The following is a 57,550-nucleotide window of genomic DNA, read 5'->3' as shown; positions in this document are numbered from 1 at the left end:
AGTTGCAGGGCGGCTTCGAGCAGGGTCTTGTCCAGGCGTTCGCGGGCTTCGGCGTGCAGGCCCTGGGCGCCTTCGCTCAGGCGTTGCGCGGCCCAGCTGGAGAGCATCTCGTCCCATTGCCCGTCGCCGCGGCCGGCACGCTGGCGGCGGCCGCCGCGCGCCAGTGCCGATTCCACGTCGACCACGTCGATGATGTCGGCAGTGGCCAGGGCCGCCAGGCGCCAGCAGACGTTTTCCAGCTCGCGCACGTTGCCGGGCCAATCGTATTGGCGGAGTTGTTCCAGCGCGGCCGAAGACAGCCGCTTGGGCAGCATGTCGAGCTTGCGCCCGGCCATGGCCAGGAAATTCTCGGCCAGCTGCGCGATGTCGCTGCGGCGCTCGCGCAGCGGCGGCAATTGCAGGCGTACCACGTCCAGGCGATGCAACAGGTCGGCACGGAAGCGGCCTTGTTCGACCAGCGCCTCCAGGTCCTGGTGGGTGGCGGCGATCACGCGCACATCGACGCGGATCAACTCCCGCCCACCGACACGGAAGAATTCGTTCTCGGCCAGCACGCGCAGCAGGCGGGTCTGCAGCGGCAGCGGCATGTCGCCGATTTCGTCCAGGAACAGCGTGCCGCCGTCGGCCTGTTCGAAGCGGCCGATGTGGCGTTTGGTGGCGCCGGTGAAGGCGCCGGTTTCGTGGCCGAACAACTCGCTTTCCAGCAGTTCCGCGGGAATGGCGGCGGTGTTGAGCGCGACGAAGGGCTTGCGCGCGCGCGGCGATTCGTTATGCAGCGCGCGCGCCACCAGTTCCTTGCCGGTGCCGGTCTCGCCATTGATCAGCACCGACAGCGGTGCCTGCGCCAGCCGGCCGATCGCGCGGAACAGCGCCTGCATCGCCGGGGTGTCGCCGATCAGCGAGGCCGAGCCTTCTGCAAAGGGCGTCCCGATGATCTCCTCGACACCGGCATCGGCATCCGGCAGCGCGCGTGCGGCCAAGGCCACCGCATCGTCCAGATCGAAGGGCTTGGACAGGAACTCGTGCGCGCCGCCGCGGAAGGCGCCGGCGGTACTGGCCACATCGGTGTAGGCCGACATCACGATCACCGGCAGTTGCGGGTGCCTGGACTTGAGCTTGTCGAGCAGGCTCAGGCCGTCTTCGCCGGGCATGCGCACGTCGGTGAACAGCAGATCCGGGGTGGGCCGCATGGCCAGTGCCTGCAGTGCGGCGGCGGCGCTCTCGAAGCCATCCACGGCGTAGCCGGCATCGCGCAAGGCGGTGGACAGCACGAAGCGGACCGAACGGTCGTCGTCGACCACCCAGATGTGGTGGGATGCGGCGGCGGCCTCAGCCATGCAGATGCTCCTTGTCGTGATCGCCGGCCAGCTCGGGCAACAGCAGGGTGAAAACGGTATGTCCCGGCCGCGAGCGGTAGGTCAGCGTGCCGTGGTGTTCGCGCGAGACCTGCTGGGCCAGCGCCAGGCCCAGGCCGCTGCCCTCGGCGCGGCCGCTGACCAGCGGCAGGAACAGGTGCTCGGCCAGTTCCTCCGGCACGCCGCCGCCGTCGTCGATGATCTCCAGCCGCAGCGACATCGCATGCACGCGGTCGCGGATGCGCTGGCCGTGCTCGACGCGGGTGCGCAGGGTCACCCGCGTGGCGCCGGCCTGGAACGCATTGCGCACCAGATTCCACACCGCCTGGGTCAGGCGGTCGCCATCGCCGAGGATGTCGGGAATGCTGGGGTCGTAATCGCGCTGCACCTGCACCGACCAGCCGCCCTCGGCCTCGGCCAGGCGCAGCACACGCTCGAGCACGACGTGGATGTTGAGGCGGTCGTGCGGGCGCGCCGGCGTGGGCGAGAGCAGGCGTTCGAGCAAGGTATTGAGGCGTTCGATCTCGGTGCCGATCAACTCGATCAGCTCGCGCTCGTCCTCGTCGCGCCCGGCCGAGCGCCGCGCCAGCAACTGCGCCGCGCCCTTGAGCCCGGCCAACGGATTGCGCAGTTCGTGCGCCAGGCCCTTGAGCGCGGCGCTCAAGGCATTGGGCAGCGCATGGGTGGGATCCAGCGCGGGGAATTCGTCGACCGGATGGGTTTCCAGCAGCCAGCCGCCGTCGTCCAGCCGCGACAGCCAGCCTTCGGCAAAGCGCGGCGCGTCATTGGGCAGGCCCAATGCCAGCCGATGCAGGCGCAGCACGTCGCGCTCGTCGTTGAGCAGGAAGCGGGCCAGCGCATCGCCCTGCACTTCCAGCGCGGCCAGCGGTTGATCGACCAGACGCCGCGCACTGACCCCGAGCCAGCGCGCGAAGGCCGGGTTGACGCCCAGTACGCGACCCTCGCGGTCGGCCCAGGCCACCGGCGTGCCCAGGCTGTCCAGCGACGGGAGGATGGACGACATCAGCATTGCACCAATTTAGTGCAAACACGATCGGCCTGCGCATATGGCGCGCAGAACGAAGCATGCAGGCAAGGCATCGGGGCCGGACGGCAGCAGGTCGCACCGATCCAGCGGACATCCGCGCCGACAGTCACAGGCGTGGGGCTGGTCATGCAGGCACCTCGGCAGTTGGTCCGCGCCCGATGGGGCAACGGGGAAAACGGACCCGGCACGGCTGTCCCGGCCGGGTCGTTGCGCCACCCGCGGCAGCGTGGCCGCGGGTGTGCATGCTCAGGACTCGTATGCCGCTTCGCCGTGCGAGGTGATATCCAGGCCCTCGCGCTCGGCTTCTTCGGTGACGCGCAGCCCGAACACCAGCTTGGCGACCAGGAAGCCCACCACCGACACCACGCCGATCCACACCAGGGTGATGCCCACGCCCAGCGCCTGGATGCCGACCTGATGCACGATGTCGTAATCGCCGCCCTTCTGGCCGCCCAGCGAGGCCGCCGAGAACACGCCGGTCAGGATGGCGCCGATGATGCCGCCCAGGCCATGCACGCCGAACACGTCCAGGCTGTCGTCGGCGCCCAGCAGACGCTTCAGGCCGGTGACGCCCCACACGCACAGCACGCCGGCCGCCAGGCCGATGACGATCGCACCGAACGGACCCACCGTGCCGCAGGCCGGGGTGATGCCGACCAGGCCGGCGACCATGCCAGAAGCCACGCCCAGCGCCGACGACTTGCCCTTGATGATCTTCTCGGTCAGCGACCAGCCCAGGATGGCGGCCGCGGTGGCCAGCAAGGTGTTGAGGAAGGCCAGGGCCGCACCGGCATTGGCTTCCAGGTTGGAGCCGGCGTTGAAGCCGAACCAGCCCACCCACAGCAGCGAGGCACCGACGAAGGTCAGGGTCACGTTGTGCGGCTTGATCGCCTCACGACCCAGGCCGGCGCGCTTGCCGACGAAGTAGGCGCCGACCAGGCCGGCGATACCGGCGTTGATGTGCACCACGGTGCCGCCGGCAAAATCCAGCGCGCCCAGGCCGAACAGGTACCCGCCGGTGGCCCAGACCATGTGCGCCAGCGGCAGGTAGCCGAAGGTGAACCAGATCACCGAGAACAGCAGCACCGCGGCGAACTTGGCGCGTTCGGCAAAGGCGCCGACGATCAGCGCGCCGGTGATGCCGGCAAAGGTCGCCTGGAACGCCACGAACACGTATTCCGGCAGGCTCACGCCCTTGGTGAAGGTGGCTGCCAGCGTCTCGATGGTCACGCCCTTGAGCAGCGCCTTGTCCAGATTGCCGATCCACGGGCCTTCGCCGGAGAACGCCAGGCTGTAGCCGTACACCACCCACAGGATGGTCAGCAGCGAGAACACCACCGCGACCTGGATCAGCACCGACAGCACGTTCTTGGCGCGCACCATGCCGCCGTAGAACAACGCCAGGCCCGGCACCACCATCAGCAGCACCAGCAGCGTGGAGGTCAGCATCCAGGCGACATCGCCCTTCTCCACCACCGGCGCGGCTTCGGCGGCGGCCACCGGTGCGGCGGGCGGCTGCGCCGACGGCAGCGGTTCGGTGGTGACCGGTTCGGTCGGCAGCGGGGTGACCTGCGGGGTGGACTGCGCGTGCGCGCTGCCCATGCCGCCCACCACCAGCGCGCTGAACAGCATCAGCATGCAGACACTGTAGAACCGGGCTTTCCACCCGGCAAAAAGGGCTGTCTTCATAAGAACTCCGGGGGTGGGGGACTCAGAGCGCATCGGCGCCGATCTCGCCGGTGCGGATGCGCACGACTTGCTCGATCGCGGTCACGAAGATCTTGCCGTCGCCGATCTTGCCGGTGCCGGCGGCGTTCTGGATCGCCTCGACCACTGCGTCCAGCCGGTCGTCGGTCACCACCGTCTCGATCTTGATCTTGGGCAGGAAATCGACGACGTACTCGGCGCCGCGGTACAGCTCGGTGTGGCCTTTCTGGCGCCCGAAACCCTTGACCTCGGTCACGGTGATGCCCGACACGCCTGCTGCGGACAAGGCCTCGCGGACCTCGTCGAGCTTGAACGGCCGGATGATGGCGGTGATCAATTTCATGCGCATACCCCGAATGGTGGAAAAGACCGGCCGGCATTGCGCCGCCCGGCGGTGTCATTCACCTGGATGCCAACCCCGGCATCCGCGCGTTCGCGATTACGCAGACCTCGGCCGATGCAGATGCATCCGCCCCGTGGGAGAGGTCAGGCCCGCGCGTCGCGAACTGTGTGCTCTCTCAATACCCCTTCGCTCCCCGGCCGATGCCGTGGAGCGATCAAACATGTGCGGCGATGGCGGAGGTGGGAGGGGGGGCCTCCGCCATCACCGCGGTGGAACTCAGTTGCCGTAGTACAGCTGGTACTCCAACGGGTGGGTCGCAGCACGGAACTTGGTGACTTCCTGCATCTTCAGCGCGATGTAGCCGTCGATGAAGTCGTCGCTCATCACGCCGCCGGCCTTGAGGAACTCGCGGTCCTTGTCCAGCGCTTCCAGCGCCTGATCCAGGCTGGAGCAGACCTGCGGGATCAGCTTCTCTTCTTCCGGCGGCAGGTCGTACAGGTCCTTGTCGCTCGGCGCGCCCGGGTCGATCTGGTTCTTGATGCCGTCCAGGCCGGCCATCATCAGCGCGGTGAAGGTCAGGTAGCCGGACTGCAACGGATCGGGGAAGCGCATTTCGATACGGCGCGCCTTCGGGTTGGTGACCCACGGAATGCGGCACGAGGCCGAGCGGTTGCGGGCCGAATAGGCGAGCATCACCGGCGCCTCGAAGCCCGGGACCAGGCGCTTGTAGCTGTTGGTGCCGGAGTTGGAGAAGGCGTTGATCGCACGTGCGTGCTTGAAGATGCCGCCGATGTACCACAGCGCCATCTGCGACAGGCCGCCGTAGCCGTCGCCGGAGAACAGGTTGACGCCGCCCTTGGTCAGCGACTGGTGCACGTGCATGCCCGAGCCGTTGTCGCCCACGATGGGCTTGGGCATGAAGGTCGCGGTCTTGCCGTTGCGGTAGGCGACGTTCTTGATGATGTACTTCATCGTCAGCAGTTCGTCGGCCTTCTGCACCAGCGAGCTGAACTTGGTGCCGATCTCGCACTGGCCGGCGGTGGCCACTTCGTGGTGGTGCACCTCGGTCTCGATGCCGACCTGTTCCAGCGTCTTGATCATTTCCGCGCGCAGGTCGTGCAGCGTGTCGGTCGGCGGAACCGGGAAGTAGCCACCCTTCACGCCAGGACGGTAGCCGCTGTTGCCGCCGTCGTACTTGGCGCCGGTGTTCCAGGCAGCCTCTTCCGAGCCGACCTGGAAGAAGGTATGGCCCATGTCGTTGGCAAAGCGCACCGAATCGAAGATGAAGAATTCCGGCTCCGGGCCGAAGAACGCCTGGTCGGCGGTGCCGGAGGACTTCAGGTAGGCCTCGGCACGCTTGGCGATGCCGCGCGGGTCGCGCTCATAGCTCTGCATGGTGGCCGGATCAAGGATGTCGCAGGTCAGCACGATGGTCGGATCGGCGAAGAACGGATCCAGGTACGCAGTGCCGGCGTCCGGGAGCAGGACCATGTCCGACTCGTTGATGCCCTTCCAACCCGCGATTGAGCTGCCGTCGAACATCTTGCCTTCTTCGAACAGCGCCGGCTCGATGATGTTGGCCGGGAAGGTGATGTGCTGCTGTACACCACGCATATCGACGAAGCGCAGGTCGACAAACTCGACCTTGTTGTCCTTGATCAGCTTTTCAACATTTTCCACGGACATCGGAAGAAACCTCTGCAGGAGTTAAGTGGCTCGTGAGCGGAACTACAGCAGGGACCATGCCAAGCGCCGGATCTTCACAAGTCCTTGATTTTGCTTGCATCGCTTGAGGCCGCTCACGCTTACATAGCACCTTTTAGGTGCTAATCAATCGCATGCTGCACCGATATGGTGCATGCCGCAATGCACTATCCTGACGCCTCCCCCATCCCCTCTCCAGTCCGATGTCCGATCTGATTTCCGCCCTGCTGTTGGGCATTCTCGAAGGCCTCACCGAATTCCTGCCGATCTCCAGCACCGGCCACCTGCTGATCGCCGAACAATGGCTCGGACGCCGTTCTGACTTCTTCAACATCGTCATCCAGGCCGGCGCGATCCTGGCGATCTGCCTGGCGCTGCGGCAAAAGCTGTGGACCCTGGCCACCGGCCTGGGCCAGCGCGACAACCGCGACTACGTGCTGAAGATCGGCGTGGCCTTCCTGGTTACCGCGGTGGTCGGGCTGATCGTGCGCAAGGCCGGCTGGCAGCTGCCGGAAACCGTGCACCCGGTGGCCTGGGCGTTGCTGATCGGCGGGCTGTGGATGCTGGTGGCCGAGCACTTCGCCGGCAAATTGCCCGAGCGCGATGTGGTGACCTGGAAGGTGGCCATCGCGGTGGGTCTGGCGCAGGTGGTGGCCGGCGTGTTCCCCGGCACCTCGCGCTCGGCCTCGGCGATCTTCCTGGCCATGCTGCTGGGCCTGAGCAAGCGCTCGGCGGCAGCGGATTTCGTGTTCATGGTGGGTATCCCGACCATGTTCGCGGCCAGCGGGTATGCCCTGCTGGAGATGTACAAGGAAGGTGGCTTCGGCAGCGAGAACTGGGCCGATGTGGCCGTGGCCTTCGTGGCGGCGACCATCACCGGCTTTGTGGTGGTGAAGTGGTTGCTGGGCTACATCAAGAAGCACCGCTTCACGGTGTTTGCGGTCTACCGCATCGTGCTGGGCGCCGCCCTGCTGCTGTGGCTGCCGGCGCTGGCCTGAGACGGCCACGCGGTCGCGTGTCGTGCCGGCTGAGCCGGCGCGGCATGCGAGGCACATGGCCGGGCAGTGACTTGCGTCATTGCCCTGGCCGCGCGGTGGCGGTATCACTGACATATCGATCACCGGGAGCCGCCGCATGCGTGCCGTGTTGTTTGCCCCTGCACTGCTGGCAGCGGGCGTGACGGCTTGCGGGTCGAGCGCGCCGCCGCAGGCGCCCGGATCCAGCGCCGACGCCGCTGCCGCCGAGCCGGCCACGACCAGCTCAATCGCCGCCGACAACGCGCCACTGCAGGCCGCGTTGCGGGCGCAACACTGGCAGCTGCAGCAGGCCAGCGATGCGCACGGCACTGCCTTGCGCAGCCTGTTCGTCGCCGGCACACCGCCCTTGCAGCTGGATTTCAGCGATCACCGCATCCAGGTCAGCCAGACCTGCAACGCATTGGGCGCCGACTACAACGTGGCGCAAGCGCACTTGCAGATCGGCCGGGTGGTGTCGAGCAAACGCCTGTGCGCGCAACCGCGGCGGATGGCCCAGGAGCGCGCTGCCAGCGAGTTGCTGTCCGGCCGCTTCGCGGTGGCGCTGAACACCGCGCAGACCTCGCCGCAGCTGACCCTGACCCGCAGCGACGGCACCCGGCTGGTGTTCGGCGGTGTCGCCACGGCCGACACCCGCTACGGTGGACCCGGTCAGACGCTGCTGATCGAAGTGGCGGCCGATACCGTGGCATGCGGGTCTGACCCGGCGCGCCAATGCCTCCAACTGCGCGAGCAGGATGCGGCAGGGCAGCCTGTCACCCAGACCTGGCAAGTCTTCGAGGGCAAGATCGAAGGCTTCGAGCACGAGGCCGGCATCCGCACCCTGCTGCGCGTCACCCGCTACCCGGCCGCCGCAGGCACGGACGGCGCGCCGGTGTACGTGCTCGAGCAGATGATCGAAGCCAACGGTTGACCCGGTGTGGCGGCGATCGTGCGATTGACGCAGCACGCACCAAGGTCGCCGTTGGCCACAACCGGCCCCGCGCCGACCTGACCGGTGGCGCAGGACCGTGCGTTGCCGTCAGCGCAGCGCCGGATTCAGCGTGTAGGTGCCATGCAACGCCGCCTCGGCCAGCACGTGGCCCTGGATCGCCGCCAGCACATCGGCTGCGGTGAAGGTCTCGGGCAGGCTGAGCTGCGCCACGTCCAGCGCAAACACGCGGAAGAAATAGCGGTGCACCCGCAGGTCGTTGAACGGCGGGTACGGGCCGTCATAGCCCAGATAATTTCCGGCCATGTCGGCATTGCCGGCAAACCATTCGGTATACGAATTCAGGCCCTGGCGCGCACCGGCCGGGCCGGCCGGCTGCTGCTTGCCCTTGGGCACGAAACCGTCGCTGCAGCTGCCTGCGGCGATCTCATGCACGTCGGCGGGGATGTCGGCCATCGCCCAATGCACAAAATCGGTGCGTGGCTGATCGACCGGAATCTGCACGTCGTCGCGGCCCACGGTTTCCGGCACGGTCGGCACATCCGGGTCCAGGCACAGCAGCGCGAACGAGCGCGTGCCGGGCGGCACCTCGCTCCAGGCCAGATGCGGGTTGCGGTTGGGCGCAAAGCCCTCGGGCGTTCCAGCGGCAAATTCCACCGCGATGGGCTTGCCGTTTTCGATGCTGTTGCTGGTCAGGCGCATGCAGGAGTCTCCGAGGCAATGAGGCCGACCAGGGTGCCTGGGTCCGCGCCGCAGAGGAAGCCATCGCCATGGAACCCTCTGGTGCGCCCGGCCGGGTTTATCGCGGCCGGTTCACCCCGCCAGCGAACGCCGTGGCCGCGTGATCATGCATCGGCAACGTGGACACTGCAGCGCCCGCGTGCGCGTAGCAGGGAGCGCCATATTCAGCCGGCCAACCTGCCCCCATTCGTAGGAGCGGACCCGGCCGCGAAGGGGCGGTATCGGTAAAGCCGCATCATTCGGTGGCGACGCATCGTCGGTGGCCGCGTCCATCGGTAACGCCTCGTCGCGGCCGGGTCCGCTCCTACGAGGTGGTGCGGGCTGCGCCGCCGAAGGCCGCCCCAGGCGCCGGCCGCGCCCACCGACAGTGAGCGCCACATTCGTTCGCCGGCCAATCTGCCCCGATTCGTAGGAGCGGACCCGGCCGCGACGGGGCGTTATCGGTAACGCCACATCATTCGGTGGCGACGCATCGTCGGTGGCCGCGTTCATCGGTAACGCCTTGTCGCGGCCGGGTCCGCTCCTACGGGGTGGTGCGGGCTGCGCCGCCGAAGGCCGCCCCGGGCGCCGGCCGCGCCCACCTGGCAGTGAGCGCAGCCGTGCTGAGCGGCGCTCAGTCCTGCGGGTAACCGAAGCGCACCGCGATCAGCGTGAGCAGATCGAATTGCGCGCCCAACACAGTGCGGTAGTTGCGCCAGCGACCCGCGGCCAAGCGGGCCGGGCCGCGCGGTTCGATCAACGGAAAGCGCAGGCCGAACGCCTGTTCCAGCGCGGTGGAAATGCCTTGCGGGTCGCTCTCGATGCCGTCCAGGCGGATGATCCGGTGCGGATACAGATCGCGCTCGTGCAGCACGGCGAGCTGTTCCAGCGCCGTCAACAGCCAGTCGGCGGCCTGCTGTGGCGATTGCACGGCCAGCGGTGCCGGCGCGCCGGCCGACAGCCAATCCAGCAGCATGTCGCGCGGGTCGCGCAGCGCGATCGCCAGCCGGCCTTCGGGCAGGTGCGGGCGCAGCGCGGTCAGCAAGGTGTTGTCCCACCACAGCAGCCAGTCGATGACGTTGCCGTCGTCGATACCGCGCCGCGGCAGCTGCGCCTTCCAGCCTTCCACCAGCGCCATCGGCGCCAGCTCGCCGGACGCCAGCTGCTCGACAGTGCGGTAGCTCTGCAGCGCATCGGACGGCGGCGTGCTGCCATAACGGTCGTCGCGCACCAGCGGGGTGGCCGCCCCCATCACCGCGACCAGGCGTTCGACATGCGAGCCGGGCGTGCCCCAGACGAACAGCGGCCGTGCCGTCACGCTCTCGGGAATGGTCCCCAGCTCCGGCCATTGCATCGGCTGCTTGGCGGCCAGCGGCGGCAACGGCAGGCGGTGCTGGGCCTGTTCGCGCTGGAACTGCATCCAGGTCGCCACGGCCGCCTCGGGCTGGCCGGCGCGGTCCTGCACATTGCCCAGCCACGGCCGCAGCACGGTCTGCTGTGGCTCGGGCAGCGAGTCGATCAGCGATTGCACGCAGGCGATCGCCGCCGGCGGGTCGCGCTCCAGCAGCGCCTCGACGATGCGCTGTTCGCCGCTGAGGCGGCCCGGCTCCACCGCCACGATCTGGCGCGCCACCATTTCCGCCTGTTCGGCATGGCCCTGCATGTCGTGCACGCGCATCAGCGCTTCCAGTGCCGGCAGATGCTCGGGCATGGCCAGCAGCCAGCGCTCGATCACCGCCTGCGCCTGCGGCCCGCCGACCGGCTCCACCGCCAGCCGCGCCAGCCACAGGTCGTGCGCATTGGCCGAGGTGGCCAGCGCCGCGTCCAGGGTGTCGCGCGCATCGTCCACCGCGCCCAGCCGCTCCCAGGCGGTCAGCAAGGCATGCAAGGTGCGGCGGTCGGCCGGCCAGTGCGCCAGCGCCAGGCGCAGGTGCGCGGCGGCCTGGTCGGGGCGGCCGGCCTGCAACTCCATCTCGCCGGCGAGCCGGCGCATGGCCGGGAGATCGCCGCCGGGCTGGGCGAACACGCCCTGCATCGCGGCCAGTGCATCGTCCAGGCGGCCCTGGCGCTGGGCCAGCTGAGCGATGAAGGCGCGCAGCGCCGTACCCGGTGGATTGAGCTCGACCACGCGCTCGAAGGCGCGCTCGGCAAACGCGAAATGCTCCTTCTGCAGATACGCAAAGCCCAGCGCGAACATCACCCGCGGGTCGTCGGGCAGTTGCTCGGCGGCGCGGGTCAGCAGCGACAGCGCGCGCTCGCCCTGGCCGCGGCGCAGTTCCACCACGCCATCGACGGCCAGCAACTGCGGGTGCTCGGGCGCCAGACGCGCGGCAGTGCGGCTCAGCCGCTGCGCCTCGTCCAGATCGCCGCGCGCCACCGCCAGATGCGCCTGCATCACGTAGGCGTTGAACTGGTTGGGGTCGAGCGCGGTGGTGCGCGACAACGCGTCATCCGCTGCCGACAGCTCGCGCATCGCCAGCAGCAGGCCGGCGCGCAGCAGATGCAGGTCGGCATCTTCCGGCGTCAGCGTCAGCGCGGTTTCGATGCTGGCCAGCGCCAGCGCCGGTTGACCCTGCTGCTGCAGGGCCAGGCCCAGCCAGCGATGCGTGGCGGCGTTTTCGGGCGCGCTGAGGACCCACTCGCGGGCCAGCGCCACCGCATCGTCGGCCGCATTGCGGCGCAGGGCTTGAAGAATGGCGTCTTGCATGGCGGAGGGCGTGTCCAGGACAAACGCCTATTGTAACGATGCGCGGGGTGCCGCCGACCTACCCCTGCGCCGCCAGCCGCTCGGCCACCCAGCGTTCGGCGAAACCATCGCCGCGGGCATTTTCCAGAAAGCCGCAGTGGCCGCCCCAGCGCGCGATTTCCAGCTGCGCATGCGCCGGCAGCTGCCAGGCGGCGAAATCCTCGAACGGAATGACCGGGTCGTCTTCGGCCATCAGGATGTCCACCGGCACCTGCAGGCCGGCCAGGCGCTCGCCGGCGATCGAATAACTGTCGAAGTACGCTTCCAGCGAGCCATGCCCGGTGTGCTGCTCGGCCAGCCAGGCCATCAACCCGCGCATGTCCAGCGCCAGCGTGGCGTCGTCGTAGCCGTGCTGATCGGGGAACAGCTTGCGCTTGCGCAGCAGCGACTCGCGCCACTTGCGGCGGAAATACCAATCGTAGAACTGCGGGCCCTTCTCCAGCTGCAGCATCGTCGCCGCCGGATCCAGCAACGGGCACACCGCCGCCACGCGCGCCAGCGGCAGCCGGGCCGCCGGTGCCCGCAGCGCCAGCCGCAATGCGAAATTGCCGCCCAGCGAATAGCCCGCCGCCAGCAACTGCGGCGCGGGAAACCGCCGCCACAGATCGCCCGCCGCATTGACCACTTCCTCGATGCGATCGGAGTGGAACAGGTCCACGTTGAGGTGGTGCGTGCCGCCGTGGTCGCGGAAATTTAGCCGGAACACCTGATAGCCCAGGCCGAGCAGGCGCGCGGCGGTCAGCCGCATGTAATTGGACTCGGCACTGCCCTCCCAGCCGTGCAGCAGCAGCACCGTGCCGCGCACCGGGGCATCGCCGGGCGGGATGCTCATCCAGCCCTGCAGGCGCACGCCGTCGCCGCCGTCGAGAATGTGTTCGCTGGTGACCGCGCCGCTGGCGGCCAGCAACTGGCGGCTACGGAGCCGGCGCAAGGCGCTGCTGCCCAGCACCGATTGCACATGCGGATTGCGCAGCCAGCGCGGCGGCAGATAGTCGGAGGCGTTCATGCGCTCATCGGGCCAGACAAGGGGGTGCCAGCCGCAGGGGTGATGAGCGCTTGCATCGTCGGCTCAGGACTCCATTGCCGCAATGATGCGTTGCCGCGAGGTATCGGCCAGGCGGCGGCGTCCTTCGATATCCAGCGCGCGGATCGGCTCGAGAAAATGCACCTCGGCCAGCCGCGACGGCTCGCCGAGCAGACGCACGATATTGGCGAAGAAACTCTCGCGCTCGCCGAACGCCACCACCGCCTGCGCATTGCCGCGCTCGCCGTAACGCAGCGCCACCGGCTGCACCGGCACACCGGCCTCGACCGCGGCCTGGAAGATGCGTGCGTGGAACGGGCCGACTTCGGTACCGCCACGGGTGCGGCCTTCGGGGAACACGCCCACCGGCTTGCCGCTGCGCAGGCGCAGCAGCATTTCCTGCAGCACCCCGCCCAGCGATTCGGTATTGCCGCGCTGATGGAAGATGGTCTGGCCCTTGGTCGCCAGCCAGCCGACCAGCGGCCAGCCGGCGATCTCGCGCTTGGCCACAAAGCCCATCACGCGCTGGCTGTGCAGCATCGAGATGTCGACCCAGCTGACGTGGTTGGCCACGAACAGGGTCGCGCCCGGCAGCGGGGTGCCGAAGCGCCGCAGGCGGAAGCCGAAAATGCGCATCAGGTTGCCCTGCCACCAACGGATCATCAGCTCGTCCAGGGTGTCGTCGCGCCCGGTGCGGATGCGCGCCAGCGGCGGCGCCACCACGCACAGCATGGTGATCGGCAGGCAGATGCTCAGATGCACCAGCAACAACGGCACCCGATACAGGTACCGGAACCAACGCAGCACGCTGCCAGCGTCGCGCGTGGCGTCCAGGGATGACTCGCTCATTGACGGAACCGGACCGGTACCAGGGGAAGGAAGCGCAACTATTGTGACAGCAGCGTGGCCTGCGCGCAGTGCCCGCCGCGGGTGGCGCTGTTCCACCCATGCACTTGCACGGCGTACTCAGCCATTGCTGCGCGGGACCACGGCCAGGGTCAGCCGCGAGACGCAGACGCGCTTGCCGGCTGGATTTTCGATGGTGATGTCCCAGACCTGGGTGCTGCGCCCCACATGCACCGCACGCGCAGTGCCGGTGACCAGGCCATCGGTGGCGGCGCGCAGGTGATTGGCATTGATCTCCAGCCCGACGCAGATCTGGGTGGTCATATCCACGCACAGGTTGCCGGCGCTGCTGCCCAGGGTTTCGGCCAGCACCACCGACGCACCGCCGTGCAGCAGGCCGTATGGCTGCTTGGTGCGCGCATCCACCGGCATGGTGGCGCTCAGCCAGTCGTCGCCGGCGGCGGTGAACACGATGCCCAGATGTTCGATCAAGGTGTCACGGCTGGAGGCGTTGAGGGCGGCCAGGTCGACGGGTTCGCGGAAGGTCATAGGCTGGGGATTGGGGATTGGGGATTGGGGATTGGGGATTGGGGATTGGGGATTGGGGATCGGGGATCGGGAATCGGGAATCGGGAATCGGGAATCGGGAATCGGGAATCGGGAATCGGGACAGCATCTGCGGCGCTGGGATCTGATGCAACTGCCTTTAGCTGGTGCTGCACGCCAGGCCGCGATGGTGACTTCGGCGGATGGCGGTGTGTGGCGCGCCGCCCATTTACCTACCGCAGCGCACCGCGCCATTGCAGCGGTGCGTCGCTCCACGATGCACCGGTTGCCACGCGCCGTCTCGATGCCGGCCCCGGGCCGGCATCGCTGCGATCAGAGGATCGGCACCAATCCCGCACCGAAGGCGGTCAGCATCCGCACCAGCAGCCACTTCGGGCCGACGTTGACCTCGGGGAAATCGCCTACCGCCACATAGCACTGCCGGAACTGCGGGTCCTGGCGCTTGAGCGGGAACGGGCAACCCGGCCCCGGCTGGAACTCGTAATTGGTGGCATAGCGCCAGGGCCAGAAATCCAGCACCGGCAAGGCTTCGGACACCTTGCCCACGCTGTAGTTCAATCCGCTCAGCACCGGCGGCTTTTCGCGCGGGGCCACGGTCCAGGCGTTTTCCGGCGCCATGTCGCGCTCGATGCTGGCCGCCAGCGCCTGCGCAAAGCGCGCATCGTCGATCACCACCGCCGCTTCGGTGTTGTAGTTCTCGCTGCGCGGATCGAAGTTGTGCGTGCCGATCACGCCGATGCGGCGGTCCACCACCAACGACTTGGCATGCAGGCCCATGCGTGCACCGGCACGGGTCACCGGCAGCGGCTTGTTGACCGCACGCGTGCCCAGGAACGAGGGCCGTGTCTCGGTGCGCAACACGCGCCGATCGACCTCGCTGCCGCCGGGCGCACGGCCTGCGCCCCCCCCGCTGCCGCGGATCGCAGTGCCGGCCGTGCCACCGCCACCGCCACCGCCACCACTGCCACGCATGGCATTGCCGGCCGCACTGCCGCCGATCACGCGGTTGACCCGACCATCGTCTTCGGCCGGCTCGGCCGCCGCAGGGTTGAGTGGATCGGGCACCAGGTTGGCGTACTCCACCGGCGCGTTCAGCGGGAACGGCTTGAACTCGTAGACGTTGAAGCCCAGCTCGCGCATGTTGCGGCGTTTGAACTTGTACGACAGCGCATACACGATCGGGTTGTCGGTGGCGGCCAGGCTATTGGTCGACACCACGATCCGCGGCGGCTGCGGGCGCTGGCGCAATGCGCGGAAGATCGCCTGCGCCTTGTCGGACAACACCAGATACGGGGTCTGCAGCAGCACTTCCTGCTGCGCGCCGGCAATCAGGCCGTCGAGTTCCGGCGCGGTGGACACCGCCTTGGCGGCGTGCTCCTTGCGGTGCTTCTGCGGCAGGTCGGCCACATACAGCACACGCTGCACCGGCATGGCCGGGGTCACGAACGCATCGCGCACGAACTGCGGATCGCGCGCCTCCTGATCGACCCGCTCCACCCGATCGGGGCGACGGAACGTGGCCGGCGGCATCTTGGGCGCGCCCTGCTCCAGCAGCAGGCGCCCGACATCGTTCAGACGCTCGGCCGGCACGCTGCGGCGCGCGCGCCAGAACGCATCGAAATTGGCGGCCATCGCGCGTACTTCTGGTCCGGCCAGGATCACGTCGCGGTCGCGGAAGTTGTACTCGCTGTCCCAGTCGTAATAGTCGTCCTGGTAATTGCGGCCGCCGACCACGCCGAGCACGTCGTCCACCACCAGCAGCTTGTTGTGCATGCGCTGGTTGAAGCGACGGAAACAGCACACCACGCTGCCGGCATAGTCGAAGTAATTGAGCTTGACCTTGCCGAAGGTCGGGTTGTAGATGCGCAGCTGCAGGTTTTCGTGGGTGCTGGCCAGCGCACCGAGAATCTGCAGATCCGCGATCGCCGAGAGCTGATCGATCAGGATGCGCACCTTGACCCCGCGCTGCGCCGCATCGGTCAACGCATCCAGCACCATCCGCGCGCTGTCGTCCTTGTCGAAGATGTAGGTCTGCAGGTCGATGCTGCGGGTAGCGCTGCGGATCAGGTTGAGCCGCGCCACCAGCGATTCTTCACCGTGATCGACGATGGTGGCGTAATGCCGCGGCGCGGCCGGCGTGGAGGCGGTGATCGCCTCGCCACCCAGCGCGCGCAATGGCGAGAGCTGGGCGCAACGATTGGCCTGCGTGCAGCTGACCACGGTACTGCGGGCAGCGGCCGCCACCCCGGCGGCACGGTTGCGTTCGATTTGCGACAGGCCGGCGCATCCGGTGCCGAGCAACAGCGTTGCCAGCACAAGCACCCTCAACAGGAACCTCACGGGCGCCGCGCCTCCTGCAACCGCCCACGCAGAATGAACGTCACCCTGTCACCCAGGGCCATCTGCCACGCATTCATTCCGTAACGTCCACGCAGGACCGTACCTCGACTGATTACATCGCAATCATAGCCCGGCCGCGCGCATTCAGCCGGCACCACGTGCAGGGTCTCGATGTGGGTGATTCCGCGAATGGTCAGGTTGCCGGTGATGTCGCCGCCCTTCTTCACCACCTCCGCGGTATAGGGAAACGACTCGAATTCCACCACCGGATACTGCGCGACGTCGAAAAAATCCTCGCCGCGCATCCACGCCGTGTAGCGGTCCTTGCCGGGAATTTCCACCTGCGTGGCATCCAGACGGAAGCGCACCTGCTGGCGCCCGTCAGGCAATTCCGCCAATTCACCCCGAAAGCGCGGGAAGAACCCCTCGATCTTCATGCCGAAGCGCGTCCTGATCTCGAACCCGAAGCGCGATTGCACCGGATCGATGGAATGCAGCTTCTGCTGCGCCATGCAGGGAAGAGCGACCCAGAGCGCGAGCCAGGCAAACCAGCGCAGCGACGATGACACGGATCAAGGCCACCAGAAGGCGGTCAGGCGGGCGATGCCCGGTTCGATGGCCGCATCCAGCGGCAGTGCCAGCAGGGCGATCGCGGCGGTCGGCATGCCGCGGTAGTCGCCGGTCTGGCCGCTGTGCATCAAGGCGGCCAGCCGTTCCAGGCCCGGGTTGTGGCCGACCAGCAGCAGGCGCTCGGCATCGCGGTGTTCGTCCACCAGGCTGGCCAGGGTGCCCGGCGTGGCGTCGTAGATCCGCTCGTCCAGGCGTTGTTCGATATAGCCGGTGAGTTCCAGCACCGCTTCCAGCGTCTCGCGCGCACGTCGCGCCGGCGAGCACAGCACGCGGTCGGGCACCAGGCGCTGCTCGCGCAGCCAGCGGCCGGCAGATTCGGCCTCGGCGATGCCGTGCGGGGACAGCGGGCGATCCAGATCGGCCTGGCCGGTATCGGCCGGCTCGGCGTGGGCGTGTCGCAGCAGTATCAGTTCGCGCATGAAAACACTCCGGTCTAGGACTTCTTGAGCCACTTGAACAGCGGCTCCCAGTCCTGTTGATGGTCGCGCACCTGCGCCGAGCGGTAATCGAACAGGCTGCGCCCCAACCCGGCCATCACCACATAGGCCTGGGTGTCGCGCAGCTGGGTTACCAGGGGATAGGGCCAGGCGCCGATCATCTCGGCAGCTTGCTGCGAGGTCTGGGTCCAGGGACGGGCGCGGTTGAGCACCAGGCCCACCGGCAATTTGCGCTGATGCACGCGCGGCACCTTGGCCAGCGTGTTGAGGAAGCCGACCACCGCTTCGATATCGAGCGCCGAGGACAGGACCGGCACCACGATGGCATCGACGTGGTCGAGAAAGCCGCTCAGGTCGTCGGCCATCGCACCGGCCGGAGCATCGATGACCAGCTGGTCGGTACCATCGGGCACCGCGGCCTGCCAGTTGCGCCGGCGGGTGGCGTCGATCGGCAACACCGCACTTTCCAGGCTGGCGCGACGCTGCGCCCAACGCGTGGACGAGCCTTGCGGATCGGCGTCCGCCAGCACGGTGCGCTGGCCCTGCAAGGCCGCATGGGCGGCCAGATTGGTGGCGATCGTGGTCTTGCCGACGCCGCCTTTGGAGCCGGCCACCAGGACTGTCTTCATGCACGCCTCGCTTCCGGGAGCAAGCCGGCAGCGTACACCGCGACGAAGTGAGGAAGTAGTCGAAAGGCGTTAAACGTCCACCGTGATCGCTCTCGCACTGCAGCATCGTCCGCTGGCAGATGGCCGAGGCGACATGCGCCGGCCAAGCGAATTAGCGGGCCTGGCGGCCTGGCGCGCCCGGCTGCCAACCCGCAGGCGGCTGCACTGCAAGGCCTTGACGCTGTAACTGCGCACGCAACGCCGGCACTTCGCCCTGCGTCAGGACGACCTCCAGCTTGTCGGACATGCCATCGACGCCGGACGCGCGGAGCTGCTCCTGCTGCTGTAGCCACTGCAGTTCCCGCACCCGCGCCTGCCAGCGCGTGGCATCAGCGCCGCTGCTCAGTGCCGCCATGCCTCTGCTGCCGATCAGGGCGGTGGCCAAGGTGGACTCGTCATTGGCCACGTTGTTCAGCACGGCCATGCACTCGTCGCGTAACGCGGACGTGACACCGGTGGGGCTGCAGCGCCGCATCAGATCGCCCAGCGCGGGAAGTGCATGTGCAGACCAGGCACCCATCACGAACATCGCCGCCATGTCCGCGCCAGTGGAAGGCATGCCTTGCGCGTCGAGTTGCGCGCGCAGGCTGACCGAGGCCAGCGATGGCCATTGCACGCCGTCGTAGCTGGCATGCAGGGCCTTGCCGAATGCCAGCGCACCGCTGTCGAAATGATCGGACTGCACGGCCGCCTGCCAGGCGCGCTCGGCAGCCGCCTGGTCGCCGCGGCGCTGCGCAGCCGTATAGGCACGCAGATGCACACTGGCGTTGCCGGCATCGGCCTGCTCCAGGAAAGCCAGCGCAGCGCCTGGGTCACAGCGCAACGCAGGTGCGCAACCGGCGGCTTCCATGCGCGCCACCAACGGGTCGCGCGGCCGCGCGTCCAGGGCACGCTGCAGCCAGACGCGCTGGATGGGGGCATAGCCTCCGTCTGCGGCCGACGCCGCGTCGTCCTCGGCATCGACCCACAACAGACCGGCCAGATACAGCTGCCTGGGCTCGCCGCTGGACGCCATGCTGCGCAGGCGTGCCTGCATGGTCTGGCCGACCTGGCGTGCCCATTGATCCACCAGCGGATCGTTGGCCGCAGCCGCTGTGCTCGCAGGCGCTGCCGCCATTGCCGAATGTGCCGCGCAGACGCTGCCAAGCCATAGCAGCGCCGTGGTGATCAAGCGATATCCGTGCATGTGTTGCTCCTGTTCCATATGGGCGCGCAGTGTTGCGGGCCAGCATTTCATACGGACCAGGCCCTATCAAGCCACCAGGCGTGCCAACAGCCAGGCCCATGCAGGCAGGGTCAGCAGCGACAGCAGGATGCTGTAGCCGACCATCGCTGCGGCCAGGCGCGGCGCCAGCCGATGCGTGATGGCCAGCGCGGCGGCGGTGATCATGGTGGGCATGGCCGATTCGAGCACGTTGGTCTGCAGCATCGCGCCATGCAAGCCGAGCGCCAGCGACAGCGGCAATGCCAGGATCGGCATCACTGCCAACTTGAAGGCCAGGCCCACGGCCAAGGGTTTGAGTTCGTCCGCAGGCAGGCGCAACTGCAGCGAAAAGCCCACCGCCAGCATCACCAGCGGCAGCATCGCGTCGGCCAGGCTCTTCAAGCCCGCGCCAATCCAGGTCGGCGGCTGTTCCGGCATCACGGTCAATGCAAACAGCAATGCCCATAGCGGCGGGAAGCGCAGCACGCGCAACAGGATCAGCTTCGCGGTCGGCGGAGTGTCGCCGCTGTAGCGGGCCAGCACATACAGCCCGAACGTCGATAACAGCACGAAGGTGCCGAACTGGTCGTAGACCACCGCATACGGCAGGGCGTGATCGCCGATCAACGCGCGCACCATCGGAAAGCCGATGAAGCTGGAGTTGGTGAACACCACGCACATCAGCAGCGCGGCGTATTCCTCGCGCTTGAACCGGAACAGGCGGCTGCAGCCCCACAGCAGCGGCACGATGATTGCGGTCAGCAACCACGGCGTGGCGATCACTCCACCCAGCGAGGCATCCAGGTGCAACCGCGGCACATAGGTGAGCACCGAGGCTGGCAGGCAGATGTACAGCACGATGCGATTGAGTACATCGGCGCTGTTGTCCGGCAGCACCCGCAAGCGCGCGAACAGCAGGCCGAGCCCCAACATCGCCAGAATCAACGCAAATGCATCCACCGCCATGGCGTGGTCAGGTCCGTGGGAAAGCAGCAATCAGCATCGCATAGTGAGCGTGTCGTGCCTGGATCAGTGACGGGCTGGATCGACGACGGGCTAAATCGGCGAGCACGCCTACGCGTGGCGCAGATCGTTCGCTCAACGCCTGGCAACAGGCATGTCGAGGCTTGCCGCTTCTAGGATCCGGCCCATCACTATCGGACAACGCGAATCCGCACTGCACTTGAGCATGCGCACCGACCACCTCCACGGGTCATTGCCCGCCCACCGTCGCGGGACCTTACGCGGCATGGATGCCGCGTAAGAGCCTACACGGACGTACTTGCGGCGTGTCCTGCGATGGTGGGCGGGCAAGGGCCCTGCAACCCAGCCGCAGATCAACCGCTCTACGATTGAGCTATCGCACGGGCGGCTGCTTCAAAAGACCGACCATCTCGACGGGTCCCTGCCCGCTCACCGTCGCGGGACCTTACGCGTCATGGATGCCGCGTAAGAGCCTACACGGACGTACTTGCGGCGTGTCCCGCGATGGTGGGCGGGCAAGGGCCCTGCAGCCAAGCACAGATCAACCGCTCTACGATCGAGCTATCGCACGGACGACTACCTCAAAAGACCGACCATCTCGACTGGTCCTTGCCCGCTCACCGTCGCGGGACCTTACGCGGCATGGATGCCGCGTAAGAGCCTACAGGGACGTCCTTGCGGCGTGTCCTGCGAGGGTGGGCGGGCAAGGGCCCTGCAGCCAAGCCGCAGATCATCCGCTCTACAACTGATCCATCAGCGCTGACCAATCCTTCCAAGCACGACACCCAAAGCAATGACTTGGAGCGTGGCCGCATTGCCCGCTGGCGCCGGCCGCAAAACGCCGTGCGACGTGATGTACAGCAGCGCGCTACGGGGCTTTCTGCAGCGCGCCCGCCGCCGAGTTACGGAAACGCCGGCGGGTTCGCCTGCCATGCCGCAAAGACCTCGGCCAGGCTGGCGCGTTCGGCCTCGCGCCAATCCGGCAGCAAGGTGGCGTAGCTGGCGGTGCTGCTCCAGCGATCCGGCCAGGTGCGCACTGCGGCGGCATACCACTCGACCGCTTCCTGCTTACGCCCGCTGCGCCATAGCGCCAGGGCGGCGGTGGTCGGCAACCAGGCCGGCGCGGCCGGGCGGCCGTTGGCCAGGCTGGCCCACTGCTGCAAGGCCTTGTCGGGCTGGTCGGCGCGCAACAGATCCCAGCCGTAGTTCCAGGTGATGGCACGGTATTGCTGGCTGCCGTTGGAGACCAGCCCCAGGGCACCCTGGTAGAGCTCGTCGCCCAACTGCGTGCGTCCCCCGGCATAGGCCAGCGAGGCCAGTTGCGCGCGCGGCTCGGCCGCGCGGGCGTCACGCTGCACCATCGCCGCCAGGCGGTCGACCACCGCATCGCCCTGCCCCTGTACCGCGACCACGGCCTTGGTGGTGCCGCGATCTTCGTCGAAATAGAACTCCTTGGGCTTGGGCAGGTTCTGCGCCTGCGCCATCGACCACACGCCCCCGAGCAAGGCCAACATCGCGGCCCATGCGTATTTCCTTTTCACTGGCTTTATCCCCTGACAGCAAACGACCCTTCCCGTCCCCATCGTAACCGCAGCGCGACGGCTGTGCATCCGCATGCAACGGGCGCGTGAAGGGCGACTGTTACACTTTGCACCGCCGTTTTGGAATCCGTCGGGCGGGTCATTGGTTTCAGATGACACGCACCGGGTCCCAGCCACCCTTTCCGGGCACGCCATGACCAGTACTGCTGCACTCTCTTCTCCCGACTCTGCCAACACGCCGGAGCTCGGCCAGGTGGATGCGGATTACACGCTGGAGCACAAGTACACGCGTGCCGACGGGCGCATCTACCTGTCCGGCGTGCAGGCGCTGGTGCGGCTGCCGTTGATGCAGCGCCTGCGCGATGACGCCGCCGGCCTTGCGACTGCCGGCTTCATCAGCGGCTATCGCGGCAGCCCGCTGGGCGGTTTCGACCTGGAGCTGTGGCGTGCGCGCAAGCATCTGGACGCGGCCAGGGTGACCTTCACCCCCGGCCTCAACGAAGACCTGGCCGCCACCATGGTCTGGGGCACCCAGCAGACCAACCTGTTCCCCGGTGCCAAGGTGCAGGGCGTCTACGGCATGTGGTACGGCAAGGGCCCAGGCGTGGACCGCAGCGGCGATGTGTTCAAGCACGGCAACGCCGCCGGCACCTCGCCGTATGGCGGCGTGCTGGCACTGGCCGCCGACGACCATGCCTGCCGCAGCTCCACCCTGCCGCACGGTTCGGAAGAAGAATTCGTCAGCGCGATGATGCCGATCCTCAACCCGGCCGGGGTGCAGGACATCCTGGACATGGGCCTGCTCGGCTGGGCGATGAGCCGCTATACCGGGCGCTGGGTCGGCTTCAAGACCATTGCCGAGACGGTGGAGTCGTCGGCCTCGGTGGATGTGGATCCGTTCGCACGCAGCATCGTGTTGCCGGAGGACTTTGCGCTACCGGCGGGCGGCCTGAGCATCCGCTGGCCGGACCCGCCGGTGGATCAGGAAATGCGCCTGCACCGCTATGCGATCGCCGCCGCACAGGCCTTCGCACGCGCCAACCAGATCGACAAGCTGGTGCTGGATTCGCCGCATGCGCGGCTGGGCATCGTCACCACCGGCAAGAGCTATCTGGACGTGTTGCAGGCGCTGGAATACCTGGGCCTGGATGCGCAGGCCTGCGCGCAGATCGGCATCCGCGTGTACAAGGTCGGCATGACCTGGCCGCTGGAGCCGGTGGGCATCAGCGCGTTCGCGCGCGGGCTCGACGACATCGTGGTGGTGGAAGAGAAAAAGGCCTTCATCGAGCGCCAGATGAAGGAGCTGTTCTACAACTGGCCGGCCAGCGCCGGTGCGCGGCCCAGCATCGTCGGCAAGTACGACGAGCAGGGCGAATGGATCCTGCCGTCCACCGGTGAATTGACTCCGGCCACGATCGCCGCGGTGATCGGCAAGCGCATCCAGCGCTTTGCACTGCCGTCCAGCGCGATGACCGAGTCGATCGAACAGCGGCTGCGCTGGATGGACAGCAAGGAGGCCGAAATGGCCTTGCCGCGCGCGCTGTTCCCGCGCGTGCCGCATTACTGCTCCGGCTGCCCGCACAACACCTCCACCGCGGTGCCGGAAGGCTCGCGTGCGCTGGGCGGAATCGGTTGCCATTACATGGTGACCTGGATGAACCGCTCCACCGACACCTTCACCCATATGGGCGGCGAAGGCGTGACCTGGTCGGGGCAGGCGCCGTTCACCGAAACGCCGCACGTATTCCAGAACCTGGGCGACGGCACCTATTTCCACAGCGGCTCGCTGGCGATCCGGCAGTCGGTCGCCAGCGGCGTCAACATCACCTACAAGATCCTCTACAACGATGCGGTGGCGATGACCGGCGGCCAGCCGGTGGACGGCACGCTCACCGTGCCGGACATCGCGCAGCAGCTGCGCGCCGAAGGCATCCACACCATCGCGGTGGTCAGCGACGACATCGGCAAATGGACGCGCCGGCGCGAGCGCTTCCCCAGCGAGGTGGCGTTCCACGATCGCAGCGAACTGGATGCGGTGCAGCAGCAGTTGCGCACGGTCAAGGGCGTGTCGATCCTGATCTACGACCAGACCTGCGCCACCGAAAAGCGCCGCCGCCGCAAGCGCGGCAAGCTGGTCGACCCGCCCAAGCGCGTCATGATCAATTCGCTGGTGTGCGAAGGCTGCGGCGATTGCGGCGAAAAGAGTTTCTGCGTGTCGGTGCTGCCCAAGGAGACCGAATTCGGCCGCAAGCGGCAGATCGACCAATCCAATTGCAACAAGGATTATTCCTGTGTGTCGGGCTTTTGCCCGAGCTTTGTCACCGTGCATGGCGGTGCGCCGCGCAAGGGCCAACAGCGCGATGCCAGCGCCTTGCTGGGCAACCTGCCCGCGCCGCCGCAACGCACCACGCTGCAACAGCCCTGGAACATCCTCATCACCGGCGTCGGCGGTACCGGCGTGGTGACCATCGGCGCATTGCTCGGCATGGCCGGGCATCTGGAAGGCAAGGGCGCCACGGTGCTGGACCAGACCGGCCTGGCGCAGAAGGGTGGCGCGGTGACCACGCATATCCGCATCGCGCGCCGACCGGCCGATATCCACGCAGTGCGCATCGCTGCCGGCGAAGCGGATCTGGTGCTGGGCTGCGACATGGTGGTGGTCAACGATTACTGGGCCTTGTCCAAGGTGCGCGACGGCCGCACCCAGGTGGTGCTCAACACCTACGAAGCGATGCCGGGCAACTTCACCACCCAGCCGGACCTGCAGTTCCCTGCCGCCGAGATCATTGCCGGCGTGCGCACCGCATTGGGCGGCCAGGAGCCGCTGTTGCTGGATGCCACGCAACTGGCCACCGCGCTGCTGGGCGATGCGATCGCCAGCAACCTGTTCGTGCTTGGCTATGCCTGGCAGCACGGGCTGGTGCCGTTGTCGCATGCGGCGCTGATGCGCGCCATCGAGCTCAATGGCGCGGCGGTGGCGATGAACCAGCAGGCATTTGCGTGGGGGCGCCTGGCCGCGATCGACCTGCCGGCGGTGCAGCAGGCGGCCGGGTTGGGCAAGGGTGGCGAGCGTGCGCATGCACAGGGCGATACGCCGCCAGCGCGCGCACCGGGCAGCTGGGAAGAACACGATCTTGGCGGGCAGACCGCACCGCATGCGCTGGCGCAGAGCGACGGCAACACGCTGCATGGCGATGTCGATGCGCCCACGCATCCGCTCGACGACGAGCAGCTGGCGCAGTCGCTGGACGAAGCCATCGCGCGGCGCGTGGCGTTTCTGACCGACTACCAGGATGCCGCCTACGCACAGCGCTATCGCAGCCTGGTCGAGCGCGTGCGCACGCACGAAGCGCAACAGGCGCCCGGCAGCAGCGCGTTGAGCGAGGCGGTGGCGCGTTACTTCTTCAAGCTGATGGCCTACAAGGACGAATACGAGGTGGCGCGGCTGTATACGCGTGGCGACTTCCAGCGCCGGCTGCAGCAGCAGTTCGAAGGCAACTACACGCTGCGCTTCCACCTGGCACCGCCGCTGTTGGCCAGGAAGGATGCGCACGGCCACGCGATCAAGCGCGAATACGGGCCGTGGATGTTCACTGCCTTCAGGCTGCTGGCGCGGCTGAAGTTCCTGCGCGGCGGCAAGCTGGATGTGTTCGGCTACAGCGCCGAACGGCGTGGCGAGCGTCAGCTGATTGCCGACTACGTGGCAACAGTGGACACGCTGCTGCAACGGCTGGATGCCGACAACGTCGGCCTGGCCGCGCAGATCGCCAGCATTCCCGAACATATCCGCGGCTATGGGCATATCAAGCACGCGCACCTGCAGGAAGCCAAGGCACGCGAAGCGGCGCTGCTGGTGCAGTGGCGCAATCCCAAGGCCCTGCATGTGGTGCAGGCGGCGTAGGTATGCGGATCAGCGTTGCAGGATCAACGCGTTGCGCGCCGACCCGATGAGGTGTTGCCGGTAGTGCGGAGTGACAGGCTGGTGGGTCGTGGCACAGACGCCGCGCAACGGCCGCTGCTGCGTCGACTGATCACGTTTGCCGCAAGACGGCGGTCAGTGCCGGCTGGGGCGATGGGCTGCCGGCGCCGTCATCGATTCGGCAAGGTGTCACCGCCGCGCACGCGAGCGGTGTTGCGCATGCAGCGCCCCACCCGTCATTCGAAATGCCGGCCGCGCCTCAGGCGGACCGGCCCACGCACAGCTCGCACATCGACCACGTCGCCACGTTGGGTGATCTGCACCACGTCGCTGCCGGCCAGATCGGCGGCAACGCTGCGGATCTGCGGCATCAGCGCGCGCCAGCGCGCTTCGTCGCCGCTGAGTGCGCGGGCGACCTCGGACGGGCAGATCGATTGCTCCGGCAGCCGGCCCGCCAGTAGCGCGCGGATGGTCGCGACAATCTGCGCATCGTCGATCCGTTGCACGCCAGACGCCAGAACTCAGAGCGGGCGCAACACGCGCAGGCCGAACCAGTCCTTGGCATCGTTCCAGCCGTGAGTGACTTTCAGCCCCGCAGCGGCGGCGAGTTCGGCAAAGCGCGCGTCGGTGTACTTGTAACTGTATTCGACCTGCATCGCCTCGCCTTCGGCAAATTCGAATGCCTTGCCGCCCACCTGCACGCGCTGGGCACGCTGGCTGATCAGAAAGGTTTCGATGCGGCCGCGTTCGCGCGCATACACCGCGTGGTGGCGGAAGCCGTCCAGATCGAAGTCGCTACCGATCTCGCGGTTGAGCCGCGCCAGCAGATTCAGGGTGAACTCGGCAGTGACGCCGGCCGCATCGTTGTAGGCGGCCTCGATCAACCCGGCATCCTTGTCCAGATCGATGCCGATCAGGGCGCACCCGTCGCTGCCCATGGTCTGGCGCATCGCATCGAGCAACTCGACGGCGGCATCATCGGTGAAATTGCCCAGCGTCGAACCGGGGAAGAACACCAGATGCCGGCGCGCCGGGCGCTGCGCCTGCGGCAGCTGCAGCGGCTTGGTGAAGTCGGTGCATACCGGCAGCATCTGGATCTGCGGGAACTGCTGCGCCAGCCGCGCGGTACTTTCAAGCAAGGCCGTGCGCGAGATTTCCAGCGGCGTGTAGGCCACCACATCGCGCAGGCCCTGCAGCAGCAATTCGGTCTTGCGCCCGCTGCCGCTGCCGTATTCGACCACGTGCACGCCAGCGCCGATCGCCTGCGCGATCGAGGCCATGCTGGCCTCTAGCAAGGCCAGTTCGGTGCCGGTGAGGTAGTACTCCGGCTGCCGGGTGATCGCCTCGAACAGCTGCGAGCCGTGCGCATCGTAGAAATACTTCGACGGCAGCGTCTTGGGCGTTTGCTGCAGCCCGGCCAGCGCGTCGGCGGTGATGTCATCCGGTTGCGGGCGCAGGTCGGTCAGCGCGGCGTGCGCGCGTTGCATGGCATGGGCGGCGGCGTTCAAGGCAGATCCTTGGCAAGGCGCACGCCGGCAAACTGCCAACGCGCATCGGAGGGAAAAAAGTTGCGGTAACTGGCGCGGACGTGGCTAGCCGGCGTGGCACAGCTGCCACCGCGCAGCACCCATTGCGCATTCATGAATTTGCCGTTGTATTCGCCCAGCGACCCGGGCCACGGCGCAAAGCCGGGATACGGCAGGTAGGCGCTGCCGGTCCATTCCCAGACATCGCCGAATAACTGCTGCAGGCCGGTATCCACCGCGTCGGCGCCGCGCGGATGCAAGGCGTCGCTATCGACGAAATTGCCCTGCACCGGCACACCGGTGGCGGCCTGTTCCCACTCGGCTTCGGTGGGCAGGCGTGCGCCGGCCCAGCGCGCGAACGCATCGGCTTCGAACAGGCTCAGATGGCATACCGGCGCATGCGCGTCGCGCGGGCGCCAGCCATCCAGGGTGAACTCGCGTCCGTCCGCGTCCCAATACAGCGGGTGCTGCCAGCCTTGCGCCTGCACCATCGCCCAGCCATCGCTGAGCCAGGCACCGGCACTGCGGTAGCCACCGGCGTCGATGAACTGCTGGAACTCGGCGTTGCTGACCACCCGATGCGCCAACGCATGCGCACCGACCAGCACGCGGTGGCGCGGCGACTCGTTGTCGTAGGCGAAGGTGTCGGCCTGCGGCCATGCCGCTGCGCCGATCTCCACGATCTGTTCGTCGCGTGCCTGCCAGCGCAGCGTGCTGGCGACGGCCGCAGGCGGTGCCGGCGCATCGCGGTACGCCGGCTGCAGCGGATTGCTCCACAGCGCGTGCTTGATATCGGTCAACAGCAATTCCTGGTGCTGCTGCTCGTGCTGGATGCCGAGCTGCACGATGGTGCAAGCCTGCGCGTCCAACACCCCGTCACGCAGGCGCTGCTGCATCTGCGCATCGACTGCGGCCCGGTAGTCGCGCACCTGCTGCAACGACGGCCGCGACAACACTCCGCGACGCGCGCGCGCGTGCATCGGGCCCACGCTCTGGTAGTAGCTGTTGAACAGGAAATCCCAGGCCGGGTCGAACACACGGTAGGCCGGATCGGCCTGCAGCACGAAGCGTTCGAAAAACCAGGTGGTGTGTGCCAGATGCCATTTGCTGGGGCTGGCGTCGGGCATGCTCTGCACCATTGCGTCTTCAGCGCTCAGGGGTGCGGCGAGGCGATCGCTCAGCGCGCGGGTCTGCGCGTAGCGTTCCAGCAGCGTCAGCTGCTGTTGCTGGTGGTGGCCCAGCAGAGATGAGAGTGCAGACATCGCCATATGCTTGAGGAGCGCCTGTGAACGCGCCGTGTCGGCAGCGTGGCAGCCAGCGGTAAGCTGTCGCCATGTCTTCTTTTTCTCTGTCCAGCCTGCTCCCCGCGCCCGTCGAATGGGAACGCCGCCAGCAGGCATTTGCGTTACCTGCCGATATCACCTATCTGGATGCCGCCTCGCGCGGCCCGCTGCTGCGCGCGGTGCAAGCGGTCGCGCATCAGGCGGTGGATGCGCTGGCCACCCCGTGGCAGCTGCCGTTCGATGCCTGGCTGCAGGACATCGAGCGTTTGCGCATGCTCGCTGCAGGCCTGTTCGACGCCGATGCCGACGGCGTGGCAATGCTGCCCTCGGCCGCGCACGGCCTGGCGACCGCCGCACGCAACCTGCCGCTGCAACGCGGCGAGGCGGTGCTGCTGCTGGAAGGCCAGTTCCCCTCGAACCTGCTGATCTGGCAACGCCGCTGTGCCGAGGTGGGCGCGCACATCGTGGCGGTGTCCACGGCCGGTGGCGATGCCTTGACCGCGGCGGTGCTGCAGGCTATCGCCCAGACACCGGCCTTGCGCATCGTGACCTTGCCGCATGCGTACTGGCTGGATGGACGACAGCTCGATCTGGACCGCATCAGCGCCGCGGTGCACGCACGCGGCGCAGCGCTGGTGCTGGATCTTAGCCAGAGCCTGGGCGTGCTGCCGACCGACCTGCCGCGCTGGCGGCCGGACTTCGTGGTCAGCGTCGGCCACAAATGGCTGCTGGGGCCGATGGGGCTGGCCTGGCTGTGGGTGGCCCCGCAATGGCGGGCGCAGGGGGTGCCGATCGAGGAACACTGGATCGGCCGCGATGCCGGCAGCAGCTGGGAGTTTCCGGTGGCCCAGGCGCCGTCCTATCGCAGCGGTGCGCGCCGGTTCGATGCCGGCGGCGTTGCCGATCCATTGCGGATCGCGATGGCGACGGTGGCCTTGCAGCAGGTCGCTGCCTGGCAACCGGCGCGCATTGCGCAGGCACTGGGTACGCTCACCGCGCGCTGGAACGCGGCGCTGCAGGCACGCGGCCTGGGCAGTTGGTGCACGCCCGCCCACGCGGCGCATCTAACCGCGTTGCAGCCGCCAGCCAATCAGCTGGATGCGGTGGCGACGGCGTTCGGCGCACGCGGGGCGATCTGCACACGCCGACACGGACGTCTACGTATCGCACCGCACCTCAATGTCACCGAGGATGCGCTCTCAGCCCTGATCGCAGCGCTGCCAGCCGCGTAACCGTAGGAGCGGACCCGGCCGCGACGGGGCGTTACCGGCTAAGCCCGGTCGCGGCCGGGTCCGCTTCTACGGGCTCAGCCGCGCTGGCGGATGCGCAGCCCACGCGGCGTGACCCAGCGCTCCAGGCCTTCGAACAGCGCCTGCACGATCAGCGCGAGCACCGCCGCAGGAATCGCGCCTTCCAGGATCAGGCCGATATCGTCCAGGCGGATGCCGGTGAGGATCGGTTGGCCGTAGCCGCCTGCGCCGATCAACGCGCCCAGCGTGGCGGTGCCTACGTTGATCACCGCCGCGGTCTGGATGCCGGCCACGATGGTACGACGCGCCAGCGGCAGTTCCACCCGCCACAGGCGCGTCCATGCCGGCAGCCCGATCGCCTCGGCGGTCTGGCGCAACTCGCGCGGGATCGAGGTCAGCCCGGCATGCGTGTTGCGCACGATCGGCAGCAGGCTGTAGAGAAACAACGCGGCAATCGCCGGTTTGGCGCCGATGCCGAACAAGGGAATCATGAAGACGAACACTGCCAGCGACGGCAAGGTCTGCAACACGCCGGTCAACGACAGCACCACCTGCCCGAGCCGCGGCCGCCGGGCCGCCAGCACGCCCAGCGGCAACGCGATCAGCAAGGCAAAGCCCAACGAGATGCCGACCAGGGCCAGATGCTCGCGCGTATGCCGCAGCAGACGCGCCACACGCGAGTCGGCTGCCGATGCCGGCGCAACGCCCAGCCACTGCGCAGCCACCGCCGCCTCGGACTGACGCTCCAGCTTCACCTGTGCGTTGAGCCGCTGCATGGTCGCCTCGTCGATGCGCCCCTGCAGCCCCTGCAATGCCTTGAGCATCGCCGGCGAGCGCTGCGCCAGGTCCTTGCGATACAGGAACACCGCCTGGTAATCGGGAAAGTAATGGCGGTCGTCGCGCAGCACCTGCAGCCGGTAATACGGAATTTCCGCATCGGTGCTGTACAGATCGGTGACCTCGATCGCTCCGCTCTGCAGCGCGCGGTAGGCCAGATCGTGATCCAGCCCGGTCGCGGTCTGCGGCAGTGCATAGGCGGCGCGCACGCCCGGCCAGCCATCGGCGCGCTGCATGAATTCGTTGCTCAGCCCGATCTTGAGCGATGGATGCCGTGCCAGATCCGACATCGATGCGATGCCAAGCGCCTGCGCGCGCTCGACGCGCATGCCGAAGGCATAGGTGTTCTGGAAGCCGAGCGAGTCGGTCATCGCCAGCCCACGCGCGTCCAGTGCGGCGCGCAGTTCGGCTTGGCTGGCTTTAGGCAGCTGCAGCAGTTCCTGCGCCAGCGTGCCGGTGTATTCGGCGTACGCATCGATCTGCCCGGTCTCCAGCGCGCGCCACAGGATGCGCGTGCCACCGAGCTGCGCGCGGTGTTGCACGTCCACGCCGTCGCGCTGCCCGGCGGCGGTGGCGATCTCGCCCAGCAGCACGGCCTCGGTGAAGTTCTTCGAGCCGATCGTCACCTGCGCGGCTTGCGCACCGACGCTTGCGATCAGCAGTGCAACGGCGAGCAGCACGCGCGCGATCATGCGGCGTCGCCGATGCTGCGCTGCGCAGTGAGAAAGCGCTGCACGAACGGATCGGCCGGCTGTTCCAGCAGGCTGCGCGCACTGCCCTGCTGCACCACCTGGCCGGCCCGCATCAGCACCAGGGTGTCGGCCAGGTAGGCGGCTTCGGCTACGTCGTGGGTCACCAGCACCACGGTCTTGCCGAGCTGGGCGAACAGCGCGCGCATCTGCGCCTGCAGGTCGTAACGCACGATCGGGTCGAGCGCGCCCAGTGGCTCGTCCAGCAGCAGGGCCGGTGGATCCAGCATCAGCGCACGGATCAAGCCCACGCGCTGGCGTTGACCGCCAGACAGTTCGGCCGGATAACGCGCCAGCAACTCCGGCGGCAACTGGCAGAGCGCGCACAGGGTCTGCAGGCGTTGGTCGATGCGCTGCCGCGTCCAGCCCAGCGTCTGCGCCAGCAACACCACGTTGCTGCGTGCATCCAGATGCGGGAACAGCCCGCCCTCTTGAATCACATAGCCGATGCGCTGGCGCTGCGCCTGCAGGCCGGCGCGTTGCAACGGCGCACCATCGAAGGCGACCGTGCCGCTGTCCGGCCACTCCAGCCCCACCAGCATCCGCAGCACGGTGGACTTGCCGGCGCCGCTGGGGCCGATCAAGGCGGTGGTGATGCCGCTGGCGAACTGCAGGGAGACGGAGTCGAGGGCAATGGCCTGGCCGTAGCGCCGGCTGACCTGGTCGAGAGTGAACATGCGCTCGAGCTTGCCGAACGCAGCGTCAGACGCGCGCGAAGGTAGGCATCAGCGCGGCGGCGCCAGCAACTCGCGCGCGCTCAGGTAGCCGTCGCCGTTGGCATCCTGCCGCGCGAAGCGCTCGATCAGCGTGGCACGATGCGCGGCGCGGGTGATCGGCTTGCCGCGCCGGCCAGGTAGCTCATCGCCCCGCAGCACGCCGTCATGGTCCAGGTCGCGCTGCTCGAAGGCATAGCTCATCCAGGCCAGATATTCATCGCGGCTGACCCGGCCATCGCCATCGGTATCCATGCGTTGCAGATACTGCTGGCTGTCCTGCACCTGGGCGTGCGCCTGCGCGAACACAGCCGGCCCGCACACACAACATGCCAGTAGCAGGCCGCGCGCGATCAAGCCATACGATCCACGCACGCGCACAGCAGCACGCGTGCCCCGACGATTACGACCCACTCAGCGCATAACCCTTCAGCCGCGCCGCATAGGCCTGCAAGGCGGCATTGCCGCTGGCTTCGGCTTCGTGACACCACTGCTGCAGGTGCTTGAGCCGTTCGGACGCATCGTGGCTGCGCGCCTCCAGCACCGCAGTCAGGCGTGCGCGGTACTCGACCAGCGTGCGCATGCGCGGGCGCTCGGCCACCCAGTGCTGCAGTTGCGCGCGCGCATCGGGCTTGAGCCACCGCCCGTCATCGACCAGGCCCTTGCGCAACCGCCGCGGCAACAGCTGCCGCAGCTTGGCGCCGGTGGCCGCAGCCTCTTCGCGCAGCGCCGGGGTGAACACATTGCGCTGGTAATCGGTCATCGCCTGGAAGCGATGCGAGAGCAGGGCCTTGAGCGTGTCGGCATCGGGCACGGCGATGTTGGGGCGGATATCCAGCGACGGCGCCACCCGCAGCACCTTGGCCAGGCCGATCGCCTGCAGCCCGCGAATGGCGACCCAGCCGATATCCAGCTCCCAGCGCCGCATCGAAAACCGCGCCGAGCTCGGGAACGCATGGTGGTTGTTGTGCAGTTCTTCGCCACCGATCCACAGCGCCCACGGCGTCAGGTTGGTGGAGGTGTCGGCCGACTCGAAATTGCGATAGCCCCACCAGTGGCCCAGGCCGTTGACCACGCCGGCGGCCCAGAACGGAATCCACGCCATCTGGATCGCCCACAGCGCGATGCCGGGCAAACCGAACAGCACCGCGTTGATCACCAGCAACGCAATCGGGCCGGCATTGGCATGCGGGGTGTACAGATGCCGCTCGATCCAGTCGGTGGGCGCGCCCTTGCCGTATTGCTCGATGTCGGCACGCTGCGCGCGTGCTTCGCGGTACAGCTCCACGCCACGCCAGAACACCTGGCTGATGCCCTTGGTCTGCGGGCTATGCGGGTCCTCCTCGGTCTCGACCTTGGCGTGATGCTTGCGATGGATTGCCACCCATTCGCGGGTGATCATCGAGGTGGTCAGCCAGGTCCAGAAGCGGAAGAAGTGCGCCACCACCGGATGGAAGTCCACACCGCGATGGGCCTGGCTGCGATGCAGGTACAAGGTCACCGCGAAGATGGTGAGCTGGGTGAACACCAGCAGCACCGCCAGCATGCCCCACACGCCCAGCCCGACCACGCCGGAAGTCAGAAGGTCGATGATCGGGTCGGACAACATCGGCATTTCCACAGCGGCGCCATCGGGTTGGGTCGATGGAGACATGATGGGGGCGATGGCGGCAAACTTCACCCTCCGGATGCGTAGGGTGCGCCCTACATTTCTAAAGCGGTTCACACGCTCCCCTTCCCCACTGCGCCTGATGTCACCCGTATGACGGTTACTGCCGAGATGTCCACCGATCCTGCTGCTGTTGCCAACGCCATCCCGTTGATCGAGCTCGACCAGGCCAGCGTGATGCGCGGCCAGGTGCGCGTGCTGCATGCGCTCAGCCTGCGCATCGCGCTGGGGCAGCACACCGCCATCCTCGGCCCCAATGGCTGCGGCAAGTCCTCCTTCATCAAACTGATCACCCGCGAGCTGTATCCGCTGGTGCGCGCCGACGGCCAGGCGGCGGTGAAAGTGCTCGGGCAGGTGCGCTGGCAGGTGGACCGCCTGCGCTCGCAGCTGGGCATCGTCACCGGCGACCTCAGCGTCAACCTGGCCGACATGCCGGGGCTGGATGTGGAAAGCGCGGTGCTGTCCGGTTTCTTCGCCAGCTATGTGGTGCCACCGCATCGCGAGATCAGCGACGACATGCGCGCGCGGGCACGGGAGGCCTTGGCCCTGGCGCGCGCGCTGCCGTTGCTGGACCGGCAATTTGCCGAACTGTCGGCCGGCGAAACCCGCCGCGTGCTGATCGCGCGCGCACTGGTCAATCGCCCGCAGGCGCTGCTGCTGGACGAGCCGTCCACCGGCCTGGACTTGGTGGCGCGACAGCACCTGCTCGACACCATGCGTCACCTGGCCCGGCAAGGCATCACCCTGATCCTGGTGACCCATCACATCGAGGAAATCGTGCCGGAGATCGCGCGGGTGATCCTGCTGCGTGCCGGCACCGTCGTGGCCGATGGTCCGCGCGATGCGCTGCTCACCGACGCCAGCCTGTCGGACGTGTTCGGTGGCCCGGTGCGGGTGCAGCGCGACGGCGAGCGCTATTGGGCGACGGTGGGCGAGTAAGCGCCATCCGCCCCACCGCGCACGCAGCCCGGAGTCTTGCGCAAGCTGCGCGGCGACAGCCGGCAGCCACGCGCTCCTTACAGCCCACAACCGCGCCCGACCGCACCTTCCGGGCATGACCTTGGACACGGGACGCCGTCACCGCGGCTGCGCTTAGACTCGGCGCACGCACAGACAGGAGTCGTCCCGATGGCCCAGTGGTATTTCCATGTTCCCGGACAGGCCGATCGCATTGGCCCGCTCGACGATGCCAGCGCCCGCGCGCATGCCCAGCGCCAGCCCGATGCGCTGGCCTGGCGCGACGGACTCGATGGCTGGACGCCGGCCCGCCAGCTGGCCGAGCTGCAGGGCGGCAGCGGCCTGCCGCCACCGCTGACCGGCGCGGCCGGGCGCGCCGACGAGATCGACTACCGCATCGTCGGCAACGACATGCAGTTCGTCGAGGTCGAGCTGGACCCGGGCGAAAGCGCCATCGCCGAGGCTGGCGCGCTGATGTACAAGGACGCCGCGGTGCAGATGGACACCGTGTTCGGCGACGGCTCGCATGCCGGCCAGAGCGGCGGCGGCGGGCTGATGGGCAAGCTGCTGTCGGCCGGCAAACGCGTGGTCACCGGCGAGAGCATGTTCACCACCGTGTTCACCCATGCCGGCAGCGGCAAGGCCAGGGTCGCATTCGCCGCACCCTATCCGGGCACGGTGCTGGCGCTGCGCCTGTCCGAGCATGGCGGGCAACTGATCTGCCAGAAGGACAGCTTCCTGGCCGGCGCGCGCGGCGTGTCGCTGGGGATCGCGTTTCAACGCAAGATCCTCACCGGCCTGTTCGGCGGCGAGGGCTTCATCATGCAGAAGCTCGAAGGCGACGGCTGGGTCTTCGTGCATGCCGGCGGCACCGTGGTGGAACGCGAACTCGGCCCCGGCGAACGCATCGATGTGGACACCGGCTGCGTGGTCGCCTACCACGCGGGCGTGGACATGGACGTGCGCCGCGTCGCCGGGCTGAAGAGCATGTTCTTCGGCGGCGAAGGCGTCTTCCTGGCCACCCTCACCGGCCCCGGCAAGGTGTGGCTGCAATCACTGCCGTTCTCGCGCATGGCCGGCCGCATGCTGCAGGCCGCCCCGCAGGCCGGTGGACAGCAACGCGGCGAGGGCTCGGTGCTGGGCGGCCTGGGAAGGTTGCTGGATGGCGACAACCGGTTTTGATGGGGTGACGCGGCAGGCGGGTGTGCGGGCACCCTTCTCCTGCCGGGAGACGGTGGCGCGTCGCGCCGGATGAGGGGACCGGCGAAGCCTGCTGCGATCCCATGTGGCCTCGCTCCTTACCCTCACCCCCCGCTCCGCGCCCCCGGCCCGTGCAGGTGGCTGCGGTCATCGCCCGAATGAACGGCTCGCCCTTCTTGCCGGGACAAGGTAGTGCAACGCCTGCAAACGATGCCGTTCTGAACAATCTCCACGCACGCCAACCATCAGCGCCACCGTGACGGCACGCGTGTATTCTCCCTCGCCTTTCCCATCGACGTTTTCGCCATGACTGCGCTCCGCCGCCCCCGCTCGCTTGCCCTGTTGTCCATGCTCGGTCTGCTCTCGGCCTGCGGTGGCGAGCCGCGCCCGGCGGCACCGGCGCCGGTGGTGCAGGCACCGTCTGCCGGCGCGGTCAAACCGGTGAAGATCGGCGTGGCGCTCGGCGGCGGCGCGGCCAAGGGCTTTGCGCATATCGGCGTGATCAAGATGCTCGAGGCCAATGGCTTTGCGCCGGTGGTGGTGTCGGGCACCAGCGCCGGCAGCGTGGTCGGGGCGCTGTATGCCAGCGGCATGGATGCGTTCCAGATGCAGGAAAAGGCCGTCGCGCTCGACCAGACCAGCATCCGCGATGTGCGGATCTTCTCCGGCGGTTTGGTGCAGGGCCAGAAGCTGCAGGACTACGTCAACGAACAGCTCGGCGGCAAGCCGATCGACAAGTTGCGCAAGCCGTTCGCGGCGGTCGCCACGCGGCTGGAAGACGGCGAACGCACCGTGTTCGTGCGCGGCAATGCCGGCCAGGCGGTGCGCGCGTCCAGCAGCATTCCTGGCGTATTCGAGCCGGTGACCATCGGCCAATACCACTATGTGGACGGCGGCGTGGTCAGCCCGGTGCCGGTGGATGCGGCGCGCCAGCTCGGTGCGGAATTCGTGGTGGCGGTGGATATCTCCAGCAAGGCCAGCGGCAAGAATCCCGGCGATCTGCTCGGCACCGTCAACCAGTCGATCTCGATCATGGGCCAGCGCCTGGGCGAGGCCGAACTCAAGCGTGCCGATGTGGTGATCCGCCCCAAGGTCAACGACATCGGCTCGGCCGATTTCAACCAGCGTGGCGCCGCCATCCTGGAAGGCGAGCGTGCCGCGATGGCGGCGATGCCGCAGATCCGCGCCAAGATCGCGCAATTGCAGGCGCAGCGCAGCAGTGCCACCCGCACCGCCGCCGAGCAGGCTGCCGCCGCCAAGGCAGAGGCGTATCGGCGCTGCCTGCAAGAGCGCTCGCGCTGGCAGAAGCTGCGCGGCAAGGACGAGGCCTGCGTGGCGCCGTGAGGCAAAGGCGGTGCGAGGCGATGTGCAGCTGATGCGCAGCTGATGCGGGTGCCGCGCGAGGTCATGCGGAGCTGAGCGGGCGTGGGCGCCTGTTTCGAGACGCGCGCATTTAAAGTCGATGCGTAGGCGACTGCGTTGTTGATGCCTTGTGTTGATGCACCGAGGGTGTGCCGGACAAGGTCGCGGCCTGGGCGGCGGTTCTTTTCGGGTGCGCTGAGATGTGCCGCGGAGGGGGTCGCGGCCTGGGCCGCTCTTACGACGGCGTGGCATTTTTTCAGGTGTGCTGAGGCGGGATCGGGTCGCGGCCGGGTCCGCTCCTACGATGGCGGGGCGGTCTTTGGGTCTATTGGGTAACGTCGGCGCGGCCAGCACCGCTCCTGTAGGAGCGGCCCTGGCCGCGATGCCTTACCGGTAACACATCCGCTTCATCGGCAACGCCTCAATAGCGCCAACGCAACGACACGCTGACAAACCGCGGCTCGCCGTAGTTCTGGTAATCCAGGTTGGCCCAGTAGGTCTTGTCGAAGGCGTTGCGCACCGCCAGCGTGGCGGTCCATTGCTCGCTGATGCGGTAGTTGGCGTTGAAGTGCACCAATGCATACGGGTTCTGCACCACGGTCACCGGCGTGGTGGCGCCGGTGCCGTCGCCGGTGGGGCGCTCGATGTTGAAGCCGCGCACCGCGCTCTGCCAGCTGACGCCGCCGCCGATGCTCAGGCGCTCCCAGGCGCCGGGCAGGCGCAGTTGGGTGGACAGCTGCAGGTAATCCTCGGGCAGGTTGGCGTAGATCGCATCGGTGGGCGGGCGCGTCACCTTGACGTGGGTAAAGCCGGCGTTGACGGTCCAGCCGGGCAGAATTTCGCCGTTGAAATCCATTTCCCAGCCCCGGCTCTTGGTGCCGTTGATACCGATGTAGGCCGAATTGCCGTCCGGCAGCGAGGATTCCGGCTGGGTCATGTCGCGCACGGCGAAGTTGTCCTGCTTGGCCTCGAACACGGCGGCGGTGGCCATCGCACGGCCGTCGAACAACTGCGCCTTGATGCCGGCTTCCAGGTTGGAACCTTCCACCGGGGCGAGCAGGTTGTTGTCCTTGTCGCGGTAATTCTGCGGGTTGAAGATCTCGGTGTAGCTGGCGTAGAGCGACACATCCGGCACGATGTCGTAGACCAGTCCCACATACGGGGTGACTTCGTCGCTCACCTCGTACCGGCCGCTGGTGCCGGTGTAGGCGCCGCTGGCATTGAAAGCCTGGGTGCGGGTTTCCCAGGAGCTCAGGCGTGCACCGGCGATCAGCGACAGCGGGTCGGCCAGACGCAACCGGGTGGAGGCATACACGCCGCGCTGGGTGGTGCGCGCTTCGTTGCGACGGCCGGTGCGCGCATAGGTCACTTCGGAAATATCGCCATCCCAGTTGCGGATGTCGGGGATGAAATAGCAACGTTCGCTGCCGCAGCTGGCCCAGTCATCGGGATAGGTCTGGGAGACGCCGTAGGAGGTCGACTGCAGATCCTGCCAGCTGCCGCCGACCACCACATCGTGCTGGCGGCCGAACAACGAGAAACCGCCGGACAGGTACACGTCCACGCCATCGCGCGCGTCGCTGGTTTCGCCGGCTCCGGTGCGCAGAAAGATGCCGCTGCCATCGGCGGCCGGATAGCCGGTGCCGTAGACGCGCAGGCTCTGCACATCGCCCTTGGTGTGCGCGTAGTTGACGCGCAGCAGCCAGTCCTCGCCGAAGCGTTGTTCCAGGTTGACGAAGGCGGTGCTGGTCTCGCGCTGCCAGCGGCTCCACTTGGGCGCCATGTTGGTCGAGCGCGGCAGGTTGGCCGGCGAACCATCGGCGGCGAAGAACGGCACCGTGCCCCAGGTCGAGCCGACGGGGGTGTTGTCCTGGCGCTGATAGCCGACGGTGAGCGTGGTGCTGTCGGTCAGGTCGCCTTCCAGCACCGCCATGCCCGACATCTTGTTGTCGTGGTACCGGTCGTAGTAGTAATCGCGGTCTTGCCAGGCCGCGACCACGCGGCTGCGCCAGCGCCCCTCTTCGGTCAGCGGCGCATTGACGTCGGCCTGCATGCGGCGGAAATCCCAGGTGCCGGCGCTGACTGCGAACGAGGCATCGAACTCCTTGCCCGGGCGCTTGCGCAGCAGGTTGACCGTGGCCGAGGGAATGCCGGCGCCGGTGAGCAGGCCGTTGGCGCCGCGGATCACCTCGATGCGGTCGTAGAAGACCGTGTCGTATTCCTGGTTGGTCGCACCGCTGTAGGTGGGCAGGCCATCGACCTGGAAGTCGGTGATCTGGAAGCCGCGCGCGAAATACAGCGGGCGCTGGGTGTCGTAGAACGACACGTTGACGCCGGTGACGTTGCGCATCACATCGTCGATGCTGAACAGCGATTGCTCTTCCAGCCGCTGCAGCCCGATCACGCTCACCGATTGCGGCGTTTCCTGCAAGGTCAGCGGCAGGCGTGTGGTGGTGGCCGGCTGCGCGCGGCTCACCGCGCCGTTGACGTTGACCTGGTCCAGCGTCTTGGCATCGCTTGCATCGGCGGCGGCATTGTCGGCACGGGCAGCGCAGGGCGTCAGCGCCAACGCGCATAGCAAGGCAGCGGACAACGTGGCCAGGGGGGCGGAAATCGCGGGCATTGGAGGGTTCTCGTCGATCGGTGCGGGACGCGCGGCGTCACCGGGAAAAAAACGCAGGCATGCGCGGCGCGTCCCACTCGGGCGACGAGCTGGCTGGCCCTGTCGGGCTGGCGAATCGACGAGAAGACATGCCGGGCGCAGCCGGATGTTACGCAAATGTAAATCGTTATCGTTTGAGAGGCAAGTCACAGTGCACGTGTGCCTGCCTCACAGCCCGCCGGATCAGCCCAGATGCGAGAGCGGCAGGCCTTCCGGCGCCTTCACCGTGCGCAGCACGAAGCTGGAATTGACGTCGGACACGCCAGTCGCATTGAGCAGGCGGTCGAGCAGGAAGCGCGAGAAGTGCTCCAGGTCGCGCACCTGCACCTGCAGCAGGTAATCCATGTCGCCGGTGAGCGCCCAGCAGGCCACCACCTCGTCCCAGCCGCGCACGCCGTCGGCAAAATGTTCGATATCGGCCTGGCCGTGCTGCTCCAGCTGCACCCGCACGAAGGCCTGCAGCCCCAGCCCCAGCGCCTTGGCATCCAGGCGTGCGCCGTAGCCAGCGATGATGCCGGCCGCCTCCAGCCGCTGGGTGCGGCGCAGGCAGGCCGAGGCCGACAGATTGACCTGCACCGCCAGCTCCGCATTGCTGCTGCGGCCCTGCGTCTGCAGCAGGGCGAGCAGGCGTAGATCGGTGCGGTCCAGGGCGATTGGCTGGTCCATATGTTGCGCAGCAGCAGAGGATGACGCACGAATCTTGCGCCCGGACGCATCAGACACGCAAGATTCGCAATCCCGTTGCGCGACCATCCGGCTAAGGTGAGCGCTGATCATCGGGAACCGCCGCCGCATGAACATCGCACCGCAACGCGTCGAGAATCAGCTCACCGACAAGGGCTATGTGCCGGTCTACACCACCGCCGTGGTCGAGCAGCCGTGGGATGGCTACAGCGCCGACGACCACGCCACCTGGGGCACCCTGTATCGCCGCCAGCGCGCGCTGCTGGTCGACCGCGCCTGCGACGAGTTCCTGCAGGCGCAGGATGCGATGGGCATGGGCGAGACCCATATTCCGCGTTTCGATGCGCTCAATGCGGTGCTGCAGGCGGCCACTGGCTGGACACTGGTCGGCGTGCAGGGCCTGCTGCCGGAGCTGGATTTCTTCGAGCATCTGGCCAACAAGCGCTTCCCGGTGACATGGTGGATCCGCCGCCCCGATCAGATCGACTACATCGCCGAACCGGACCTGTTCCATGACCTGTTCGGGCACGTGCCGCTGCTGATGAATCCGCTGTTTGCCGACTTCATGCAGGCCTATGGCCGTGGCGGGGTCAAGGCGCACGGCATCGGCGCGGACGCGCTGCAGAACCTCACCCGCCTGTACTGGTACACGGTGGAATTCGGCCTGATCGCCACACCGCAGGGGCTGCGCATCTTTGGTGCCGGCATCGTGTCGTCGAAGGGCGAATCGCTGCATTCGCTGGAATCGCTGGCGCCCAACCGGATCGGCTTCGACCTGCAACGCATCATGCGCACGCGCTACCGCATCGACAGCTTCCAGAAGACCTACTTCGTCATCGACAGCTTTGCGCAGTTGATGAGCGCCACCGCGCCGGATTTCACCCCGATCTATGCCGATCTTGCGCAGCAGGCGCAGGTGCCGGCCGGCGAGGTGCTGGACACCGATCGGGTCATCCAGCGCGGCAGCGGCGAAGGCTGGAGTACAGACGGCGACGTGTGAGGCCGCACCGACTCGACACCATCGCCGACGCAGACTATGGTCAAACCTCCCCATACCGCCTTCGCTCAATGGACCTGACGCAGCTTCGTATCCGGCGCTTGGAGCTGGACGACACCCGCCTGCTGTTCACCCTGGCCAACGGCATCCGTATCGACGAGCCGATCAAGGCGCAGCGGCTGTTGTTGAAGGCAACGCCGCCGCAACGCGCGCAATGGCAGCTCACCGACGACGGCTTCGGAGTGAACTGGCCGGCGGTGGCACCGCCCACGGATGAGGGGCTGCTCAACATGCCCGAGTTGCTGTGGCGCCGTCGCAGCGCACGCGCGCAAACCAAACTGACCGCGCTGCGCGGACGCATGGATGCCCTGTCGCCGGGCGAGCGCGAGCTGGTGGCATTGGCGCGGCTGGATGCGGACATGAGCGAGAGCGGCTATGCACGCTACTTCGACCGCTGGGACGCCGCCACCCGGCGTGACGCATTGCAGGGGCTGGGCGCGATGGGCGCGGTGCAGGCGCGCCAGGCGATCGAAGGCCTGGGCACGGTATTCGAACGCCTGGAAGAAGACCCCAACCTGCTCAGCATCGAAGACATTCTCGACGCGATGAGCGAGACCGATCGCCAGCGCGTGGATGGCTGGGAAGAGGTCTACTACCGCCGCTCCGGCGAACTGGCCCGGCTGGGCCTGACCCACTACGGGGTCGACAAGGCGTAAGCGCGCGTGCAATGACGCGCATGGCTCACAGCCGGCATTGCGCATCGTCCATACCCGCAACGCGCTCCCGATGCACCGGGCCTGTCTCAGCCTGCCGGCTTGGCGAGATAGGCCAATAGCAGCACCAGTGGCTCATCGCCGGTCTGCTGCAAGGCATGGGTGCTGCCCGGGCGCGTCAGTAGCACATCGCCGGCAGTGACCTGGTACTGCTTGCCGTCCAGCGCGTACAGCCCGCGCCCGCTGACGATGTAATAGATCTCGTCCTTGTCGTGCAAATGCAGGCCAATGCCGGCGCCCTTGTGCAACACGCGCTTGCGCAGCACGAACGGCAGCTGTGGTGCGTCGGCGAAGAATGGATACGCCGCGGTCGGCCCGGCGCCGCCATGCGGGCCGGGTTGCGCGCGGGCGAGATCGCGTTCGTGCACCACCAGCGAGGGATGCGCCTGCGCCGCGCGTTGGGCGGCGGTGTCGGGAGCGGCGCCGCAATCGGCATCACGTCGCAGCTGTGCCGTGAGAGCGGGTTGCAGCTGCACCCAGCCATGCACGACCAGGCACGCCACGGCGGTGGCGCCGGCGCGGCTGAAGTGGGTGCCGTCGGCTTTGCCTTGTTCGGGAACGAACAGGAAGTACGGCCTGGCCGCCTGTTCGCCGAGGGCACGGATCCAGTCGCTGGAACTGGCATTGAGATCGATCAGGCCCACGTGTTCCTGCGCGGCGAGTTGCTGCATGGCCAGGGTGTAGCGGCCGTGGGTGTCGAGCAGCGCGCCGAAGTCGTAGAGCAGACGGGCGGCGGGCGTGATCAGGATCGGCGTCGCGCCCCTGTCGCGCGCGGTGGCGATATAGCGGCGCAGGAACTGCTGATAGTCGCCCTGCGGGTCGGTGTAGCGGGTTGGATCTTCGTGTTTGGCGTCGTTGTGGCCGAACTGGATCAACAGCACGTCGCCGGCACGGAGGTCCTTGGCGATGGCATCCAGGCGCCCTTCGGCAATGAAACTGCGGGTGCTGCGGCCGCCCTTGGCGTGGTTGCGCACCTGCCATTGCGCCGGGTCGAACCACTCCTGCAGCATCTGGCCCCAGCCGGCCTGCGGCGCACGCTCGGCACCGTATTCGGCGGCGGTGGAATCGCCGGCGATGAAGATGCGGTGTGGGTCGGCGCGGGCGATGTTTGCGCAGAGCAGCAGCAATGCGAACAGCAGCAGACGCATGGTGGGCTCCGGAAAAAATGCTGAGTGCGCGACGCTGTTCCTTCTCCCATCGGGAGAAGGTGCCCGAAGGGCGGATGAGGGTGCGGCGGCACAGGAAATGTTGGACGGCCGGACTGTCGTCTCAAGCCTTTCAAGCCTCCCCGTTCAGGCCAGCTGTCGTCCGCCTTACCCTCACCCCAACCCCTCTCCCGGCGAGAGAGGGGCTAAAACGCAGTGGCTAATTACGCAGCTGCTGCGGCGGCGGCTTCGGGCTTGCCCAGCACGCCGGCGACGAAGTTGCGGATCTCGGCGTCCTGCGCATTGTCGAAGAAGCACTGCTGGAAACGCTCGCCGCCCACGGCCTGCTTGATCAGCTCCGGGTCGATGGCGCGCAGGCCGTCGAGGTAGGACTTGGCGGTGGCCTGCTTGACCTGGGTCAGGATGCCGGCATTGGCGGCCTGCGATTCGCGACGCTCGGCCGGGTAGCCCATGCCGCGCTCGCCGCTGAAGGCCTTTTCGAAGATGTAGCGCACGTTGATTTCCGCGCCCCAGCCGTAGCCCTTGGCAAATGCCAGCGACAGCGCGTTGCCGTTGTTGACCTGGGCGAACAGGTAGGCGTCGGTCGGCTCGATGCAATAGCCGCAGAACACGCCCGGATGCGCATTGAGCGACATCATCGCGCCCTGGCCGGTGCCGCAGCCGGCGACGACGAAGTCCACGGCCTTGGAGTTCAGCAGCAGGCTGGCGACGATGCCCAGGTGGATGTAGGTCAGGCGGTGGTCGTTGTCGCCGTCCATGCCGACGTTGAAGACGCTGTGGCCCTGCTCGCCGGCGACGTCGTTGAGCTGCTGCAGGATCACCGGGTTCTTGCCGGCCTGACTGAACTCATTCATGAGTGCGATTTTCATGGGGATGCTCCGATTGGTTTGGGGAAGTTGTGTCGACTGTGGAGTTGATTGGTGTGCGCGCCTGGATGCGGTCTTGCTTCGCTTTTCAGGTGCCTTGTCGGTGAGCGATCAGGTGCTGAAGGTCTTGTCGGAGATGCGGCACGCGTCTGGTCATGTACGTGCCTGCCGGCCCTCATTCGCCCTTCGGGCACCTTCTCCCTGAGGGAGAAGGCACCGCGTGGGTTTGACTCAGCGTGCCAGCCAGCCGCCGTCCACCGGGATGATGGCGCCGTTGACGTAGTCCGAGGCGCTGCTGGCCAGGAACACCGCGGTGCCACCGAGGTCGGCCGGCACGCCCCAGCGCGCGGCCGGGATGCGGTCCAGGATGGCCTTGTTGCGGTCCTGGTCGGCTCGCAGCTGGGCGGTGTTGTCGGTGGCCATGTAGCCGGGCGCGATGGCATTGGTGGTCACGCCCTTGCTCGCCCATTCGTTGGCCAGCAGGCGGGTGATGCCGGCGATGCCGGACTTGCTGGCGGTGTAGGACGGCACGCGGATGCCACCCTGGAACGACAGCATCGAGGCGATGTTGATGATCTTGCCGCTGCCCTGGGCGATGAAGTGGCGGCCGGCGGCCTGCGCCATGAAGAAGGCCGATTTCAGATTGACGTTCATCACGTCGTCCCAATCCTGCTCGCTGAAATCCACCGCGTCGGTGCGGCGGATCAGGCCGGCGTTGTTGACCAGGATGTCCAGGCGACCCAGGCCGTCCAGCGTTTCCTTGAGGATGCGCTCGACCGGTTCGACGCTGATCAGGTTGGCCTGGATGGCGATGAAGCGGCGGCCCAGGCCCTTGACCAGTTCCTCGGTCTCGGTCGGCGCCTGGATGCCGGCGGCGGCGATGTCGGCGCCGGCCTGCGCCAGTGCCAGCGCGATGCCCTGGCCCAAGCCCGTGTTGGCACCGGTGACCAGTGCGACCTTGCCTTCGAGACTGAACGGATTGCTCATTACCTTATCGCTCCTGCTGGGTGTGCCACGTTGGATGAGTGCGTGCGTCCGCGCGATGCGCGGCCGCTGGCATGGGGTGGAGCTGGCGCGTTGATGGCGCTAGCGCATCGACGCGGTGAGTGCGGTGCTGGCCGGCATGCATGGCCTTACTTGAGCTGGCAGATGTCCAGCACGTGCATGTCGGTGTAATCCAGGTTTTCGCCGCCCATCGCCCAGATGAAGGCGTAATTGCTGGTGCCGGCGCCCATGTGGATGGACCACGGCGGCGACACCACCGCTTCGTTGTTCTGGATCACGATGTGGCGCTGCGCGTCCGGCTCGCCCATGAAGTGATAGACGCGGTCGTTGGCGCCGAGATCGAAGTAGAAATACACCTCGCTGCGGCGGTCGTGCAGATGCGGCGGCATGGTGTTCCAGACGCTGCCCGGCTTGAGCACGGTCAGGCCCAGCAACAGCTGCGAGGACTGGCAGGTGGTCGGCACGATGTACTGGTAGATGGTGCGCTCGTTGCTGGTTTCCAGCGCGCCACGCTCCAGCGCCACGGCATCCTTGATCGACAGTTGCTTGGTCTCGAAACGCGCATGCGCCGGTGTCGAGGCCAGATAGAACCTGGCCGGGTTGGCGGCATCGTCCGAGGCGAAGCTGACATCGGTGCTGCCCATCGCCACGTACAGGCCGTCCTTCGGCCCGAGCGTGTAGACGGTGCCGTCCACGGTCACGCTGCCGGTGCCGGCGCCGACATTGAGGATGCCCAGCTCGCGGCGCTCCAGGAACGGATGGCCGGCGGCAGACGCCGGTTCGGTCTGCCTGGGCAGTTCCAGCGTGGTGCCGAGTGGTGCTGCGCCACCGAGCACGAAGCGCTCGTAGTGGGTGTATTTGAGCGTGACCGCATCGTCGACGAACAGGCCATCGAGCAAATAGAGCTCGCGCAGGTCGTCGTTGCTGGCGCCCTTGATGGCGTCGGGATGGGTGGCGTAGTGGGTCTTGCAGTACAGGGACATGCGCGATCTCCGGTGCCAAGCGCGGGGGGATTGGCTTGCACCGGGCCATTCTACCGACTCTGGTTAACCGGTGTCATTGCGCAGTGCACGATAGCGGCGTGGCAGCGTGGGAATCCCTTCTCCCCTCGGGAGAAGGTGGCGCATAGCGCCGGATGAGGGGACGAGGCTGCGCGTGGTGTTGGGTGCGGGGCTTGATTGGTCGGGTGGAGGCTTATGTGCCCTCAGCTCATGGCTGAGCTTTCTCAGATGGCTGTCTGCCGCCCCAACCCCGCCCCGCGCCCCGGCCCGCGCTGGCGGCGCGGGCGCTCCAAGGCACGCGCGCCCATGGCGCGCAAGCCGTGTCTTCTCGCCCCGACGGGAGAGGGGCTTTGTTGCTCGCCTGGCGTCCCCCTTGCCTGGGCTTTGACCTCGCTCAATCTTCCGGCGGTTGGCAGGAATCGCGCACGATCAGGTGCGGGCGCACGCTGGCGGTGGGCAATTGCGGGGCGTTGTCGGGCTGGATCAGCATCGCTGCGGCGGTGCGGCCGGTGTCGCGGGTGTGGCGGCGCACCGAGGTCAGCGGCGGCCACAGGCGCGAGGCCAGCGAGCTGTCGTCGTAGCCGATCACCGACAGCTGGCGCGGGATGCTGATGCCGGCGCGCAGCGCGACCTTGTAGATACCGGCGGCCATTTCGTCGTTACCGGTGAAGATGGCGGTGGGGCGCTTCTTGCCCAGCAGCAGCTTTTCGGCCGCGGCCACGCCCGATTCGAAGGTGTAGCCGGCTTCGACGATGCGCTCGGGCGGCAGTTCGATGCCGCGCCGGGTCAGCGCGTCGGCAAAGCCGGAGGTGCGCTCGATCGAGGAACGGTAGGCACTGGGGCCGGTGACCAGGGCGATGTCGCGGTGGCCGAGCGAGAGCAGGTAATCGGCGGCCTCGGCGGCGCCGTCGCGGTCGTGGGTGATCACCGTCTGCGAGGTGGTGTCCAGCGCGACCGAAGCGATGCGGGTGTAGCGGCAGCCGATCTCGGCAAGCATGTCGGCCAGCGCCTGGTCCTCGGAGGCGCGCGGCACCAGGATCACGCCGTGCAGCTTCTGCGCCTGCGCGAAGCGGCGCACGCCTTCGATGTAGCCGGGGCTGCGGCTGTCGCAGGGGTGCACCACCAGCTCGAAGCTGGAGCCGCGCAGCGCGTCCAGCGCGCCGTACTGCATGTCCACGATGTACTGCGCGGTGGGGTTGTCGTAGACCATGCCGATCAGGAACGAGCGCCGGAACGCCAGCCCGCGCGCCAGCGGGTCGGGCGCGTAACCGACCTCGCGCATCAGCGCCTCGACCTTCTCGCGGGTGTCCTGCCGCACCAGCGGCGAGTTGTTGATGATCCGCGACACGGTCTTCTTGGACACGCCCGACATCCGCGCGATGTCGTTGATCGTGGCTACCTTGCCCTTCGGCAGGCCGGGCATTCCCTCTTCAGGCATCTTGCGGGCGGGCATAGCGGTCAACCAGTGAAGTTGATTGGATTCTACCGGCCAGACGGCCGGCAGACCTGAGCGAAGCCTGCCGCCACCCCGGACCCGCCGTGCAGGACACGCCGCAGCCGGCAGTGCCGCGGCATGCCCGGCGATGCAGAACGGTCAGTCCAGGGCGCGGTAGCGGAAGTTGCGGAACTCCACCTGGCCCTGCCCGGCGGCATACAGCGCCGGCTTCAAGGCCAGGAACTTGCCGGCCACGTTGTGGTGGTAGCCGGACACTTCCATCTGCACCGGGTACTTGGTCCAGGTGGTGCCGTCGGTGCTGCTGTGGATGGTGACGATGTGGCGGTTGTTGGTGACCCGCAGCCACAAGGTGCCACCGGTCGCACTGGGGGCCAGCGTGCCGGGGCGTTCCTCGCCGTAGCGGTGCATGACGAAGTTCTCGCCATTGCTGCCCACGCCGGCATAGAGCTTGTCGCTGTAGAACAGCAGCGCCCCGCCCTGCCCGCCCGGCGCCACGGTCATCTGCACCTCGAACTGGTAGGCCTGGTCGGTGGCGATCACCGTCAGCGGCGAGGCGTTGCGCGGGGCGCTGCCCTTGCCCTGCAGGCGCAACACGCCATCGCCGACCTGCAGCCGCTTGGCCTCGTCGGCGGCGGGGTTGAAGAACGCCCACTGCGGGCCCAGCGTGCTGGCGCGGAAGTCGTCCGACAGCGCCAGCCCATGCGGCAAGGCCTGCCCGCTGGGCTTTTTCAGCGGCGTGCCCAGGTCGCCGCCCTTGGCGACGAACCAGCCGTCCGGGGTCCACTCGATCGGGTCCAGCAAGGCCTGCCGGCCCAGCGTCCAGTAGCCGTGTTCGTAGCCGTGGTAGAGCATCCACCAGCGCTGGTCGGTGCCTTCCACCAGGGTGGCATGGCCGCGCGACCACCACGGCTCGTCGGCGCTTTTGGTACGGGTGATCGGGTTGTTGGGCGCGTTCTGCCAGGGGCCGTGGATCGAGCGCGAACGCGCGGTGATCACCATGTGCCCGGTCGGCGGGCCGGCGGTGCCACCGACGGCGGTGGTCATGTAGTACCAGCCGTTGTGGCGGGTGATCTTGGGGCCTTCCTGGGCGTAGCCTTCCACGTCCCAGCTTTCCGGGTATTTCCAGCCGTCGTAGACGTGCTTGGGCGTGCCGACCACTTTCAGGCCGTCGTCTGACAGTTGCACGTAATCGCCGCCGCTCAGGAACAGATAGCGCTTGCCGTCCTCGCCCACCGCGTGGCCGGGGTCGATGTACTTGCCCAGGCCGATGTCGATCGGCGCGCTCCACGGACCCTTGATGTTGTCGGCCCAGACCACGAAGTTGCTGCGCTCGCCCTGGTCGCCACGGCGCGCCGGGAAGTAGATGTAGTAGCGCTTGCCGTGCTTGATCAGGTCAGGCGCCCAGATCGCGCCGACGTTCTGGGTGATGGCGTGGCCTAGCGGCTGCCAGTTGACCAGATCGCGCGAGTGCCAGATCGGCAGGCCCGGGTAGGCGTCGAACGAGGACAGCGTGAGGTAGTAGTCCTTTCCGTCCTTGAGCACCGACGGGTCGGGGTGATCGCCGGCCAGCACCGGGTTGAGGAAGGTGCCGTCGCCCTGGTCGGCGATGCGCTGGTGTTCGATGCCGCGCTTCCAGTCGGCCGCGGCAGCGAGCCCGGCACACAGCAGCAGGCCGCCGGCCAGCAGCCAACGCAAACGGGTTGAAGCGATACGCACACGCATGCTTGCTCCTAGTCCCCGCACGGCGGGGCGATACGGCGGCCAGCGCCTGGAGCGTCGGCCGCCTGGATGAAGGCGGAACTACCTGCCAGCAACGACGCCGGGCAGCGCGCCGGTAACGTCGGCAGGCGTTTGTCGAGCGAGGCGCGGCGTGCGGACATCGCATCGCACGCGCCGTGCAGGCCGCTGCCACGCACCGACGACGCCCACCTGACGGACGCAGTCGGGATCGCGGGCACTTACGCGCGCAGCGCGCGTGGCAACCACAGCGACAGTTCGGGGAAGAACGCCACGATCAGCAGCACGCCCAGGGCCGCCAGCCAGAACGGCCAGATGGTGCGCATGCTCTGGGCGATGGTGATCTGCCCGATCGAGGTGCCGATGAACAGCACCGAGCCGATCGGCGGGGTGATCAGGCCGATGCCGCCGGCCAGCACCATCACCAGACCGAAATGGATCGGGTCGATGCCGTAGGCCTTGACCACCGGCAGGAAGATCGGCGTGCAGATCAGGATCTTCGGCGCCAGGTCCATGAACATGCCCAGCAGCAACAGCATCACCACGATCATCAACAGCACCGTGTTCTTGCTGTCGGCGATGGCCTGCAGGAACTTCACCGCCGCCGCCGGCACCTGCAGGTAGGCCAGCAGCCAGCCGAACACCGCCGCAGTGGCGATCACGAACAGGATCACGCCGGTGGTGCGCGCCGCATGCGTCACCGCGGCGAAGAACTCGGCCCACCGCAGCTGCCGATACAGCAGCGCGGTGACGATCAAGGCGTACACCACCGCGATCGCCGCGCTCTCCACCGCGGTGAAGATGCCGGCACGGATACCGATGAAGATCAACGCCACCAGACCCAGGCCCGGCAACGCGCCGATCAGGCGCAGCGCCACTGCGCGCCAGCCGGGGAACGGCTCGGTGCCGTAGCCGCGATGACGCGCCACCGCATAGCCGGTGACCATCATCGCCGCGGTCATCAACAGCGCCGGGAAGATACCGGCCGCGAACAGGTCGGCGATCGACAGCCCGCCACCGGCCGCGGCCGAGAACAGGATCAGGTTGTGCGAAGGCGGGACCAGCAACGCCACCAGCGCGGCGGTCATGCTCACGTTGACCGCGTAGTCGCGGTCGTAACCGCGCTTGATCATCTGCGGGATCATGGTGCCGCCGACCGCCGAGACGTCGGCGATCGCCGAACCGGACACGCCGCCGAAGAACAGCGACGACAGCACGCTGACCTGGCCCAGGCCGCCACGCACGCGCCCCACCAGCGAGGAGGCCAGCGCGATCAGGCGTTCGGAGATACCGCCGCGCAGCATCAGCTCGCCGGCGAAGATAAACAACGGGATGGCGATCAACGAGGCCGAGCCGCTGCCGGCGGAAATCTGCTGCACCAGCACCACCGTGGGCAGGTCCAGATACAGCAGCGTGGCCAGTGCGGCCGCGCCCAGCGCATACGCCACCGGCACGCCGATCAGCAGCAGCACCACGAAGGTTCCCAACAACATCGCAATGCCCATCAGCGCACTCCTCCGGCCTGGATCGGGCGTAGCACACGCCACAGCTTGTACAAGGCAAAGATCACCATCAGCGCACCGCCGATCGACAGCGGCAGGTAGTTGATGCTCTGCGGCATCTGCGCGCCGGCCATCTTGATATCCAGGCCATCGAGCAGCAGCGCCGCGCTCCACCACGCCAGCACCGCACCGATGGACATGATCATCAACGGGCGGATCAGGTCGAACACCCTGCGCACCAGCGGCGGCACGTGTTCGCCCAGCAGGTAGAAGCCGAAGTGGCGGTTGGTATGCACGCCGGCGGCCGCGCCCAGGCTCAGGGCGGTGCTGAGCAACAGCAGCGTCACCGGCTCGGTCCAGCTGGGCGAGTCGTTGAGCACGTAGCGGGTGAACACCTGCCAGCCCTGCACGACCACCAGGCCCAGCAGCGCGATGGATGCCACGCCAACGGCGGTATCGGAAACGCGGTCCAGCGCGCGCTGCAACGGCGCGACCGGGACGGCGACGGTCTCGGGTTCGGTCATCGGGTCACCTCTATGCAAAATCGCGGATGCGGCGGTACAGCGCTTCGATCTCCGGCTGCTTGCGGTATTCGGCCAGGAGCGGTGCGGCGGCGGCGCGGAACGCCGGCATGTCGACCTGATTGAGCTTGACGCCGTAATCGATCACCTGCTTGCGCGCCACGGTCTCCGAGGCATCCCACAGATTGCGCATCACCGGTACCGAGGCGCGTGCCAGTTCCACCACCAGAGCGCGATCGTCCGGACGCAGCGATTCGAAACTTTGCCGCGACATCACCAGGATGTCCGGCGCATAGGAATGCTCGCTCTGCGACCAGTAATGCGCGGCTTCGAAATGCCGGCTGGACTGGAAGCTGCGCATGTTGTTTTCCGCACCGTCGATCATGTGCGTTTCCATCGCCGAGAACGTCTCGCCCAGCGACATCGGGGTGGGATTGGCACCCAGCATGCGCATCAGCTTGAGGAAGATGTCCGACGAGGCCACGCGCAGTTTCAGGCCCTTGAGATCTTCCGGGCGATGCAGCGGGTGCTTGGTGTTGTAGAAGCAACGCGCACCGGAATCGTAGATCGCCAGGCCCACCAGGTCGCGCTGCTCGAAGCTGCGCAGCACGCTGTCGCCGACATGGCCGTCGATGGCGCGGCGCAGATGCGGCACCGAGTCGAACACGTACGGCAGGCACAGCGCCTGGGTCAGCGGAAAGGTGTTGTTCAACGCGCCCGAATACACCCGGGTGATGTCGATGGCGCCAAAGCGCGCCATGTCGATCGCCTCGGATTCGCGGCCCAGCTGGCCGGAGTGGTACTGGCGCAGCTTGAGCCGGCCGTTGCTGCGTTGCTCCAGCTGCTTGCCGAACCACCGCACCGCCTCCACGGTGGGGTAGTCGCCGACATGCACGTCGGTGGCGGTCAGCAACTGCCCGCCGGGAATCGGCGTGGTGGCACCCGCGCCCAGCCAGGGGCCGGCCGCGGCGGCACCGAGCCCGGCACCGAGGAAATGTCTGCGTGTGATCATTGGCGCCCTCCCAAGCGTCTGGTCACTGGGTCCGGCGTTACTTGGCGGACACAGCCGTACAGGAAATGTCGCCGATGCCGGCGAAGCGAATCAGGGCATGCTGTCCCACTTCGATGTCATGGATACCGGTGGCATTGCCCGTGGCGATGAGATCACCGCGCTTGAGCGGACGCCCGCGCAGGGCCGAACGACTGAGCGCAAATGCGTAGGCCGCGCGCAAGCCGCCCGGCAGCGTGGTGGCCCCGCCGGTGCCGACCAGCTGGTCGTCAATCAGGGTTTCGGCGGTCAGCGCAGATTCGTCGCGCGCCAGCCAATCGGTCACTTCCGGGCCCAGGATCAGGCCGTTGTTGTTGCCGAAGTCGGAGATCACCACGCGCGGGCCCAGCTTGTTGATGGTCGCCAGCGGGCTGCTGGCGATTTCCACGCCGATGAACAGCGTGGCCGGCAGCTGCGCCGCCTGGTCAGGAGTGAAGTGGGTCTGCTCGGCCGGCGCGTCCGCGTCCAGGCGCAGCACGTACTCGGCCTCCACCGCACCGAAGCCGCCTTCGTAGATCGGGAATTCGGTTGTTCCACCGGTAGCATTCCAGAGCTTGTGCGAGAAGATCGGGCCCAGCAGGCGCTCGTCGCCCGATGCGTCGCGGCGCTCGGCGGCGATGTAGCCCACCTTCCAGCCGACCACCTGGTCGTCCCACTGGCTGATGGCGATATCCTGCACCTGGTAGGCGGTGAGCAGATCGTCGGGGATCTGCCCTGGAAAGTCCGGCAGCGATGCCCCTGCACGGCGTGCCTCCACAAAGCGCTGGGCGATCTGCGACAGCGAGGATGTGGAGGATGGTGGGGTGGCGGCGTCGTTGCTCAAGGGTGTCTCCCTGATAGGTGTTTTTGTTGCACTGCCAATCGACAGTGGCACGGTGTGCTGTATATGGTAAACCGGTGTCATTGGCAATGTGCAGTGCGGCAAAACTGGCCGCAGCAACGAAGCAACCCTGGGAGGGGTGGATGGAACAGACAAGCCAAACGCGTGTGTTTGCCGCGTTTTCGAGCGTCATGCGCCGGTGCATGACGGTGGTGGTGATGGTGGGAGCGCTGCTGGCCGGGCCCGTGCTGGCGGCCGAGGTGCCCGGCGCCGATACCGCAGCCGAGCAGGCCAGCCGGATCCTGCTGTGGCCCAAAGGGATGGCACCGGGGGACAAGCCGCTGCCGCAGCCACAGCGCATCGTCCAACGCAGCAGCGACCCGGCCCTGCCCGATCGCTACATCCAGCAGATCAGCACGCCTTACCTGGTGGTCTACCGGCCCAAGCGGCCCAACGGCACCGCCCTGCTGGTCACCCCCGGCGGCGGCTACCAGCGCATCGTGCTCGACAACGAAGGCAGCGCACTGGTGCCCAGCTTCGTCGACCAGGCCGGCATTACCCTGTTCGTGCTGCGTTACCGCCTGCCCGGCGAAGGCCACCCGAACGGCGCCGACGTGCCGCTGGCCGATGCACAGCGTGCGCTGCGGCTGATCCGCGCCAACGCCGCCCGCTACGGCATCGACCCCCAGCGGGTCGGGGTGATGGGGTTCTCGGCCGGCGGCCATGTCGCCGCCAGCCTGGCCACCCGCTACGCCGCGCAGGTCTACCCCAAGGTGGATGCGGCCGATGCACTGAGCGCGCGGCCGGATTTTGCGCTGCTGATCTACCCGGTCATCGACATGGACAGCGCCAACGCGCACCCGGGCTCGCGCGAGCGCCTGCTCGGCAGCAGTCCAGCCGATGCGCAGGTGCGTGCGTATTCGCCGCAACTGCATGTGGATGCGCATACCCCGCCCAGCTTTCTACTGCATGCGCAGGACGACACCGTGGTGTCGGTGCGCAACAGCCTGCTGATGCACGACGCGCTGTTGCGCGCCGCTGTGCCGAGCGAGCTGCATGTCTTCCCGCTGGGCGGCCATGGCTTCGGCACCGCCAGCGGCAGCGGCCTGACCGTGGCCGCCTGGCCGCAGCTGGCGCAGGCCTGGATCGCGCATGTCACCAAGGCACAGCCGCCGGCAGCTGCATCGGGACCGGCGCAGGACGTGGCGCGATGACGGCGCCGTCCACGCCCGACGCGCGCCGACGCACGCTGCTGCGTGGCGGCCTGCTCGCCACTGCCGCCGCAGCGTTCCCCGGCTTTGCTGGCGCCGCCGCATCCCCGCCGCCACCACGCGAGGCCAGCGCGCCGCTGGCACGCGTGCGTGGCGGCGCCTTGCGCGGTTATCGCGACCAGGGCATCTGCGTGTTCAAGGGCATCCCGTACGGCGGCGACACCGCCGCGCGGCGCTTCCAGGCAGCCGTGCCGGAAAATCCATGGCAGGACGTGCGCGATGCCAGCGCCTACGCGGCGGCCGCGCCGCAGCTCAAGGCCAGCGAGCCCACCAGCGAGGACTGCCTGTTCCTCAACGTATGGACGCCGGGCCTGCGCGATGGCGGCAAGCGCCCGGTCCTGTTCTATATCCACGGTGGCGGCTACACCACCGGCTCCGGCAGCGACCCGTTGTACGACGGCGTGCGCCTGTGCAAACGCGGCGATGTGGTGGTGATCACCGTCAATCACCGGCTCAACCTGTTCGGCTACCTGTCGCTGGCGCAGCTGGGCGATGCCGGCTTTGCCGACTCCGGCAATGCCGGGCAGTTGGACCTGATCCAGGCACTGCAATGGGTGCGCCAGCACGCGGGCGAATTCGGCGGCGATGCCGGCAATGTCACCGTGTTCGGCCAGTCCGGCGGCGGCGCCAAGATCGCCACCCTGATGGCGATGCCGGCTGCGCGCGGCCTGTTCCACCGCGCCTGGACCATGAGCGGGCAGCAGGTCACCGTGGCCGGCCCGCGTGCGGCCACGCAGCGTGCGCAGTTGCTGCTGGATGCCTTGAAACTCGCGCCCGGCGAGCTTGCGCGCATCCGCACGCTGCCGGTTGCGCAAATGCTGGCTGCCGCGCAGCTGCGCGACCCCTCGCGGGTGGAAAACAGCGCGCTGTACTTCGGCCCGGTGCTGGATGCACGCAATGTGCCGGTGCATCCGTTCTGGCCGACCGCGCCGCTGCAATCGGCCAGGATTCCGCTGGTGATCGGCAATACCCGCGACGAGACGCGCGCGTTTCTCGGCAACGACGCGAAGAACTTTGCGTTGAGCTGGGACGAGCTGCCGGCCAGGCTGGAAAGCCAGCAGTACGTCGACCTGCTGCCGCAGGTGGTGATTGCCGAATATCGCCGGCTGTATCCGCAGTACTCGCCATCGGACGTGTTCTTTGCCGCGACCACGGCGGGCCGCTCGTGGCGCGGCGCGGTCGAGGAGGCGGAAGCACGTGCACGCCAGGGCGCACCGACCTGGGTGTACCAGCTGGACTGGAGCTCGCCGCTGGACGGCGGCAAGTTCGGCGCCTTCCACACGCTGGACATCCCGCTGGTCTTCGACACCATTGCGCAGCCCGGCTCGCGCACCGGCAACGGCGCCGCTGCGCAGCGCATGGCCGAGCAGATGAGCGAGACGCTGCTCGCCTTCGCACGCCATGGCGACCCGAATCATCGCGGCCTGCCGCGCTGGCGTCAGTACTCGCTGCAGCACCGCGACACGTTGCTGTTCGATGTGCCGAGCCGGATGGACAACGACCCGCGCGGTGGCGAACGCCGGCTCTACCAGCAGGCGCCCTTTATCCAGCGCGGTACGTTCTGAGCGCTTTCGCTCCGGCGGAGCGACCAGCATGTGGTGTGCGGTCGACGCACGGGTGCGAACTTTCCAGACCGGCAGGGCTGCGCAGGACACGCCAATTCTGCAGCGCTGGCCGCCCCCTATTCCTGCCAGCGCGCAGCCGTGGTTCAGTCGTTTTCGAGGTGATGCATGCGTGAGGATTTCTTTATTGCACCGATGCTGCTGACAGCGCTGGCCGCTGCCTGCCTGATGTTTGCCGATTCGGCCGCTGCCGCGCAGGTCGGTACGCCGCGCGCATCCAAGGCATCGGCCTCCACCGCCGCTGCGCCCTCACTTTCAGCCAGCAAGATAGTGCTGGTCGGCGACTCCACCACCGCCGTGCAGGGCGGCTGGGGACCGAGCTTTTGCGCGCAGCATGTGAGCTCGTTTCTGAGCTGCCTCAATCTGGCACGCGGCGGCCGCAGCACGTCCAACTACCGTGCCGAAGGTTCGTGGGACATCGCGCTGCACGAGCTGCGCAGCGGCGGGTATCGCCAGGTGTATGTGCTGATCCAGTTCGGTCACAACGATCAACCGGGCAAGCCGGGGCGTTCCACCGACCTGGCGACCGAATTCCCCGCCAACCTGCGCCGCTACGTGGCCGAGGCACGTGCTGCCGGTGCGATTCCGGTGCTGGTCACGCCATTGACGCGGCGGCAGTTCGCGCGCGGTCAGCTGCTGGACGATCTGGCGCCCTGGGCCGAGGCCACGCGCACGCTCGCGCAGGAATTGCAGGTGCCGTTGATCGACCTGCACGCGCGCAGCCGCGCCCTAGTGCAAGGCATGGGCCCGGTGCTGGCAATGCGCCTGGCGCAGCGGCCGGCCGATCCGGAGCAGGTGCTAGCCGCGCAATCGGGCACCACCATCGGCAAGACCCCGGCGCAAACCGCATCGACGCCAGCCGCGCCCGCTGTCGCCGCTGCGCGTGCACAGGACAACGCCAGTGCCGAGCCGATGGGCCAGGCCAAGCTGGCATTCGATTACACCCATCTGGGTGCGGACGGCGCCGACCTGTTCGCGGCGATTGTCGCCGACGAACTGGCCAGGCAAGTGCCTGCGTTGCGGCCGCTGTTGATTCCGTGATGGATGAGGTGATGCCTGCAGTGTGACGTGATGCATCGCAAGCGCATGCGTTTGCGATGGCACTCTCACCACGCGTATGGCTCA

The 57,550-nt window shown here is 67.6% G+C and carries 49 protein-coding genes (2 of these 49 running past the window's edge); 12 read left to right on the top strand and 37 right to left on the bottom strand.

Features of this window, described 5'->3' with window-relative positions:
• From ntrC to glnA, 5 genes are all read right to left on the bottom strand, one after another.
• Positions 1-1,337, bottom strand: partial view of a nitrogen regulation protein NR(I) gene (ntrC, locus tag ABQ137_RS01415; protein ID WP_349781000.1) — the 5' portion only. Its footprint begins 94 nt before the window's first position; only the first 1,337 of its 1,431 coding nucleotides appear in the window; it begins with the start codon at positions 1,335-1,337; its stop codon lies beyond the left edge, outside the window.
• Positions 1,330-2,385: a two-component system sensor histidine kinase NtrB gene (locus ABQ137_RS01410; RefSeq protein WP_016903409.1), complete on the bottom strand. Its 1,056-nt coding sequence runs from the start codon at positions 2,383-2,385 to the stop codon at positions 1,330-1,332. The genes ntrC and ABQ137_RS01410 overlap by 8 nt, the downstream gene beginning before the upstream one ends.
• A gap of 264 nt (positions 2,386-2,649) precedes the next feature.
• The gene (locus ABQ137_RS01405; RefSeq protein WP_024940499.1) at positions 2,650-4,092 is read right to left on the bottom strand and encodes an ammonium transporter; all 1,443 of its coding nucleotides are present in this window, start codon (positions 4,090-4,092) and stop codon (positions 2,650-2,652) included.
• Between the two features lie 22 nt (positions 4,093-4,114).
• Entirely contained in the window at positions 4,115-4,453 is a 339-nt protein-coding gene (locus ABQ137_RS01400; protein WP_002808480.1) for a P-II family nitrogen regulator, read from the bottom strand.
• A gap of 276 nt (positions 4,454-4,729) precedes the next feature.
• Complete coding sequence (gene glnA / locus ABQ137_RS01395) at positions 4,730-6,139, bottom strand: type I glutamate--ammonia ligase (RefSeq protein WP_016903411.1); 1,410 nt, start codon at positions 6,137-6,139, stop codon at positions 4,730-4,732.
• A gap of 221 nt (positions 6,140-6,360) precedes the next feature.
• Here glnA and ABQ137_RS01390 point away from each other — a divergent pair, with 221 nt between their 5' ends.
• Together ABQ137_RS01390 and ABQ137_RS01385 are read left to right on the top strand one after the other, a co-directional pair.
• Entirely contained in the window at positions 6,361-7,155 is a 795-nt protein-coding gene (locus ABQ137_RS01390) for an undecaprenyl-diphosphate phosphatase (RefSeq protein ID WP_047124532.1), read from the top strand.
• A 136-nt stretch (positions 7,156-7,291) separates the two neighbouring features.
• The gene (locus ABQ137_RS01385) at positions 7,292-8,104 is read left to right on the top strand and encodes an META domain-containing protein (RefSeq protein ID WP_349780999.1); all 813 of its coding nucleotides are present in this window, start codon (positions 7,292-7,294) and stop codon (positions 8,102-8,104) included.
• A gap of 108 nt (positions 8,105-8,212) precedes the next feature.
• Here ABQ137_RS01385 and ABQ137_RS01380 read toward each other — a convergent pair whose 3' ends face one another.
• The 12 genes from ABQ137_RS01380 to ABQ137_RS01325 form a co-directional block, all read right to left on the bottom strand.
• Positions 8,213-8,824: a YbhB/YbcL family Raf kinase inhibitor-like protein gene (locus tag ABQ137_RS01380; RefSeq protein ID WP_005912167.1), complete on the bottom strand. Its 612-nt coding sequence runs from the start codon at positions 8,822-8,824 to the stop codon at positions 8,213-8,215.
• A 652-nt stretch (positions 8,825-9,476) separates the two neighbouring features.
• Complete coding sequence (locus ABQ137_RS01375) at positions 9,477-11,549, bottom strand: tetratricopeptide repeat protein (protein ID WP_349780998.1); 2,073 nt, start codon at positions 11,547-11,549, stop codon at positions 9,477-9,479.
• A gap of 58 nt (positions 11,550-11,607) precedes the next feature.
• The gene (locus ABQ137_RS01370; protein WP_349780997.1) at positions 11,608-12,594 is read right to left on the bottom strand and encodes a YheT family hydrolase; all 987 of its coding nucleotides are present in this window, start codon (positions 12,592-12,594) and stop codon (positions 11,608-11,610) included.
• A gap of 63 nt (positions 12,595-12,657) precedes the next feature.
• Positions 12,658-13,557, bottom strand: a complete 900-nt coding sequence (locus ABQ137_RS01365; RefSeq protein ID WP_180969535.1) for a lysophospholipid acyltransferase family protein — start codon at positions 13,555-13,557, stop codon at positions 12,658-12,660.
• Between the two features lie 21 nt (positions 13,558-13,578).
• Entirely contained in the window at positions 13,579-14,007 is a 429-nt protein-coding gene (locus ABQ137_RS01360) for a hotdog fold thioesterase (RefSeq protein WP_024939490.1), read from the bottom strand.
• Positions 14,008-14,337: 330 nt separating this feature from the next.
• Positions 14,338-16,365, bottom strand: coding sequence for a phospholipase D family protein (locus ABQ137_RS01355; protein ID WP_349780996.1), 2,028 nt, complete (start codon positions 16,363-16,365; stop codon positions 14,338-14,340).
• Positions 16,362-16,934, bottom strand: a complete 573-nt coding sequence (locus tag ABQ137_RS01350) for a YceI family protein (protein WP_024939492.1) — start codon at positions 16,932-16,934, stop codon at positions 16,362-16,364. Before ABQ137_RS01350 ends, ABQ137_RS01355 begins: the two co-directional genes overlap by 4 nt.
• Before the next feature lie 3 nt (positions 16,935-16,937).
• Entirely contained in the window at positions 16,938-17,414 is a 477-nt protein-coding gene (locus tag ABQ137_RS01345; RefSeq protein WP_016904234.1) for a SixA phosphatase family protein, read from the bottom strand.
• 14 nt (positions 17,415-17,428) lie between these two features.
• Positions 17,429-18,061 (bottom strand): ParA family protein, encoded by a 633-nt coding sequence (locus ABQ137_RS01340; RefSeq protein WP_016904235.1) that lies wholly within the window; start codon positions 18,059-18,061, stop codon positions 17,429-17,431.
• Positions 18,062-18,212: 151 nt separating this feature from the next.
• Positions 18,213-19,286: a hypothetical protein gene (locus ABQ137_RS01335; protein ID WP_349780995.1), complete on the bottom strand. Its 1,074-nt coding sequence runs from the start codon at positions 19,284-19,286 to the stop codon at positions 18,213-18,215.
• A 66-nt stretch (positions 19,287-19,352) separates the two neighbouring features.
• Positions 19,353-20,270, bottom strand: coding sequence for an AEC family transporter (locus tag ABQ137_RS01330; protein ID WP_016904237.1), 918 nt, complete (start codon positions 20,268-20,270; stop codon positions 19,353-19,355).
• 920 nt (positions 20,271-21,190) lie between these two features.
• The gene (locus ABQ137_RS01325) at positions 21,191-21,829 is read right to left on the bottom strand and encodes a hypothetical protein (RefSeq protein ID WP_024939495.1); all 639 of its coding nucleotides are present in this window, start codon (positions 21,827-21,829) and stop codon (positions 21,191-21,193) included.
• A gap of 193 nt (positions 21,830-22,022) precedes the next feature.
• On the opposite strand from ABQ137_RS01325, the gene ABQ137_RS01320 reads away from it, so the two are divergent.
• Positions 22,023-25,730: an indolepyruvate ferredoxin oxidoreductase family protein gene (locus tag ABQ137_RS01320; RefSeq protein WP_349780994.1), complete on the top strand. Its 3,708-nt coding sequence runs from the start codon at positions 22,023-22,025 to the stop codon at positions 25,728-25,730.
• Between the two features lie 254 nt (positions 25,731-25,984).
• Here the strand turns inward: ABQ137_RS01320 and ABQ137_RS01315 are convergent, their stop codons facing one another.
• The 3 genes from ABQ137_RS01315 to egtB are packed head-to-tail and all read right to left on the bottom strand — an operon-like array spanning position 25,985 to position 28,542.
• Positions 25,985-26,254, bottom strand: a complete 270-nt coding sequence (locus ABQ137_RS01315; protein ID WP_349780993.1) for a DUF3253 domain-containing protein — start codon at positions 26,252-26,254, stop codon at positions 25,985-25,987.
• 15 nt (positions 26,255-26,269) lie between these two features.
• Positions 26,270-27,256 (bottom strand): L-histidine N(alpha)-methyltransferase, encoded by a 987-nt coding sequence (egtD, locus tag ABQ137_RS01310; RefSeq protein ID WP_039529166.1) that lies wholly within the window; start codon positions 27,254-27,256, stop codon positions 26,270-26,272.
• Positions 27,253-28,542 carry an ergothioneine biosynthesis protein EgtB gene (gene egtB, locus ABQ137_RS01305; RefSeq protein WP_164740847.1) on the bottom strand — a complete coding sequence of 430 codons (1,290 nt, stop codon included), beginning with the start codon at positions 28,540-28,542 and terminating at the stop codon, positions 27,253-27,255. The genes egtD and egtB overlap by 4 nt, the downstream gene beginning before the upstream one ends.
• A 65-nt stretch (positions 28,543-28,607) precedes the next feature.
• On the opposite strand from egtB, the gene ABQ137_RS01300 reads away from it, so the two are divergent.
• Entirely contained in the window at positions 28,608-29,789 is a 1,182-nt protein-coding gene (locus ABQ137_RS01300; protein WP_349780992.1) for an aminotransferase class V-fold PLP-dependent enzyme, read from the top strand.
• A 74-nt stretch (positions 29,790-29,863) separates the two neighbouring features.
• On the opposite strand, the gene ABQ137_RS01295 is transcribed toward ABQ137_RS01300, so the two are convergent.
• From ABQ137_RS01295 to ABQ137_RS01280, 4 genes are read right to left on the bottom strand one after another with little or no spacing between them, the layout of a single operon-like run.
• Positions 29,864-31,336: an ABC transporter permease/substrate-binding protein gene (locus tag ABQ137_RS01295; RefSeq protein ID WP_024939501.1), complete on the bottom strand. Its 1,473-nt coding sequence runs from the start codon at positions 31,334-31,336 to the stop codon at positions 29,864-29,866.
• Complete coding sequence (locus ABQ137_RS01290; protein ID WP_024939502.1) at positions 31,333-32,070, bottom strand: ATP-binding cassette domain-containing protein; 738 nt, start codon at positions 32,068-32,070, stop codon at positions 31,333-31,335. The genes ABQ137_RS01295 and ABQ137_RS01290 overlap by 4 nt, the downstream gene beginning before the upstream one ends.
• Before the next feature lie 48 nt (positions 32,071-32,118).
• Positions 32,119-32,463: an EF-hand domain-containing protein gene (locus ABQ137_RS01285; protein WP_349781498.1), complete on the bottom strand. Its 345-nt coding sequence runs from the start codon at positions 32,461-32,463 to the stop codon at positions 32,119-32,121.
• A gap of 46 nt (positions 32,464-32,509) precedes the next feature.
• Positions 32,510-33,715, bottom strand: coding sequence for a DesA family fatty acid desaturase (locus tag ABQ137_RS01280; protein WP_349781495.1), 1,206 nt, complete (start codon positions 33,713-33,715; stop codon positions 32,510-32,512).
• Positions 33,716-33,868: 153 nt separating this feature from the next.
• Between ABQ137_RS01280 and ABQ137_RS01275 the strand changes: the two genes are divergently transcribed.
• The 3 genes from ABQ137_RS01275 to ABQ137_RS01265 all read left to right on the top strand — a co-directional run bounded on the left by ABQ137_RS01275 (position 33,869) and on the right by ABQ137_RS01265 (position 37,276).
• Complete coding sequence (locus ABQ137_RS01275; RefSeq protein ID WP_016901219.1) at positions 33,869-34,714, top strand: ABC transporter ATP-binding protein; 846 nt, start codon at positions 33,869-33,871, stop codon at positions 34,712-34,714.
• A 189-nt stretch (positions 34,715-34,903) separates the two neighbouring features.
• Complete coding sequence (locus ABQ137_RS01270) at positions 34,904-35,914, top strand: TIGR00266 family protein (protein WP_016901220.1); 1,011 nt, start codon at positions 34,904-34,906, stop codon at positions 35,912-35,914.
• A gap of 324 nt (positions 35,915-36,238) precedes the next feature.
• On the top strand, positions 36,239-37,276 hold the full coding sequence (locus ABQ137_RS01265) for a patatin-like phospholipase family protein (protein WP_016901221.1): 1,038 nt from the start codon (positions 36,239-36,241) through the stop codon (positions 37,274-37,276).
• A gap of 439 nt (positions 37,277-37,715) precedes the next feature.
• Here ABQ137_RS01265 and ABQ137_RS01260 read toward each other — a convergent pair whose 3' ends face one another.
• Both ABQ137_RS01260 and ABQ137_RS01255 read right to left on the bottom strand, forming a co-directional pair.
• Positions 37,716-39,917 carry a TonB-dependent siderophore receptor gene (locus tag ABQ137_RS01260; protein ID WP_349780991.1) on the bottom strand — a complete coding sequence of 734 codons (2,202 nt, stop codon included), beginning with the start codon at positions 39,915-39,917 and terminating at the stop codon, positions 37,716-37,718.
• A 222-nt stretch (positions 39,918-40,139) separates the two neighbouring features.
• Complete coding sequence (locus ABQ137_RS01255) at positions 40,140-40,622, bottom strand: Lrp/AsnC family transcriptional regulator (protein WP_016901223.1); 483 nt, start codon at positions 40,620-40,622, stop codon at positions 40,140-40,142.
• A 127-nt stretch (positions 40,623-40,749) separates the two neighbouring features.
• On the opposite strand from ABQ137_RS01255, the gene phhA reads away from it, so the two are divergent.
• Together phhA and ABQ137_RS01245 are read left to right on the top strand one after the other, a co-directional pair.
• Positions 40,750-41,640, top strand: coding sequence for a phenylalanine 4-monooxygenase (gene phhA, locus ABQ137_RS01250; RefSeq protein WP_039510573.1), 891 nt, complete (start codon positions 40,750-40,752; stop codon positions 41,638-41,640).
• Between the two features lie 68 nt (positions 41,641-41,708).
• Positions 41,709-42,353 (top strand): DMP19 family protein, encoded by a 645-nt coding sequence (locus ABQ137_RS01245; protein ID WP_039517772.1) that lies wholly within the window; start codon positions 41,709-41,711, stop codon positions 42,351-42,353.
• Between the two features lie 86 nt (positions 42,354-42,439).
• Here ABQ137_RS01245 and ABQ137_RS01240 read toward each other — a convergent pair whose 3' ends face one another.
• The 10 genes from ABQ137_RS01240 to ABQ137_RS01195 form a co-directional block, all read right to left on the bottom strand.
• The gene (locus ABQ137_RS01240; protein ID WP_184515334.1) at positions 42,440-43,558 is read right to left on the bottom strand and encodes a GDSL-type esterase/lipase family protein; all 1,119 of its coding nucleotides are present in this window, start codon (positions 43,556-43,558) and stop codon (positions 42,440-42,442) included.
• A gap of 221 nt (positions 43,559-43,779) precedes the next feature.
• On the bottom strand, positions 43,780-44,445 hold the full coding sequence (locus tag ABQ137_RS01235; RefSeq protein ID WP_349780990.1) for an RpiB/LacA/LacB family sugar-phosphate isomerase: 666 nt from the start codon (positions 44,443-44,445) through the stop codon (positions 43,780-43,782).
• Positions 44,446-44,673: 228 nt separating this feature from the next.
• Positions 44,674-45,429: a 2-dehydro-3-deoxy-D-gluconate 5-dehydrogenase KduD gene (gene kduD / locus ABQ137_RS01230; RefSeq protein ID WP_054592011.1), complete on the bottom strand. Its 756-nt coding sequence runs from the start codon at positions 45,427-45,429 to the stop codon at positions 44,674-44,676.
• Between the two features lie 146 nt (positions 45,430-45,575).
• Positions 45,576-46,430, bottom strand: a complete 855-nt coding sequence (gene kduI, locus ABQ137_RS01225; RefSeq protein ID WP_016901229.1) for a 5-dehydro-4-deoxy-D-glucuronate isomerase — start codon at positions 46,428-46,430, stop codon at positions 45,576-45,578.
• A gap of 412 nt (positions 46,431-46,842) precedes the next feature.
• Positions 46,843-47,901, bottom strand: a complete 1,059-nt coding sequence (locus ABQ137_RS01220) for a LacI family DNA-binding transcriptional regulator (RefSeq protein WP_024939515.1) — start codon at positions 47,899-47,901, stop codon at positions 46,843-46,845.
• A 141-nt stretch (positions 47,902-48,042) separates the two neighbouring features.
• Entirely contained in the window at positions 48,043-49,626 is a 1,584-nt protein-coding gene (locus ABQ137_RS01215) for a family 43 glycosylhydrolase (protein WP_349780989.1), read from the bottom strand.
• A gap of 236 nt (positions 49,627-49,862) precedes the next feature.
• Positions 49,863-51,146: a TRAP transporter large permease gene (locus ABQ137_RS01210; RefSeq protein WP_016901232.1), complete on the bottom strand. Its 1,284-nt coding sequence runs from the start codon at positions 51,144-51,146 to the stop codon at positions 49,863-49,865.
• Positions 51,146-51,667: a TRAP transporter small permease gene (locus ABQ137_RS01205; protein WP_016901233.1), complete on the bottom strand. Its 522-nt coding sequence runs from the start codon at positions 51,665-51,667 to the stop codon at positions 51,146-51,148. The genes ABQ137_RS01210 and ABQ137_RS01205 overlap by 1 nt, the downstream gene beginning before the upstream one ends.
• Positions 51,668-51,677: 10 nt before the next feature.
• Entirely contained in the window at positions 51,678-52,676 is a 999-nt protein-coding gene (locus ABQ137_RS01200; protein ID WP_024939517.1) for a TRAP transporter substrate-binding protein, read from the bottom strand.
• 37 nt (positions 52,677-52,713) lie between these two features.
• Complete coding sequence (locus ABQ137_RS01195; RefSeq protein ID WP_184515323.1) at positions 52,714-53,535, bottom strand: 2-keto-4-pentenoate hydratase; 822 nt, start codon at positions 53,533-53,535, stop codon at positions 52,714-52,716.
• A 140-nt stretch (positions 53,536-53,675) separates the two neighbouring features.
• Here ABQ137_RS01195 and ABQ137_RS01190 point away from each other — a divergent pair, with 140 nt between their 5' ends.
• From ABQ137_RS01190 to ABQ137_RS01180, 3 genes are all read left to right on the top strand, one after another.
• Entirely contained in the window at positions 53,676-54,746 is a 1,071-nt protein-coding gene (locus ABQ137_RS01190) for an alpha/beta hydrolase (protein WP_184515320.1), read from the top strand.
• A complete protein-coding gene (locus ABQ137_RS01185) occupies positions 54,743-56,368 on the top strand; it encodes a carboxylesterase/lipase family protein (protein WP_184515317.1) in 1,626 nt (541 codons plus the stop codon). Before ABQ137_RS01190 ends, ABQ137_RS01185 begins: the two co-directional genes overlap by 4 nt.
• Positions 56,369-56,533: 165 nt before the next feature.
• The gene (locus ABQ137_RS01180) at positions 56,534-57,466 is read left to right on the top strand and encodes a rhamnogalacturonan acetylesterase (protein WP_184515314.1); all 933 of its coding nucleotides are present in this window, start codon (positions 56,534-56,536) and stop codon (positions 57,464-57,466) included.
• Between the two features lie 81 nt (positions 57,467-57,547).
• Here the strand turns inward: ABQ137_RS01180 and ABQ137_RS01175 are convergent, their stop codons facing one another.
• Positions 57,548-57,550: the final stretch of an aldo/keto reductase gene (locus ABQ137_RS01175; protein ID WP_349780988.1), read on the bottom strand. The gene runs 1,146 nt beyond the window's last position; only the last 3 of its 1,149 coding nucleotides appear in the window; its start codon lies off the right edge, out of view — the gene reads right to left on this strand; the stop codon is at positions 57,548-57,550.

This window comes from Xanthomonas sp. WHRI 8393, from assembly GCF_040203315.1.
Lineage (GTDB): Bacteria > Pseudomonadota > Gammaproteobacteria > Xanthomonadales > Xanthomonadaceae > Xanthomonas > Xanthomonas arboricola.
The sequence above is the reverse complement of the archived record's forward strand: the minus strand, read 5'-3'. Positions and strand labels throughout refer to the sequence as shown.

Coding starts and splice junctions, on each gene's coding strand:
- ABQ137_RS01410 (WP_016903409.1), bottom strand. CDS start 2,385: ATGCTGATGTCGTCCATCCTCCCGTCGCTGGACAGCCTGGGCACGCCG.
- ABQ137_RS01405 (WP_024940499.1), bottom strand. CDS start 4,092: ATGAAGACAGCCCTTTTTGCCGGGTGGAAAGCCCGGTTCTACAGTGTC.
- ABQ137_RS01400 (WP_002808480.1), bottom strand. CDS start 4,453: ATGAAATTGATCACCGCCATCATCCGGCCGTTCAAGCTCGACGAGGTC.
- glnA (WP_016903411.1), bottom strand. CDS start 6,139: ATGTCCGTGGAAAATGTTGAAAAGCTGATCAAGGACAACAAGGTCGAG.
- ABQ137_RS01390 (WP_047124532.1), top strand. CDS start 6,361: ATGTCCGATCTGATTTCCGCCCTGCTGTTGGGCATTCTCGAAGGCCTC.
- ABQ137_RS01385 (WP_349780999.1), top strand. CDS start 7,292: ATGCGTGCCGTGTTGTTTGCCCCTGCACTGCTGGCAGCGGGCGTGACG.
- ABQ137_RS01380 (WP_005912167.1), bottom strand. CDS start 8,824: ATGCGCCTGACCAGCAACAGCATCGAAAACGGCAAGCCCATCGCGGTG.
- ABQ137_RS01375 (WP_349780998.1), bottom strand. CDS start 11,549: ATGCAAGACGCCATTCTTCAAGCCCTGCGCCGCAATGCGGCCGACGAT.
- ABQ137_RS01370 (WP_349780997.1), bottom strand. CDS start 12,594: ATGAACGCCTCCGACTATCTGCCGCCGCGCTGGCTGCGCAATCCGCAT.
- ABQ137_RS01360 (WP_024939490.1), bottom strand. CDS start 14,007: ATGACCTTCCGCGAACCCGTCGACCTGGCCGCCCTCAACGCCTCCAGC.
- ABQ137_RS01345 (WP_016904234.1), bottom strand. CDS start 17,414: ATGCGCGAACTGATACTGCTGCGACACGCCCACGCCGAGCCGGCCGAT.
- ABQ137_RS01340 (WP_016904235.1), bottom strand. CDS start 18,061: ATGAAGACAGTCCTGGTGGCCGGCTCCAAAGGCGGCGTCGGCAAGACC.
- ABQ137_RS01335 (WP_349780995.1), bottom strand. CDS start 19,286: ATGCACGGATATCGCTTGATCACCACGGCGCTGCTATGGCTTGGCAGC.
- ABQ137_RS01330 (WP_016904237.1), bottom strand. CDS start 20,270: ATGGCGGTGGATGCATTTGCGTTGATTCTGGCGATGTTGGGGCTCGGC.
- ABQ137_RS01320 (WP_349780994.1), top strand. CDS start 22,023: ATGACCAGTACTGCTGCACTCTCTTCTCCCGACTCTGCCAACACGCCG.
- egtB (WP_164740847.1), bottom strand. CDS start 28,542: ATGGCGATGTCTGCACTCTCATCTCTGCTGGGCCACCACCAGCAACAG.
- ABQ137_RS01300 (WP_349780992.1), top strand. CDS start 28,608: ATGTCTTCTTTTTCTCTGTCCAGCCTGCTCCCCGCGCCCGTCGAATGG.
- ABQ137_RS01295 (WP_024939501.1), bottom strand. CDS start 31,336: ATGATCGCGCGCGTGCTGCTCGCCGTTGCACTGCTGATCGCAAGCGTC.
- ABQ137_RS01290 (WP_024939502.1), bottom strand. CDS start 32,070: ATGTTCACTCTCGACCAGGTCAGCCGGCGCTACGGCCAGGCCATTGCC.
- ABQ137_RS01280 (WP_349781495.1), bottom strand. CDS start 33,715: ATGTTGTCCGACCCGATCATCGACCTTCTGACTTCCGGCGTGGTCGGG.
- ABQ137_RS01275 (WP_016901219.1), top strand. CDS start 33,869: ATGACGGTTACTGCCGAGATGTCCACCGATCCTGCTGCTGTTGCCAAC.
- ABQ137_RS01270 (WP_016901220.1), top strand. CDS start 34,904: ATGGCCCAGTGGTATTTCCATGTTCCCGGACAGGCCGATCGCATTGGC.
- ABQ137_RS01265 (WP_016901221.1), top strand. CDS start 36,239: ATGACTGCGCTCCGCCGCCCCCGCTCGCTTGCCCTGTTGTCCATGCTC.
- ABQ137_RS01260 (WP_349780991.1), bottom strand. CDS start 39,917: ATGCCCGCGATTTCCGCCCCCCTGGCCACGTTGTCCGCTGCCTTGCTA.
- ABQ137_RS01255 (WP_016901223.1), bottom strand. CDS start 40,622: ATGGACCAGCCAATCGCCCTGGACCGCACCGATCTACGCCTGCTCGCC.
- phhA (WP_039510573.1), top strand. CDS start 40,750: ATGAACATCGCACCGCAACGCGTCGAGAATCAGCTCACCGACAAGGGC.
- ABQ137_RS01245 (WP_039517772.1), top strand. CDS start 41,709: ATGGACCTGACGCAGCTTCGTATCCGGCGCTTGGAGCTGGACGACACC.
- ABQ137_RS01240 (WP_184515334.1), bottom strand. CDS start 43,558: ATGCGTCTGCTGCTGTTCGCATTGCTGCTGCTCTGCGCAAACATCGCC.
- ABQ137_RS01235 (WP_349780990.1), bottom strand. CDS start 44,445: ATGAAAATCGCACTCATGAATGAGTTCAGTCAGGCCGGCAAGAACCCG.
- kduD (WP_054592011.1), bottom strand. CDS start 45,429: ATGAGCAATCCGTTCAGTCTCGAAGGCAAGGTCGCACTGGTCACCGGT.
- kduI (WP_016901229.1), bottom strand. CDS start 46,430: ATGTCCCTGTACTGCAAGACCCACTACGCCACCCATCCCGACGCCATC.
- ABQ137_RS01220 (WP_024939515.1), bottom strand. CDS start 47,901: ATGCCCGCCCGCAAGATGCCTGAAGAGGGAATGCCCGGCCTGCCGAAG.
- ABQ137_RS01215 (WP_349780989.1), bottom strand. CDS start 49,626: ATGCGTGTGCGTATCGCTTCAACCCGTTTGCGTTGGCTGCTGGCCGGC.
- ABQ137_RS01210 (WP_016901232.1), bottom strand. CDS start 51,146: ATGGGCATTGCGATGTTGTTGGGAACCTTCGTGGTGCTGCTGCTGATC.
- ABQ137_RS01205 (WP_016901233.1), bottom strand. CDS start 51,667: ATGACCGAACCCGAGACCGTCGCCGTCCCGGTCGCGCCGTTGCAGCGC.
- ABQ137_RS01200 (WP_024939517.1), bottom strand. CDS start 52,676: ATGATCACACGCAGACATTTCCTCGGTGCCGGGCTCGGTGCCGCCGCG.
- ABQ137_RS01190 (WP_184515320.1), top strand. CDS start 53,676: ATGGAACAGACAAGCCAAACGCGTGTGTTTGCCGCGTTTTCGAGCGTC.
- ABQ137_RS01185 (WP_184515317.1), top strand. CDS start 54,743: ATGACGGCGCCGTCCACGCCCGACGCGCGCCGACGCACGCTGCTGCGT.
- ABQ137_RS01180 (WP_184515314.1), top strand. CDS start 56,534: ATGCGTGAGGATTTCTTTATTGCACCGATGCTGCTGACAGCGCTGGCC.